The 57,671-nt window shown below is 40.1% G+C and carries 55 protein-coding genes (2 of these 55 running past the window's edge); 10 read left to right on the top strand and 45 right to left on the bottom strand.

The features are described from left to right. The 5 genes from B9A18_RS17570 to B9A18_RS17550 form a co-directional block, all read right to left on the bottom strand. Window positions 1-202, bottom strand: partial view of a redoxin family protein gene (locus B9A18_RS17570; RefSeq protein ID WP_235005368.1) — the 5' end (the start) only. The gene continues 1,691 nt to the left of window position 1, outside the view; only the first 202 of its 1,893 coding nucleotides appear in the window; it begins with the start codon at window positions 200-202; its stop codon lies beyond the left edge, outside the window. A gap of 29 nt (window positions 203-231) precedes the next feature. Further along, on the bottom strand, window positions 232-1,677 hold the full coding sequence (locus tag B9A18_RS17565) for a RagB/SusD family nutrient uptake outer membrane protein (RefSeq protein ID WP_084290854.1): 1,446 nt from the start codon (window positions 1,675-1,677) through the stop codon (window positions 232-234). A 12-nt stretch (window positions 1,678-1,689) separates the two neighbouring features. After that, a complete protein-coding gene (locus B9A18_RS17560) occupies window positions 1,690-4,929 on the bottom strand; it encodes a TonB-dependent receptor (RefSeq protein ID WP_235005367.1) in 3,240 nt (1,079 codons plus the stop codon). A gap of 231 nt (window positions 4,930-5,160) precedes the next feature. After that, window positions 5,161-6,087 carry a FecR family protein gene (locus tag B9A18_RS17555; RefSeq protein WP_235005366.1) on the bottom strand — a complete coding sequence of 309 codons (927 nt, stop codon included), beginning with the start codon at window positions 6,085-6,087 and terminating at the stop codon, window positions 5,161-5,163. Window positions 6,088-6,245: 158 nt separating this feature from the next. Then, window positions 6,246-6,779, bottom strand: a complete 534-nt coding sequence (locus B9A18_RS17550) for an RNA polymerase sigma factor (RefSeq protein WP_235005365.1) — start codon at window positions 6,777-6,779, stop codon at window positions 6,246-6,248. A 238-nt stretch (window positions 6,780-7,017) separates the two neighbouring features. Between B9A18_RS17550 and B9A18_RS17545 the strand changes: the two genes are divergently transcribed. Next, window positions 7,018-8,793 (top strand): aminopeptidase P family protein, encoded by a 1,776-nt coding sequence (locus B9A18_RS17545; RefSeq protein WP_084290850.1) that lies wholly within the window; start codon window positions 7,018-7,020, stop codon window positions 8,791-8,793. 170 nt (window positions 8,794-8,963) lie between these two features. Here B9A18_RS17545 and B9A18_RS17540 read toward each other — a convergent pair whose 3' ends face one another. From B9A18_RS17540 to uvrB, 23 genes are all read right to left on the bottom strand, one after another. Continuing rightward, window positions 8,964-9,752 (bottom strand): SDR family oxidoreductase, encoded by a 789-nt coding sequence (locus B9A18_RS17540; RefSeq protein ID WP_084290849.1) that lies wholly within the window; start codon window positions 9,750-9,752, stop codon window positions 8,964-8,966. Window positions 9,753-9,763: 11 nt separating this feature from the next. Further along, window positions 9,764-10,597 (bottom strand): amidohydrolase family protein, encoded by an 834-nt coding sequence (locus B9A18_RS17535; protein WP_084290848.1) that lies wholly within the window; start codon window positions 10,595-10,597, stop codon window positions 9,764-9,766. Continuing rightward, window positions 10,584-11,441, bottom strand: coding sequence for a fumarylacetoacetate hydrolase family protein (locus B9A18_RS17530; RefSeq protein WP_084290847.1), 858 nt, complete (start codon window positions 11,439-11,441; stop codon window positions 10,584-10,586). The genes B9A18_RS17535 and B9A18_RS17530 overlap by 14 nt, the downstream gene beginning before the upstream one ends. A gap of 15 nt (window positions 11,442-11,456) precedes the next feature. Then, complete coding sequence (locus tag B9A18_RS17525) at window positions 11,457-12,782, bottom strand: alpha-L-fucosidase (protein ID WP_084290846.1); 1,326 nt, start codon at window positions 12,780-12,782, stop codon at window positions 11,457-11,459. A gap of 8 nt (window positions 12,783-12,790) precedes the next feature. Further along, window positions 12,791-13,555, bottom strand: coding sequence for an SDR family NAD(P)-dependent oxidoreductase (locus B9A18_RS17520; RefSeq protein ID WP_084290845.1), 765 nt, complete (start codon window positions 13,553-13,555; stop codon window positions 12,791-12,793). 9 nt (window positions 13,556-13,564) lie between these two features. Beyond that, entirely contained in the window at window positions 13,565-15,223 is a 1,659-nt protein-coding gene (locus B9A18_RS17515; RefSeq protein WP_084290844.1) for a UxaA family hydrolase, read from the bottom strand. Continuing rightward, window positions 15,223-15,561 carry an L-rhamnose mutarotase gene (locus B9A18_RS17510; protein ID WP_084290843.1) on the bottom strand — a complete coding sequence of 113 codons (339 nt, stop codon included), beginning with the start codon at window positions 15,559-15,561 and terminating at the stop codon, window positions 15,223-15,225. The genes B9A18_RS17515 and B9A18_RS17510 overlap by 1 nt, the downstream gene beginning before the upstream one ends. Next, a complete protein-coding gene (fucP, locus tag B9A18_RS17505; RefSeq protein WP_084290842.1) occupies window positions 15,554-16,810 on the bottom strand; it encodes an L-fucose:H+ symporter permease in 1,257 nt (418 codons plus the stop codon). The genes B9A18_RS17510 and fucP overlap by 8 nt, the downstream gene beginning before the upstream one ends. A 326-nt stretch (window positions 16,811-17,136) precedes the next feature. Continuing rightward, complete coding sequence (gene rfbA / locus B9A18_RS17500; protein ID WP_084290841.1) at window positions 17,137-17,997, bottom strand: glucose-1-phosphate thymidylyltransferase RfbA; 861 nt, start codon at window positions 17,995-17,997, stop codon at window positions 17,137-17,139. A 43-nt stretch (window positions 17,998-18,040) separates the two neighbouring features. Then, entirely contained in the window at window positions 18,041-18,607 is a 567-nt protein-coding gene (locus B9A18_RS17495) for a DUF3109 family protein (RefSeq protein ID WP_084290840.1), read from the bottom strand. A gap of 32 nt (window positions 18,608-18,639) precedes the next feature. Next, window positions 18,640-19,416 (bottom strand): DUF3108 domain-containing protein, encoded by a 777-nt coding sequence (locus B9A18_RS17490; RefSeq protein ID WP_084290839.1) that lies wholly within the window; start codon window positions 19,414-19,416, stop codon window positions 18,640-18,642. A 28-nt stretch (window positions 19,417-19,444) separates the two neighbouring features. Next, the gene (locus tag B9A18_RS17485) at window positions 19,445-19,960 is read right to left on the bottom strand and encodes a DUF2480 family protein (RefSeq protein ID WP_084290838.1); all 516 of its coding nucleotides are present in this window, start codon (window positions 19,958-19,960) and stop codon (window positions 19,445-19,447) included. Between the two features lie 73 nt (window positions 19,961-20,033). Beyond that, entirely contained in the window at window positions 20,034-22,130 is a 2,097-nt protein-coding gene (locus B9A18_RS17480) for a peptidylprolyl isomerase (RefSeq protein WP_084290837.1), read from the bottom strand. Window positions 22,131-22,202: 72 nt separating this feature from the next. After that, complete coding sequence (locus B9A18_RS17475) at window positions 22,203-22,811, bottom strand: hypothetical protein (RefSeq protein ID WP_235005364.1); 609 nt, start codon at window positions 22,809-22,811, stop codon at window positions 22,203-22,205. Window positions 22,812-22,829: 18 nt separating this feature from the next. After that, a complete protein-coding gene (locus B9A18_RS17470) occupies window positions 22,830-24,149 on the bottom strand; it encodes a BamG family beta-barrel-assembly machinery protein (RefSeq protein ID WP_235005363.1) in 1,320 nt (439 codons plus the stop codon). Further along, complete coding sequence (locus B9A18_RS17465) at window positions 24,112-24,864, bottom strand: type III pantothenate kinase (RefSeq protein WP_084290835.1); 753 nt, start codon at window positions 24,862-24,864, stop codon at window positions 24,112-24,114. Before B9A18_RS17465 ends, B9A18_RS17470 begins: the two co-directional genes overlap by 38 nt. 74 nt (window positions 24,865-24,938) lie before the next feature. Continuing rightward, window positions 24,939-25,847, bottom strand: coding sequence for a DUF6427 family protein (locus B9A18_RS17460; RefSeq protein WP_235005362.1), 909 nt, complete (start codon window positions 25,845-25,847; stop codon window positions 24,939-24,941). Between the two features lie 101 nt (window positions 25,848-25,948). Continuing rightward, window positions 25,949-26,935, bottom strand: a complete 987-nt coding sequence (locus tag B9A18_RS17455) for a glycosyltransferase family protein (RefSeq protein ID WP_084290833.1) — start codon at window positions 26,933-26,935, stop codon at window positions 25,949-25,951. 29 nt (window positions 26,936-26,964) lie between these two features. Then, complete coding sequence (locus B9A18_RS17450; protein ID WP_084290832.1) at window positions 26,965-27,816, bottom strand: UDP-2,3-diacylglucosamine diphosphatase; 852 nt, start codon at window positions 27,814-27,816, stop codon at window positions 26,965-26,967. A gap of 172 nt (window positions 27,817-27,988) precedes the next feature. After that, window positions 27,989-30,484, bottom strand: coding sequence for a hypothetical protein (locus B9A18_RS17445; RefSeq protein WP_084290831.1), 2,496 nt, complete (start codon window positions 30,482-30,484; stop codon window positions 27,989-27,991). Window positions 30,485-30,591: 107 nt separating this feature from the next. Beyond that, window positions 30,592-30,843 carry a DUF4834 family protein gene (locus B9A18_RS17440; protein ID WP_084290830.1) on the bottom strand — a complete coding sequence of 84 codons (252 nt, stop codon included), beginning with the start codon at window positions 30,841-30,843 and terminating at the stop codon, window positions 30,592-30,594. A gap of 94 nt (window positions 30,844-30,937) precedes the next feature. Further along, the gene (locus tag B9A18_RS17435) at window positions 30,938-31,138 is read right to left on the bottom strand and encodes a YwbE family protein (RefSeq protein WP_084290829.1); all 201 of its coding nucleotides are present in this window, start codon (window positions 31,136-31,138) and stop codon (window positions 30,938-30,940) included. Window positions 31,139-31,147: 9 nt separating this feature from the next. Continuing rightward, window positions 31,148-33,190, bottom strand: coding sequence for an excinuclease ABC subunit UvrB (gene uvrB / locus B9A18_RS17430; protein ID WP_084290828.1), 2,043 nt, complete (start codon window positions 33,188-33,190; stop codon window positions 31,148-31,150). Window positions 33,191-33,333: 143 nt separating this feature from the next. Between uvrB and B9A18_RS17425 the strand changes: the two genes are divergently transcribed. Genes B9A18_RS17425 through B9A18_RS17415 form a run of 3 tightly spaced genes read left to right on the top strand, consistent with a single transcriptional unit; the run spans window position 33,334 to window position 35,728 of the window. Beyond that, window positions 33,334-34,365, top strand: coding sequence for a DUF7033 domain-containing protein (locus B9A18_RS17425; protein WP_084290827.1), 1,032 nt, complete (start codon window positions 33,334-33,336; stop codon window positions 34,363-34,365). Further along, window positions 34,346-34,990 (top strand): uracil phosphoribosyltransferase, encoded by a 645-nt coding sequence (gene upp / locus B9A18_RS17420; protein WP_084290826.1) that lies wholly within the window; start codon window positions 34,346-34,348, stop codon window positions 34,988-34,990. Before B9A18_RS17425 ends, upp begins: the two co-directional genes overlap by 20 nt. A gap of 48 nt (window positions 34,991-35,038) precedes the next feature. Next, complete coding sequence (locus tag B9A18_RS17415; protein ID WP_084290825.1) at window positions 35,039-35,728, top strand: YjjG family noncanonical pyrimidine nucleotidase; 690 nt, start codon at window positions 35,039-35,041, stop codon at window positions 35,726-35,728. Here B9A18_RS17415 and B9A18_RS17410 read toward each other — a convergent pair. The 5 genes from B9A18_RS17410 to B9A18_RS17390 form a co-directional block, all read right to left on the bottom strand. After that, window positions 35,697-36,818: an acyltransferase family protein gene (locus B9A18_RS17410; protein ID WP_084290824.1), complete on the bottom strand. Its 1,122-nt coding sequence runs from the start codon at window positions 36,816-36,818 to the stop codon at window positions 35,697-35,699. The two genes, B9A18_RS17415 and B9A18_RS17410, sit on opposite strands and share 32 nt — an antisense overlap. Then, window positions 36,811-37,560 (bottom strand): glycosyltransferase family 2 protein, encoded by a 750-nt coding sequence (locus B9A18_RS17405; protein ID WP_084290823.1) that lies wholly within the window; start codon window positions 37,558-37,560, stop codon window positions 36,811-36,813. Before B9A18_RS17405 ends, B9A18_RS17410 begins: the two co-directional genes overlap by 8 nt. A 16-nt stretch (window positions 37,561-37,576) precedes the next feature. Beyond that, entirely contained in the window at window positions 37,577-38,848 is a 1,272-nt protein-coding gene (locus tag B9A18_RS17400; protein WP_084290822.1) for a glycosyltransferase family 4 protein, read from the bottom strand. A 19-nt stretch (window positions 38,849-38,867) separates the two neighbouring features. Further along, complete coding sequence (locus B9A18_RS17395; RefSeq protein WP_084290821.1) at window positions 38,868-39,785, bottom strand: glycosyltransferase family protein; 918 nt, start codon at window positions 39,783-39,785, stop codon at window positions 38,868-38,870. Window positions 39,786-39,849: 64 nt separating this feature from the next. Beyond that, complete coding sequence (locus B9A18_RS17390; RefSeq protein ID WP_084290870.1) at window positions 39,850-40,863, bottom strand: glycosyltransferase; 1,014 nt, start codon at window positions 40,861-40,863, stop codon at window positions 39,850-39,852. A 68-nt stretch (window positions 40,864-40,931) separates the two neighbouring features. Between B9A18_RS17390 and B9A18_RS17385 the strand changes: the two genes are divergently transcribed. Continuing rightward, window positions 40,932-42,419 carry a polysaccharide biosynthesis C-terminal domain-containing protein gene (locus B9A18_RS17385; RefSeq protein ID WP_084290820.1) on the top strand — a complete coding sequence of 496 codons (1,488 nt, stop codon included), beginning with the start codon at window positions 40,932-40,934 and terminating at the stop codon, window positions 42,417-42,419. Between the two features lie 2 nt (window positions 42,420-42,421). Here the strand turns inward: B9A18_RS17385 and B9A18_RS17380 are convergent, their stop codons facing one another. Next, on the bottom strand, window positions 42,422-43,201 hold the full coding sequence (locus B9A18_RS17380; protein ID WP_084290819.1) for a class I SAM-dependent methyltransferase: 780 nt from the start codon (window positions 43,199-43,201) through the stop codon (window positions 42,422-42,424). A gap of 183 nt (window positions 43,202-43,384) precedes the next feature. Beyond that, window positions 43,385-45,187: a translational GTPase TypA gene (typA, locus tag B9A18_RS17375; protein ID WP_084290818.1), complete on the bottom strand. Its 1,803-nt coding sequence runs from the start codon at window positions 45,185-45,187 to the stop codon at window positions 43,385-43,387. Between the two features lie 208 nt (window positions 45,188-45,395). On the opposite strand from typA, the gene B9A18_RS25020 reads away from it, so the two are divergent. The 4 genes from B9A18_RS25020 to B9A18_RS17360 all read left to right on the top strand — a co-directional run bounded on the left by B9A18_RS25020 (window position 45,396) and on the right by B9A18_RS17360 (window position 47,696). Further along, entirely contained in the window at window positions 45,396-45,554 is a 159-nt protein-coding gene (locus tag B9A18_RS25020; RefSeq protein ID WP_144009532.1) for a FeoB-associated Cys-rich membrane protein, read from the top strand. A gap of 17 nt (window positions 45,555-45,571) precedes the next feature. After that, window positions 45,572-46,162 (top strand): Crp/Fnr family transcriptional regulator, encoded by a 591-nt coding sequence (locus B9A18_RS17370; protein ID WP_084290817.1) that lies wholly within the window; start codon window positions 45,572-45,574, stop codon window positions 46,160-46,162. 88 nt (window positions 46,163-46,250) lie between these two features. Next, window positions 46,251-46,781, top strand: a complete 531-nt coding sequence (locus B9A18_RS17365) for a YceI family protein (protein WP_084290816.1) — start codon at window positions 46,251-46,253, stop codon at window positions 46,779-46,781. 9 nt (window positions 46,782-46,790) lie between these two features. Continuing rightward, a complete protein-coding gene (locus tag B9A18_RS17360) occupies window positions 46,791-47,696 on the top strand; it encodes a pirin family protein (RefSeq protein ID WP_235005361.1) in 906 nt (301 codons plus the stop codon). Window positions 47,697-48,052: 356 nt separating this feature from the next. On the opposite strand, the gene ispF is transcribed toward B9A18_RS17360, so the two are convergent. Together ispF and porV are read right to left on the bottom strand one after the other, a co-directional pair. Next, entirely contained in the window at window positions 48,053-48,532 is a 480-nt protein-coding gene (gene ispF / locus B9A18_RS17355; protein ID WP_084290814.1) for a 2-C-methyl-D-erythritol 2,4-cyclodiphosphate synthase, read from the bottom strand. Between the two features lie 87 nt (window positions 48,533-48,619). Then, window positions 48,620-49,801, bottom strand: a complete 1,182-nt coding sequence (porV, locus tag B9A18_RS17350) for a type IX secretion system outer membrane channel protein PorV (protein WP_084290813.1) — start codon at window positions 49,799-49,801, stop codon at window positions 48,620-48,622. A 225-nt stretch (window positions 49,802-50,026) separates the two neighbouring features. On the opposite strand from porV, the gene B9A18_RS17345 reads away from it, so the two are divergent. Further along, window positions 50,027-51,601 carry an SUMF1/EgtB/PvdO family nonheme iron enzyme gene (locus tag B9A18_RS17345; RefSeq protein WP_084290812.1) on the top strand — a complete coding sequence of 525 codons (1,575 nt, stop codon included), beginning with the start codon at window positions 50,027-50,029 and terminating at the stop codon, window positions 51,599-51,601. A gap of 62 nt (window positions 51,602-51,663) precedes the next feature. Here the strand turns inward: B9A18_RS17345 and B9A18_RS17340 are convergent, their stop codons facing one another. The 8 genes in view from B9A18_RS17340 to B9A18_RS17305 are tightly spaced (at most 45 nt apart) and all read right to left on the bottom strand, a layout consistent with a single transcriptional unit that may run on beyond the window. Next, window positions 51,664-52,161: a biotin/lipoyl-containing protein gene (locus B9A18_RS17340; protein ID WP_084290811.1), complete on the bottom strand. Its 498-nt coding sequence runs from the start codon at window positions 52,159-52,161 to the stop codon at window positions 51,664-51,666. A 2-nt stretch (window positions 52,162-52,163) separates the two neighbouring features. Further along, complete coding sequence (locus B9A18_RS17335; protein WP_084290810.1) at window positions 52,164-52,820, bottom strand: DUF4159 domain-containing protein; 657 nt, start codon at window positions 52,818-52,820, stop codon at window positions 52,164-52,166. Further along, window positions 52,817-53,521 (bottom strand): 16S rRNA (uracil(1498)-N(3))-methyltransferase, encoded by a 705-nt coding sequence (locus tag B9A18_RS17330; protein ID WP_084290809.1) that lies wholly within the window; start codon window positions 53,519-53,521, stop codon window positions 52,817-52,819. The genes B9A18_RS17335 and B9A18_RS17330 overlap by 4 nt, the downstream gene beginning before the upstream one ends. A 10-nt stretch (window positions 53,522-53,531) precedes the next feature. Continuing rightward, window positions 53,532-54,848: a hemolysin family protein gene (locus tag B9A18_RS17325; RefSeq protein ID WP_084290808.1), complete on the bottom strand. Its 1,317-nt coding sequence runs from the start codon at window positions 54,846-54,848 to the stop codon at window positions 53,532-53,534. Further along, a complete protein-coding gene (locus B9A18_RS17320) occupies window positions 54,849-55,397 on the bottom strand; it encodes an inorganic diphosphatase (RefSeq protein WP_084290807.1) in 549 nt (182 codons plus the stop codon). Window positions 55,398-55,399: 2 nt separating this feature from the next. After that, a complete protein-coding gene (locus tag B9A18_RS17315) occupies window positions 55,400-56,062 on the bottom strand; it encodes a DedA family protein (RefSeq protein WP_084290806.1) in 663 nt (220 codons plus the stop codon). Between the two features lie 45 nt (window positions 56,063-56,107). Then, window positions 56,108-57,481 carry an NADH-quinone oxidoreductase subunit N gene (locus tag B9A18_RS17310; protein ID WP_084290805.1) on the bottom strand — a complete coding sequence of 458 codons (1,374 nt, stop codon included), beginning with the start codon at window positions 57,479-57,481 and terminating at the stop codon, window positions 56,108-56,110. A 4-nt stretch (window positions 57,482-57,485) separates the two neighbouring features. Further along, window positions 57,486-57,671, bottom strand: the 3' portion of a protein-coding gene (locus tag B9A18_RS17305; RefSeq protein ID WP_084290804.1) for a complex I subunit 4 family protein. 1,281 nt of this gene lie beyond the right edge of the window; the window shows 186 of its 1,467 coding nt (coding positions 1,282-1,467); its start codon lies off the right edge, out of view; the stop codon is at window positions 57,486-57,488.

Raw genomic sequence — 57,671 nt, 5'->3', positions numbered from 1 at the left:
TTGCTAACTTCCAGGGCTGATCGTAAAAAGTGGAATAACTGAAGTTGATGATTATACTGTTCGCATCTTTGCCTATTGCGGCTCCTGCGACTCCGGGATGATAGGTAATGGTCACCTTTTCTCCTCGTTGTGGCTTTTCGGGAGTAATTTGTACCACCTGTGCTTGGACTTTCAAAATTGCAAGTCCAAGCAGGCAGCTCATTAACATGTGTTTTAACATAGGGATGCGAATTAGTTGTAGCCCGGATTTGGGATCAGACTGTGATTACTGTTTAAAGCGGAAGATGGGATCGGGAAAAGAATGGCTGTTGATTTCCATGCGGTTTTCGTTAGACTCAATACATCATCTGCCCTGGTTTTAGTCGGATCGCCAGTAACGCTTTTCCAACGCTTTAAATCAAACCAGCGGTGCCCCCACTCTGTGAACAGCTCCAGTCTTCTTTCATTTTCTACCTGTGCCATGGCGACAGCCAGATCTGCTGTTACTGGTAACAGATTTAAGCCTGCTCTCTGACGTATCACATCTAAATCGTCCTTCATTCCAGAGAAATTTAGCTGTTGCGCACGGGCTTCTGCTCGGATCAGAAAGGCTTCAGCAAACCTAAGTACCATGGAATATTCAGTGGGTGCATTAATAGTCCCCACCCTCACTTTGTACTTAAACGGGTAGTAATGGGTCACCGGAGGAACGGCTGTTGTTGTATATTCGCCAACCCAATTCGCTTTCCTCAGGTCAGTTGTTCCGAATGCTTCTATTAAGCTCCCAGCTCCTTTATTCAGTCGATAAAATGGTGCACCGGTAGACAATAGTGTGTTGCCTTCCCAGGTATTTCTTCCGACACTAGTATTAATAGCCTGCAGTTGCCATACCGTTTCAGCGCTGTTTTTCAGAAAGACCTTGGTCATGTGTGCCACATTATTGGGATCAGGATGATTAAGTATGGCGTAGCCGCTGGTACTGATAACCTCAGCTGCTTCCTGTTCCGCAAGCGCATAGTTCCCATTGTATAGATAAGTCCTGGCAAGCAACAGCGTTGCTGCTGTTTTATTTGGGCGTATGCGCTCCTTATTTCCCGGATAAGCAAGAACCAATACTTTTTTTGCTTCAGTCAAATCCTTAATGATGGAAGCATATACTTCAGCCTTTGGTGTTCTCGGTAGATTCGTATTTTTAAGCACATCAGAATCCAGGATCAATGGTACATCACCGAAAAAATTTACAAGATAAAAATGGCAAAAGGCCCTTACAAACAAGGCTTCACCAAGCAATTGATTTTTAACTTCGGGTGTTAATGTGGTGGATGCCGATACACCTTCTATGGCCAGATTTGCACGATAGATGAAACTGTAGGGTTGTTCCCACATGATTTTGACATACTGATTTCCTGCAGTAACTGAATTGTTCTTAAATTCATCAAAAGCTGCTGATGCAGAAGCATAGGTAAATTCATCGGCAGCCATGGCACACATAAATGTAGTGACAACATTAGCAAACTGATAGTTGAATCCGTTCATATCACTGTAAATCCCCGTTAGCACAGCTGTAGCAGATGCATCATTTACGAAGACTAGTTTACTGATCAATTGATCTTTTGGATCCTCAATATCTACATATTTTTTACATGAAACCAGTGTGCTTAAAATCACTATACACAGCACAGAATATAATATTTTCATAATTTCTTTTTTTTAAAATGCCAATTGTAAACCCGCAGTATAAACGCTTAATGGTGGTAACGCATAACCCTTTGTTTCCGGATCGAAACCATCGTATGAGGTGATGGTAAACAGATTCTGAGCCTGAACATACACACTCAGGTTCTTAAATTTCGAATTCTTTATCACATCCGTAAGGTTGTATTTCAGGGAAACATTTTTCAACCGGATAAAGGAAGCATCTACCCAATTGGCATTTGAAAACCTATATAAGTTTTGATTGGCATTAAAAATAGCCTTCCCTGAAGTTGCGCTGGCACCCGGAATGGAAGCCGCCTGACCCGGGCGCTGCCATCTATCCAATGCACTCAGATCTTTGTTTTTCAAAAGTCCATTAGAAGAAGCCAGGGAACCATAGTTAAGTCCCGGTCCCTCTTGTTTAGCAAACTGAAAAAAGAAGTCGAGGCTAATTTTTTTGTAAGTCAGACTATTCGACAATCCGCCGTAAAATCTCGGCATGGTATTACCCATCACGACCATATCCATCGTTTCCGTAAATGCGCCATCTCCATTCACATCTCTGAACAATGGTATACCTGTGGCAGGATCTATGCCAGTAAAATCATAACCTTTCACAATGGTAAGTGGCTGTCCAATCACATATTTATTTGAATTTGCCGTTGTTGCCAGGTTTGGATATTCTATCAATTTATTCCTGGCAATGGTCAGATTCGCGGAAGTATTCCAGGTAAAGTTTCCGCCACGCACATTGGCTGAAGTGATTTCGAACTCGAAACCCTGATTTTGCACGACTGCAGGTAAATTCTCTGTATATTCGGTAAATCCGGACTGTGACGACAATGGGTAGCCAATCAACTGATTACCTGAACGGGTGCGGTAAAAGTTCGCCGTCAGCATAAACCGATCCTGAACAAATCCTAAGTCAATTCCAAGCTCAAGCTTCTTATTGACTTCCCAGCTGTAATCGGGATTTGGGAAACGACTTGGATAAATACCCGCAGAACCGCCATAAGGAAGTGAAGTTGAGGACCAGCTGTCTAAGAACTGATAACTTCCGATCTGATCATTACCTACTGTTCCATAACTTGTCCTCAATTTAGCAAAGGACAAGAATTTCAGCTGATCTTTTACAAAAGATTCATTGCTAATGAGCCAGGCTGCACCAACGGATCCAAAATTACCAAATCGTTTTCCAGGTCCAAACCTGGAGGAACCGTCACGACGGAATGTACCATTGATGATGTATTTTTCATTAAAATTATAAGTTAAGCGCCCGAAAACAGAAGCATATCTGTATTTGGTGTAGGTATAAGTACGTGGTGTGACTACCGTTGCTGCTTTGATATTTTCTAATTGTTCATCGCTCACATAGCCGCCGCCGATCAAGGATTGCGCTTCGGTAATGCTGTGCTGAAAAGTTCCGCCGGCCAGGGCAGAAAGATTGCCTTTTCCCAATTGAATGGAATAATCCAGCTGAGGCTCCAGGATATAAGAGTTGAATGAGCCATTTCCGTAGTTTCCGGTACTTCCGCTATAGCTAACGGGATTGAAACTGATTTTAGGCAGCGTCTGCACTTGTTTCGTTTCCAAACGGTTATATCCAGCACTTAATTTTGCATTCAGGCCTTTGATGATGGTATAAGCCAATGAGGTGTTGACAAACAAATTATTGGTATTGGTCACATTTGTGCGTTCGAGCAAAGCCATTGGGTTCTGCTCAATAGTGTTAAACCAATAATAATTGCCTTTTGCATCGTATATCGGCATATTAGGCGCCAGATTAAACGAACCTGCCAAATCAGTTATTGCCGAATTGTTTTCGTCAATAACTGATTTTATTGAGCTGGTCATTCTGAATTTATTGTCTTGCGAATTGTAATTCAGCGAAGAATTCAAGGATCCTCTTGTATAACCGGTATTGCCTGGCAATACGGATTTCTCATTGCGAAATGCGCCGCCAACCAAAAAATTAGTCTGTTCAGTTCCGCCGCTTAAACTTAATTGTGCTTCGGTTAGACCTGCAGATTTTCCAAATAATTTTTCCTGCCAGTTCTGGTCAAGATCCTTACTCCAGGTCAGCAGATCGGGAGCTTGCGTTTCAGTTGGCGTGACCGCATCATTTTTAAAGGCTTCGCGCCTTAATTCCAGATATTGCGCAGTATTGAGCATATCAACTTTATGATTCACCGCGGAGAATCCCTGGTATACGTTCATGTTTACTTCCGCCTTTCCAGATCTACCTTTTTTTGTGGTAATTAAGATTACACCATTTGCACCCCTGGATCCATAAATAGAGGTTGCATCCGCATCTTTTAATACGTCAATTCGTTCTATATCTGATGGATTGATACTACTCAAGGGGCTTTGCGTTCCATTTGCTCCAGTAAACTGGCTTAAACTTTCTGAAATAAATGGTATTCCATCCACAATATATAATGGCGCATTGCCTGACGATATGGAATTCTGTCCGCGCAGACGCACATTATATCCAGAACCAGGGTATCCTGTAACCACAGAAATATCTAAACCTGCCACTCTCCCTTGTAATGCAGCAAGTGGGTCCCCTACCGGTTGATTTGCAATGCTTTTAGCCGTGATGGAACTTACCGATCCGGTATTATTTCTTTTTGTTGTAGTTCCATAACCGATAACAACAACATCATCAAGCGTACCCACATCAGGTCTTAAAGAAACATTCGTCATGCGCCCATTTTTTACCGGGGCCTCTGCCGTAACATAGCCAATATAGCTAAAAACAAGTATCACATTTTCATTCGCGACCCGTATAATGTATTTACCCTCATTGTCTGTAGTAACCCCGGTGTTTGTTCCCTTTATTTTAACAGACACACCAGGCAATGGAAGGTTATTTTCATCCTTGACAACACCATTGATAGTTATATCCTGAACCCGGGCCAGTGTCTGGCCAGGCGCGTCTTTAAAAATAATGACACTATTGTTGACCTGTTTATAATTTAAACCCGTCCCTTTTAACAACTCATCCAGTGTGCTTTTTACAGAACGGATTTCTCCGTTAAGGGTGACGTCCTTAACAGAAGAGATCAGCTCATTGCGGTAAGCAAACCTAAAGTCGGTTTGTTTTTCTATCTGGGAAAAAGCACTGCGAAGTGTTCCCTTGTTGATGTCAATGGAGACTTTCACGTCGGAAAGTGTCTGAGCAGAACCCGGCGAGGCCGTTAAGCTGCTAACGGTAAAGAGAATGACCAATAAGAGGATCGCGTTTACTTTCATAAAAAATCTTAATTTTTTAATAAAAAACGGAGCGTAAAATGCCGGGACACACCGGCTTGCAAAACGAGTAGAATTGTAATACATTGCGTTGGTTTTAGTTGGAACTGATATGAAAATTGAAACCATCCGCAAACTCCGGTTGCACCCGGGGTTTGCTTCTTTTGGTTTGGCGTATAAATATTATGGTGATGCCTTGTTGTTCATTTCTGGTTGTTTAGGTTTTTTGATTATTTAACATCCCGGCCCATCGATCGTAACCGTATTATTCTTTAGTGTGAGTGTTGCCCCGGTGATATCCCCTACTACACTCAACACTTGTGTGATGTCATTTCTATTTAGAAAGGCCGCTGTAAAACGGCAGGACTTTACCTTTTCATTACTGAACTGAATTTTGACACCATAGCGCTCAGCAATCATTTGCGCCGCATCATCAAGGGTTATATCATCCATGATCAGATCCTGCTTTTTCCATTCGATGGTCTCCGTAGCATTCACTTTTATTTTTAGAGGTTCAGGCGACTTAGCGTTCCAGGCCAACTGCTGATCCGGGGTTAATATCCCTAACACTCGTTTTTCATCTTCAATCCGAACTTTTCCCCTGGTTACAGTTACAGTTACCGCATCATTTGCATCGTAGGCATTAATGTTAAAGGCAGTGCCCAGAACTGTTGTTTTAATTTTCCCGGTATAAATTACAAAAGGATGCCTGGCATCGTGTTTAACATCGAAATAAGCTTCTCCTATGAGGCGCACCTCACGGAAAGCTTTACCCTCAAAAGTATCAGCATATTCCAGATAGCTATCGTGATTTAGCTGAACGGAAGTTCCATCTGGTAATTTAACCCATTTACGGGCGGAGCTTTTACCCGGAGCGAGGCTTTTTATTGCGGCTACTTTTTGTGGCCGTTCTCCTGTCGTTAATTGTATCAGACCTATCCCTGCTACCAGCAACAGCATTGCGGCAGCAGCTATCCAGGTCAGGTTTTTCTGCCTTTTCCTAGATGATCTGGTTGCAATGGATTGATTTATTTTCTCAAAAAGCCCGGCTTCATTTATATTCAGATCAGGATATTCTCTATGGGCAAACTCCTGCTCTGTAGCCTCGAGTGCCTGACGCCACTCTACTTCATAACGACCTGTTCCGACTAATGTTTTCACCTCTTCTATTTCAGATGGGCTACAGCGGTCTAGTATGAAGTTTATAAATAATTGCTTAACGTGATTTTCCAATTTTTCTTTGCCTGTTTATTATATTACAATTAACAGGGCCGGTACATTTACTCCAATGAAAAATAAATATCCTTTTTTTTGAAAAACTAAAACCGACTGAATAGGAACAACAGTAAGGCCCCATTTCGGATCATATATTCCTTAATGGTCTTAATTGCTTTTACCATCTGGCTATTTACTGTGCTGTCTTTGATGCCCAGTTTCTTGGCTACTTGTTTATAAGAATATCCATAATTCCGGCAAAGGTCGTATATAGCCTTGCGCTTAGGAGGAAGCTGATCAACAGCCAAACCCATAAACTCACTGGTTTGCTTCCGCTCCGTGTACTGCAAACCGTTTTCAGACTGATGCACTGCTTGTCCAAATATTTCGTCGGAAATCCAGGTTTCTCTTGAAGCTCGCTTAATTATATTTAGCGATAGGTTTCGGGCAATAGTAAAAAGGAATGGCTGAAAAGGACGATCAGTTTGAATGGACGAAGCATGTTCCCATAATTTAACAAAAGTATCCTGAGTTACATCTTCGGCAAGGGCTGGCGATTTAAGGATCCCCAAAGTATAGGCATATATTTTTTTTACATACAAGTTGTACAACTGAGCAAATGCCTCTGCGTCTTGCAATGTAATTTTTTTTAGTAATTCTATTTCGCCTTGATTGGACAATCGCATACTCTACAAATCTAGTAGATTTTATTAATAAACAGCAACAGATCCGATTATTGATCGGAAAGTTAAACAATTTTAACAGAATTCTGAAATAAGGGACAAAGGCCCGGCTGATCAGAAACTGTTGATGTATACTTAAAAAGAATAAATTCATAGATTTGCGAGTATACTACTGAACATAAAAAAGCTAAATATGACTTATCAGGAAAAACTGAACGAAATACGAAATCAAATGAAGGCAGACAATGTACAAGCATACATTATTCCCTCTGCTGACCCTCATATTAGTGAATACTTACCTCATCATTATAAATGTATCCCTTTTACGTCCGGCTTTAAAGGCTCTGCAGGAACATTGGTTATTACACATGATCACGCAGGTTTGTGGACTGACTTCCGTTATTTTGAGCAGGCTGCAGACGAATTAAAGGATAGTGGTTTTGAGTTGATGAAGCAAAAGGTTCAACATGCTCCTGAATATATCCAATGGTTAATTGAAAAGTTAGGCAAAGGCGCTACAGTAGCTGCTGATGATAAATTGTTATCTGTATTGTTGGGCGACCTGCTGACACAACAATTTTCGGCTAAAGGTATTAGTCTGACCAGTAAAGATTACTTAAGTCCAATCTGGGAAAACAGACCTGCATTACCTACTGAAAAAGCATTTTTAATTGAGGATAAACATATCGGCCAGTCTGTAAAATCGAAACTGGAACAGGTTAGAGCAGCATTGCAAAAACAAGGTGCAGCATATCATCTCGTTTCTTCTCTGGATGACATGGCCTGGCTATTCAACATCCGCGGTAAAGATGTAAGTTACAATCCGGTAGTACTAAGCTTTGCCCTGATCAATCAGGATCAGGCGACTTTATTTGTAGACCGCAATAAACTAACAACTGAAGAAAAAGAAACCTTATTGAAAAGCGGTGTAGAGATATTACCATATGAGCAAGTTGCACAGGCTATATCAAACATCCCTGAAAACAGTTCTATTTTTATAGATCCAAAACGCAATTGCTTTGCTTTTTATAAGCTGGTACCAGCCTCTGTAAGGATTATTAAAGACACGAACCCTTCGACAAACTTAAAAGCAGTTAAAAACGAAACAGAGCTTTCTAATACAAGAACAGCGATGCTTAAAGATGGTGTTGCCATTACCCGTTTCTTAAAATGGCTTTCTGAGCACATCGGAAAAATCACGATTACAGAACTTTCTGCTGCAGCTGAATTACGTAAATTCAGAGAACAACAAGAAGGTTTTGTGGGGGATAGTTTTACTACGATCAGTGCTTACAAAGCTCATGGCGCTCTACCTCATTATGGTGCATCAGAAGAAAGCAATGTTGAAGTAAAAGCTGAAGGCCTATTCCTGGTAGATTCAGGGGGTCAGTATTTTTACGGAACGACAGACATTACCCGTACCATTCCTATGGGTAACAATACAGAAGAAGAAAGCACAGATTACACCTTGGTTTTAAAAGGTATGATCGACGGATGTAAAGTTCGTTTCCCTAAAGGTACCTGCGGTTATCAGATTGATGCCATCACCAGAAAACCATTATGGGATTATGCCATCAATTACGGACACGGGACGGGTCATGGTGTTGGTTATTTCCTGAATGTACATGAAGGTCCTCAGACTTTTAACCCTACAGCTACTCCAGTAGCCATTGAATTGGGTATGATCACTTCTGTTGAGCCCGGTGTTTATCGCCCGGGGAAACACGGTATCCGTATCGAAAACCTGGTAAATACAATTCAGGATATCAGCAATGAGTTTAACGAATTTTATGCTTTCGAAGCTTTAACTATTGCGCCTATAAACACTAAAATTGTGAAAAAAGAGCTATTGGAGCAATCGCAAATTGATTGGTTAAATAGCTATAATGCTTTGACATTCGAGAAGCTTAGCCCGATGTTAAATGCTGAAGAAGCTGAATGGTTAAAAGCTGAAACTAAAGCGATATAATTACTGCATACATTACACTATACCTTTCTAACGAAAATACCTGAGTAGTTTTCACAAAAAAAGCTGATATGCTATGAGAAGGCCTAGGAAGTTTTTAATTCTTCTTAAAGAATTAAAAAGATTCCAGCCTTAGAATAGTGTATCAGCTTTTTTAGAATAAAGAATATTTTTTATGCAGGACTAATCGACCTATCCAGGTGCACATATCCCCCATCTACATAGACCAGTTGCCCGGTAGTATGACTAGACGCATTGGAAAGCAAGAAAACCGTAGCATTTGCAATCTCTTCTGCTGTGGTCATCCTTTGCCCGAAAGGAATCTTAGCTTTAATTTCAGCGAGTTTCTCTTCAGAGTTCGGAATAGAGTTAATCCATGTTTGATACAATGGCGTATAACATTCCGCTACAATAACAGAATTTACACGAATACCATACGGCAGCAATTCTACAGCCCATTCGCGCGTTAAAGCATTCCTGGCACCATTTGATGCTGCATAGGCAGAAGTCCCACCCTGGCCGGTATCAGCCACCTTTGAGCCTATATTAACGATCGCACCATTTGAAGCCTTGAGTGCTGGCAAAGCATGGTGTGCCATTAAATAATAATGAATCACATTTTTATGTAAGCTCTCTACAAACTTATCGTAGTTACCGCTTTCCAGCCCTACACCGTCGTTTACGCCGGCATTGTTTACCAATCCATCAATACGCCCAAACTTTTCAATTACGAGCTCAATAGCTTTTGCAACAGCCTCAGGCTTGGTTAATTCTGCCGTAAGCTGAAAAACCTGTCCACCATTGGCAATAATATCATTGGCCAGCTTCAAATTATCCTGCTCATTCCTACCCACAATGACAGGAATCGCCCCTTCTTTGGCCAACACCCTCACAATACCTTCTCCAATGCCCTTGGCACCCCCGGTAACAATTACTACTTTATCTTTTAATTGCAAATCCATAGATCGCTAGCTTATTTTAAATTATAAAATCTTGTTGCATTGCCCCCCCAGAAGAGCGCCTGCTCATCTGAAGAAAGTTGCGAGGTATAACCCTCCATTAATCCTACTACCTGCGGGTATGAAGCCGCGACAAGGCATACAGGCCAATCGGAACCATACATCAGTCGCGCAATACCAAAGGTCTCAAAAACTACATCCAGGTAAGGCCTGAAATCTTCATCTTTCCAATTTGCCCAATCTGCTTCGGTAACTATTCCGGATACTTTACAGTAAACATTTTCATGTTGAGCCAGGGCGATGATATCCTTTTTCCATTCCGCTATTGAACTGCCTTTAATATCAGGCTTGGCAATATGGTCGAGCACAAAAAGCTGATCAGGAAATTTCGCTGCCAGTTCTGCGGCAAACTTCAGCTGATCTGGAAAAATAAGAACATCGTAGGTATAATTGAACGACTTCAGTTTGCTGATCCCATTTAAGAATGCAGGCTTAAGCATTAATGCACGATCCTTTTCACCTTGCAGAATATGTCTGAAACCTTTCAGTTTATCGTATTCAGTTAAGCCCGACAACTGGTCCTCTATATCTTCAGCCTGTAGATCTACCCAACCCACAATCCCTTTAACAAAATCATGATGCTTAGCATTTTTGATCTGAAAAAGATTCTCTTCAGAGGATTGATCTGACTGCACAACGACACTCCCGTCAAAATGATGTTGCTGAAGTTCGGCCAGCAATTGAGACGGCATAAAATCAGCCCTCAGCACAGCCATCTCCTCAGAGATCCAGCTGTCCCTTACGTCATCATAAATCCAGAAATGCTGGTGGGCATCAATTTTTAACATAATTCTTTACCAACTGCTTAGAAGTACCCAAGCCATCAATACCCAATTCCACCACATCTCCCTCTTTAAGGTATACAGGTGGGTTAAAGCCCAATCCTACACCTGCAGGGGTTCCTGTAGAGATTACATCACCCGGTAACAAAGTCATAAACTGGCTTACGTAAGACACCACAAAAGGTACATTGAATATAAAATTCGAGGTATTGCCATCCTGCATTTTCTGACCGTTTACGGTAAGCCAAAGGCGAAGGTTGTTTACATCAGCAATTTCACTTTTGGTAGCCATAAACGGACCTAATGGTGCAAATGTATCACAGCCCTTTCCTTTATCCCAGGTACCATTTCTTTCCAACTGAAACTCGCGCTCAGACACATCATTATGTAAAACATAACCTGCAACGTAATCAAGTGCTTCAGCTTCCTCAACGTAAGAAGCTTTCTTACCGATCACAATGGCCAATTCAACTTCCCAATCTGTTTTTACAGAGTTTTTAGGAATAACAATATCATCAAAAGGGCCTGCCAATGAAGAACTTGCCTTCATAAAGATTACCGGTTCTGGTGGAATTGCAGCATTCGTTTCTCTTGCATGATCGGCATAGTTTAAGCCAATACAAACTATTTTCGAAGGACGCGCCACCGGAGATCCCAATCGGGTACCTTCAGGTAAAGCAATCAGGCTACCCTCATTTGCTTTAACAAACTCTTCAAGTCGCTCTAGCCCATTATCATTAAAAAACTGTTCGTTGTAATCTCCGCCAAAGGCCGAAGTGTCATACCAGGTATCGTTAATAATTACCCCGATTTTTTCCTGATCGGCGGCTCCCCATCTGATTAATTTCATGTAATAATTTTATGTCTATTTAATTTTCAATTCAATGATCGTGTCCATGTCATCCATTTTCACCCCATTCAAGTATATTGTTGTCTGATCTGCTGTTTGCTTAAACTTCAGCTTAGTACCATCTTTCATTAGAGCTGCAGCAACAACCTTCTGCTTTAACTTCGGTAAGTTAATAAAAGGTTGAGTTATTTTATGAATAACATGCGCATATAAAGTTTTGTCTTTTGAAGTTATTAAACCCCAGTCCTGCACCTCAATAACATTCCCTCTGGTGCCATAAATACTAGCGCCGTATACCTTCATCCAGTCGCCCACTTTAGCCAAAGTATCTACATTTTCAGGCTGAATTACACCATTAGGCATCGGACCAACATTTAACAGGAAGTTGGCATCTCTTCCGGCATCATTTACGAGGTAATGAATAAGCTGCTTTACCGACTTATACTTCCTGTCTGTGATGTTAAATCCCCATGAATTGTTCATCGTTTCGCAGGTTTCCAACGGAAGCTGTGAGATGCTTGCCCCACCAAAGCCTGTCGTATTTAACCCTGGTAAATCCTTTTCAAACATCTGGAAATCTTCGCCAGGCAGAGGAGATAAATGGTGGTTATTACCAACCATACATTGCGGCTGCAATTTATGGATAAGGGCATAAATCTCATCATAGTGCCAGTCGACCTTCGACTTTAGTGACTTATCCTTGTCGTTATCCAACTGATCCCAGTGACCGTCAAACCATATGCCGCCAATCTCTCCATAATTGGTTAGTAACTCCGTTAACTGGGCTTTCATAAAAGCAATGTAATTGTTCCAATCATCCTTCTCAGTGCGTCCGGTCCCCTTTCCAGTTTTACCTGTAGCATACTGGTAATCGTTGCGCGACCAGTCCAGCAAAGAATAATAGAGGAATAATTTTATTCCCTGCCTATGGCATTCCTTAGCCAGGGGCGCAAGAACATCCTTTCCATATGGTGTCTCAGTGATTTTCCAATCGGATTGTTTAGTATCCCAATTGCTAAATCCATCATGATGGCGTGTAATGAAGGTGATGTATTTCATTCCAGCATTTTTTGCCGCTGTCACCCACTTTTCAGCATCAAAAGCTGTAGGGTTAAAAATATCTTTCAGCCGCTTATAATCTCCAACTTTAATATTCTTATTAGTCATTACCCACTCTCCATCACCAAGTACGCTAAAGGCGCCCCAATGGATAAACATGCCGAACTTCATATCCTGAAACTCTTTTCGGGCAGCAAGATTAGCGGAAGTCGGTACATACTGCTGTGCACTTAAGCCAAGCGAAGCACTAATAAATATTAATAAGCTAAAAAATCGTTTCATATGGCGTGTTAGTTATTGAGTTTAATAAATCCTCCATCCAATGGATAGTCATTTCCGGTAACAAAACCCGACTCATCGGCGCATAAATACAAAGCAAGTGAGGCTACCTCTTCAGGTTTCCCCATGCGACCAATAGGCTGACTTTTCGATAATTTTTCAAATATTTCAGCTTCTTGTCCCGCATAATTTTTAGCGATAAAACCATCAACAAAAGGTGTATGCACCCTGGCTGGTGATATGCTGTTACATCTGATCCCTTCCGCCATATAATCTCTGGCCACAGACATCGTCATGGCATAAATCGCACCCTTACTCATGGAGTAAGCGAAACGGTCTGATATCCCTACTACAGCTCCAATGGAAGCCATATTAAGGATTACTCCGGAACCTTGCACCTTCATTGCAGGAATTGCAGCAAAAAGGCAATTGTAAGCTCCTTTAACATTTACATCAAATACTTTTACAAAGTCAGCTTCGCTGGTATTATCGGCTCTGCCAATGTGGGCTATACCCGCATTGTTCACCAAAATATCAATTGTACCAATTTGGTTGAATATTTCCACAACGGCCGACTGGTTACTTACGTCGCAACCATAAGCACTAGCAGATCCACCGGCAGCTTCAATTTCACTAACAGTTTGCAAACCTGCATCTGCATTTAATTCTATAATATGTACGTGAGCCCCTTGTTTGGCAAAAAGTGTTGATATGGCTTTTCCAATCCCACTTCCACCACCTGTAATAACTGCTGATTTTCCTTTTAAACTAAACATCCTTTATAATTATAATGAAACGCCTCTTTTCCATGGTATAAAATCGTCCTGATTGAGCTGGACAGCCTTTGGTATAACTTCACCACTTGCCGCTTTAATGCAATATTCCAGGATCTCTGCTCCTACCTCTTCTATGGTCTTCTCTCCACGGATAATAGCACCCGTATCTATGTCAATAATATCACTCATTCTGGTAGCCAGCGCCGTGTTGGTAGCTACTTTAATTACCGGACAAACAGGATTACCTGTAGGGGTACCTAAACCGGTAGTAAATAAAATTAAAGTTGCTCCACTTGCAGCCTTCCCTGTCGTTGCTTCCACATCATTTCCAGGGGTGCATACCAAACTCAATCCCGGCTTAGTTGCCGGCTCTGTATAATCAAGCACATCAACTACCGGAGAAGTCCCCGCTTTTTTAGCTGCACCTGTACTTTTTATAGCGTCAGTAATTAAACCATCTTTAATATTTCCCGGGGATGGGTTCATGTGAAAGCCTGAGCCCACAGCATGTGCCTGTGCATCGTACTCCTGCATCAGTCTGATAAATTTCTCTGCTGTTGGTTCATTTACACACCGGTCTATTAAATTTTGCTCAGCGCCACAAAGCTCAGGGAACTCCGCAAGCAATACCTTCGCGCCTAAAGCTACTAATAAATCTGAAGTATATCCAACCGCAGGATTAGCAGATATCCCGCTAAAACCATCACTGCCACCACACTTAACACCTACACATAATTTGCTTAAAGGAGCTGGTTTCCGCTCGTTTTTATTGATATCTGTTAAGCCCACAAAAGTCTTCAGAATAGCATCCTTGATCAGCTGTTCTTCACTTTGGCTTTGTTGCTGTTCAAATATTAAGACAGGTTTATCAAATGCCGGATTTCTTTTCTTAACATCATCCAGGAAATCTTGTGTTTGGAGGTGCTGACAACCCAGACTCAATACCGTAATCCCGGCAACATTAGGATGATCCGCGTAAGCCGCAAGCAATTGACTCAGCAATGCAGCATCCTGTCTGGTTCCACCGCATCCGCCCTGATGATTTAAAAATTTAATCCCATCGACGTTTTTAAAAACACGTTTTTTAAGCGGTTCAACAGGAGCAAGTTCATCCAATTTAAATGAAGTAAGATCTTGCCCGGCCTGATAAGCTTCCAGCAACTGCTCAGTAAAGTGCTTATACTTATCCGTTACGGTATAACCCAGCGTATTGTATAAAGCTTCCTTTATCACATCCAGGTTTCTGTTTTCACAGAATACAGTGGGAATAAAAAGCCAGTAATTTGCAGTACCAACCCGACCATCAGCACGATGGTAACCATTAAAAGTCCTGTCCTTATACGCGGTAACATCAGGAACCTGCCATTGGTAATCCACATTCCTGTAAGCGTAATCCTGCGAAGCATGATGCACATTGGATGTTGTCATTAATCCGCCCTGCGGAATAAAAGCCGTAGCCTTTCCGACAAGCACCCCATACATGAATACTTCGCCACCTATATTCAAATCATCAATAAAGAACTTATGCTTCGCATTTATATCATCCTTTAAAGTAATCGACTGGTTATTCCACGTAATTATTTGTCCTTTCGACAAATTCTGCAAAGCCACCAACACATTATCGTCAGGGTGGATTTGTAAAAAACTCTTTATTGTATTTTCTAACATTATCCGTTTAACTCAAATATTTTATCCATCATTATCCATTTCTCGCCAGGCTTAGCCCCTGGTACCGCCTGCTGATATTTCCACATCAAAGTTTCCCATTCCTGCACCTTCTCATTACCTGCATCCATAGCTGCTTTATCAGCAAAACTGAACGCTTCATTTACCTCCATGATCATAAACAACCGGTTTCCCGTCCTGTATATTTCCATATCTTCAATTCCTGATGACCTGATACTTTCTATAATCTCAGGCCATACTTTTCGATGCATTTTCTCATACTCGGCGATTAGTTGATCGTCGGGTATCAGGTCCAGTGTCAAACAATATCTTTTATTCATAATTTACACTTTTAACAACTTTATGTCCTTTTAAGCCAAACAAGAGTACCACCACAAAACATACGAGGGGCACGATATATCCAATCTGAATATTATGGGTCACATCACTTATATATCCCATTACTGGTGGTAATATGGCACCACCAACAATCGACATGATGATCAGACTACTTCCCAGTTTGGTATCTCTGCCAAGATCTTTGATACCGAGGGAGAATATAGTAGGAAACATAATAGACATAAAAAAGGCTATCCCAATCACTGAAACCAGCGCAAGTGTACCTCCAGAGGTAATCGCAATCCCACATAAAATCACATTGATCAATGAATAAATAACCAACAATGATTCTGCTTTAATGAATTTCATGAGGAAGGTTCCTATTACCCTGCCTAGCAGAAAAGCCAGTCCCATTCCATAACCTGCATAGTCTCCTGCTGTTTGCTGATCTATACCTGCAGCCTCGGTTGCGTACAATATGAAGAAGCTAAATACACATACTTGCGCACCAACATAAAAAAATTGTGCGGCCACGGCCCAGCTTAAATGTCTGTGTCGTAAAGCATGCAATATTCCGGTTTTTTCATCTTGCTTCTCTTCCTCTTCTACAATTTCAGGCAATTTTAAAAAGATAAATATGACCGCGATTACGAGGATAATGCTTCCTAAAATCAAGTAAGGTGTTTTTACTGAAGAAGCTTCAGAAGCTAATGCCAGTTGTCGTGCAGACTCCGTCATCTTATTCAATTCCTCATCTGAAGCCCCTTTGATTAAAATTACCCTTACCCCAACCATTGGTGCCAATGTAGCGGCCAGACCATTAAAAGTTTGCGCAAAGTTTAAGCGGAAGGTTGCAGTCTCAGGAGGCCCGAGCAAGGAAGCATACGGATTCGCCGCCGTTTCGAGTATGGTAAGTCCGCAGGCAATGATAAAAAGTGCTCCTAAAAAGAATATATATAACTGCGTATTGGCAGCAGGAATAAATAAGAATGAGCCTAAAGCAAAAAATGCCAGTCCGATAATAATCCCGGTCTTATATCCATATTTTTTCATGATGAACCCGGCAGGTAATGCCATCACGAAATAAGCAATAAATACCGCTGAATCAACCAGTGAGGCTTGCAATGTAGATAAACTAAATGACCGTTTTAAATGCGGAATAAGGATCGGATCTAGGTTATGTACAAAACCCCACATAAAGAAAAGTGAGGTGATCATGATAAAAGGGAAAAGATATTTATTCTTCGTCATCTGGTTTAAGTATTTGGTTATTCAAATAACGTATATTCCAGCCTCAATTATTTTATGATATTATCATATGATTATGCGATTTTGGCATATAAAACAACCATAAGGTGCAAAGATCTGAATTTTTGCCTGAAGAAGGCAAATTTCTAAACAAAAAAAGCCCCGGTTTCCCGAAGCTCTAAATTCTATACAAAGCAGGTTTTACGCTTTAAACTCCATTGCATAAACTAATCTATGCATCCTGCTTTAAGAATAAAATTACCTTCTCAGAAACAGCCTTAGCGTTCTTCGCTTTTTCAGCGAAGCAATGCAGCTGTTGAGGAGAATGGTTATTTTATTATTTTAAGTAAATACTCCCCATAACCACTCTTCACCAATGGCGTAGCAATAGTTCTCAATTGTTCTTTATCAATGTACCCCATACGGTAAGCAACCTCTTCAATACATCCGATCTTTAATCCCTGACGATCCTCGATCACCTGCACAAACTGGCCAGCCTGCATCAATGAAGCAAAAGTACCTGTATCTAACCAGGCTGTTCCCCTGCTCAATACACCTACCTTTAATTTACCCTGTTCAAGGTAAACCTTGTTCACATCAGTAATTTCATATTCTCCACGCGGAGATGGCTTAATGTTTTTAGCAATTTCCACTACACTGTTATCATAGAAATACAGTCCCGGGACTGCAAAGTCCGACTTCGGCTGAGCCGGTTTTTCCTCAATAGAAATGGCTACATTCTGCTCATCGAATTCTACTACACCGTAACGTTCAGGATCAGAAACCCTGTAAGCAAATACAACACCACCATCAGGATCTGCGCTGGCCTGTAAAAGCCTCGACATGCCATCGCCATAAAATATATTATCACCAAGCACCAATGCGACTTTATCGTTACCAATAAAATCAGCACCAATAACAAAGGCCTGTGCTAAACCATTAGGCTGTTCCTGCACGGCGTAAGAGAACTTACAGCCCAAACGGCTTCCATCACCTAATAATTTTTCAAAATTTGGCAGATCATGCGGTGTTGAGATAATCAGAATCTCCTTAATGCCCGCAAGCATCAAAATAGATAATGGATAATAGATCATCGGCTTATCATAAACAGGCATCATCTGTTTACTCATGACCAGAGTTAAGGGATGTAGTCTTGTACCGCTTCCACCAGCTAGAATTATTCCTTTCAAGTTAAATGTATTTGAGGTTAATATTTATTCGATTGTATAGGTATTACTTACCCGAAGATACACTATTTTCCAACTCAGCATACCACTCCGCACCGTATTTTCTGATCAGGGGTCCTTTTAAAAACTGATAGACAGGCACTTTCAACTCACGGCCAAATGAACAAGCATCATGACAAATATGCCATCTGTCGTAATTTAACACTTCAAATTCAGGATATTGCGTGATACGAATTGGGTATAAATGGCAGGAAATTGGTTTTTGCCAATCAACCAGGCCCTGCTCATAGCCTTTCTCTATCCCACATTTAGTGATCCCGTTCTCGAATGTTACATAGGCACATTCTTTATTACCGTCCACACATGGTGTAGTTAAGTCGCCATCAGCATCCACCACCGAAGTACCTTGTTCTTCTATCGCAGCGATACCTTTAGCCTCCAGCAAATGTTTGATTTTTGGATAAATATCTTTGAGAATAGCGGTCTCTGCTACATCAAGCGGTGCCCCCGCATCTCCTTCTACACAACAAATGCCCTTGCATTTGTTCAGGTTACATACAAAACTTTCCGTAATGACGTCCTCATGAACCAGCGTATTCTGTACTTCTATCATTTCCTTTTATTTATGCTTAATACTTAAGCTCATTATTGCACTATGGCAAGCGGATACTTCAATCCATCTGCCGATTTAATCTCCATGGTTACAGCACCAACAATAATCTCAACCTGAGCCTTTACAGGCACCCTGTTGCCATCATCAGTTATCCAAAGGTATAACTTACTATCTTTTCTAAAAACCCGCCCTGGCTTTATAGAAGGACTAAATTTCAAACATTTTATTTTGCCCAGTTTTGTTTTCACAACTTCCCGTCCTACAAACTGAATTTCGAGCTGACTGATCTCATCGCCAAGAAAATAATTCAGCTTAACAAAATCACCTATCTTCATTTTCGAAATATCCAGACTACGGGCAAAATAATAGGCCGACACCAGGTCGAACGTTTGCTTGCTAGGCGTATTCAATGTAGCCTGTGTAGCGATCACCTTTTTATTCTCCTGCTGGAATCTGGCCTTATCCTGTCTGCGGTATCCACCTTCACGTATATTCTCCTGATAAAAATAAGGCTTTAAATTATCCTTATCAATAAAAGAATCATAATGATCCCTTATCTTATAAAAGATATCAAAAGTTCCTGATGTGGCTCCATCTACCACCAGCTTAAAAGTAGGCTTACCATCAAACTTAAGTTCAGAATTCTGAACTTTTAGTGTCCCTTCAGCAGCAGTAATAAAGCCGTATTTCAATTTATACTTCAATACTTCCCCAGCCTGAAAAACAGGTTCCTTAACAAATGGAAGCTCCTGGGCCAGGATATTAAAACTTAGGAATAAACCAATAATAACCAGTAAGGATTTTCTCATGCCTAAGTTTAAACAAAAAGTAAACCAATTAATCTTTACGCTTATAAATTGGTACAGTAGAACAAGGCTCACCATACATGATGCTCTTAACTACAGGTGTCAGTAAATTCGTAATTTCAACATAGGCTGCAACAGTTACATCAATATCTGCACATCCCTTTATCACCACCCGCTCTCCGGCAAATGAATCTATATTTATTTTAGCCAAAGCCTTTGTAAACAAAACCGACTCCAATGTTTCCAGGCTACCAAAAACAACCTCATTGGCGTAAGGTTTCATTTTATTAGCCAACAGCATATAAGCCCAGGTAGGCACAATGGCATCTGCACTGCAAATTATAGCCACGTTCTTTCCTGTATAGGCAGACCAGTCATGCGTTTTAATAAACTCCCTAAAATCCTTCTCCCTCAGCATCAAACCATGAAAAAGGTTTTCTTTAATATCATAAACAACACGCTCGCCCGGATGATAATACTCTTCCAGGTTTAGGGTAATCAAACCACTTGCCGCTACTTTATTGACGAAATTTTCCTGAATATCCATGTTTCAAATATCATTAAATATAAAAAAACCGGAAGCCTTATGACTTCCGGTTACAAAATTACGTAAAATATGACTAATAGAATTTCACCCTATTGTCTTTTATCTCGCTTTTATCTTGCAATGCCTGGAACGCTGCGCCTAAAGAGCGTTGTGCGCTTGCCTGCATCATCATTTCTTTTTGTTTGTAAGTGTTAGCCAAAGGAGCTGGATTACTAAAACCATCTACAGAGAACACATACACACCTTGAACACCATCAACTGCTTTAGAAAGTTTTCCTGGCTGAGAACCGAAAACAGTTCCAACCAATTTATTTTCCTGTGCAGCACCCGGAATGATTGGGTTAGCAAATACAATGTTTTCAACCGGAGCTACAGTTTTACCTAATTTTTGAGCTACCTGCTCAATTTTAGAAGCACCTTCTAATGCTTTATTTACTTTTTCAGTAAGCATTTTGGCTTTAACTGCATTGCGAACCATTGGTTCAATTTCTTTTTTAACCGCATCTAAAGAAAGTATTCCTTTTGGCTTAACATCAGTTACACGAGCAACTACGTAAGCATTATCCATTTGGTATACCTCTTTAAGCACATCACCTTTATCAGCAGCATAAGCATCACGGATCAACTGACGTGGGTTATCTAAACCAGGTGCAAATCCTTGAGTCGGCGTAACTTTATCAGCAACACCAACAGTTAGACCATTTTTCTTAGCTACCTCAGCAAAGTCACCTTTTTCAACCTCATTAAGGAAACTGTTAGCTTTCTTGTAAGCAGCATCTCTGGTTTTGTTACTTGAAACCAAACCTTTTTCTATATAAGCCAGCTTAGCCACTTTTGAAGAGCCAACCTGTTTTTCGATTTTAATTAAGTGTACTCCAAACTGAGAAGTTACCACTTTAAGATCACCAGGTTTGCCATTAAATGCAGCTTCTTCAAATGGAGCTACCATTTGACCACGGCTAAATGTACCCAGGTCGCCACCTTTATCTTTTGAACCATCAACGCTATACTGTTGAGCAAGCGATGCAAAAGAAACACCATTCTGAACCAATGTCCTTAATGAATCTGCTAATTTGTTAGCTCTATCAACACCACCAAGTTTAGATGGATCGATTAGGATATGACTTGCCTTTACTGAATCCGGAGAAAAACGGGTATCAATAACTTTCACAATTTTATAAGAATTACCCGAGAATTTAGGACCATAAAAGCTGCCGGCAGGAAGGTTAAATACTACTGAATCAACAGCCGGATCTAATTTACCTTTTGACATGTAAGTGTAAGGCACTTTCACATCGGAATTAACCGCAGCAAATAATGAATCATTTTGAGCCGTTCTGAAATCAGCAGCTAATTTCTCTACCTGAGATTTAACCGCAGCTGAATCCGCTTTTGTAGGATTTACACTGAACGCCACATATTCAAATGAACGCGTTTCTGTAGGGTTTTCAAAACGTTTCTTGTTTTCGTTATAGTAATCAGAATAATCTGACTCCGTCAATTTTACTGTTGCATCAGGTACAGATGCATAATCCACAACAGCATATTTGAAGCTCGCCAGTTTATTACGGTTCTGATATTCGTCATTTGCTTCCAAAGTGGTTACATAAACAGAATTACTGATTAAATTGGCATATTTCTTTTGAAGTGCTTGTTTTTCGATTTCACTTTGCAAAAGATCCCATTGTTGTTTCAACTGAGGATTTTTATCTTGTTGCTTTAATGAGTTAAGCACTTCAGCACGGTTTACTTCACCAGTTTGAGGATTACCAAAATACTGAACAATCAGTGGACTTGGATTTTTGCCCTGAAGCAAATCAAACAGTTCATCGCCAGAAATGGTTAAGCCTAAACGGCTATACTCTTTACCCAAAAGGATACCAGCTACTTCACCTTGCCATACATTATCAACAGCCATAGCTTGCATTTGCGCATTACCTGAACCGCCGTATTGTTGTTTAAACTGAGCTAAACTCTGGTCTACTTTCGGACCAAACTGATCTATGCTAATTTCTTCACCGTCAATTGTTCCAACAACCTTTTGTGATTCAGCCCAAAAAGGCTTACCCACGTTAATTGCATCACCAACTAAAAAAGCAACAATTGCAAAACCGATGGCTCCTATCAAAATATAGCCGGCACGATTCCGCAAAAATGTCATTAATCCCATAATATTCTTATTTATAATTCTTTTTTAAGAGCGCGCAAGATACAACTTTTGCGAAAAAAAGAAAACATTAAATTATTCGCCGAATTTTTCGTCGATATAAGTCTCTCCATACCCGCTTCCGGCGTTATAATAACTGAAGTCCTGAGGCGCGCTAAAATTAACCGCATTGACGAAAGAGCCATCAGGCTTCGTTACAATCCCCTGAGGCGAAAAAAACATCTGCTTTTTCTCATCCCAGATCAGCTCTTCAGTATTAAAAGTAAGCGACTGATTCACTACAACCACATTTCTTCTAAAAATGGTAAGCTTCTCTGTTTCCTTCATGATGGCATAATCAGAAGTAATAGAACCTGTAATGTTCATCTTATCATCCAGAAACTGAATCTTAACTCCCTTAGGCATTTCCTGAAAAATAGCTCCTGTTGCAGGGGTAATCTTATCCAATACCGGTGCAAATCCTTTCGCCTTAACCTTTGCCGAGTCACTGTAAATAATATCTACACCAAGGGTACGGTTCGTGTCCAGGTTTACCTTTTTTGTAAGCTTTGCTGCTTTCTTCAAATCATCTTCGCCGCATGAGCTAAGTGAAAGCTGAAAAACACAAAGGAAAGCTATACAAAAAATCATACCCGGACTTTTAGCCCAGGTATAACTATTTTTTAATCGAAATGAAGTTTCCATAACCTTAGTATGAGTTCATTAATCGAACTTAAATCTTCTGAACCAGGTATCGTTAAGTGTAAACCCTAAATGGATATTGATATAATTTTCCTGTACCAGTCCATTACTAACTGTACCTCTTCTTCCAAGTTCTGTAGTTAAATTAAGCTTGTGGAAAGCGAATCTGTTGAATGCTAATGGCAGGCCTAAACCAAACGTAACAGCCATTTGCTTAATATCCTGATTAACCACTTTGATATAGGTCTTATCGTAAGTAAAACCAAGTCTGTAGTCTACCCTGTTAAAATAACTTCCTATTGAAGTCATATCCGGTGTAAGCTGCCCACCAACTGAGGCACCCCAGCTGTCTTCAAGCCCCTTGTTCACCCCATCGATACTTAACTTAGACCAGTTTCCAGTTCTAAAGTCAGCACCAATTAACCATTTATTATCTCTTTGTATCGCAATACCAAAATTATGTACCAAAGGTAATTTCAATTTTGCAGAACCGTTTTCTACAAATGCCGGTGTATCAATTGCAGTTCCTTCATCACCTGTGTTCTGTCTCACATATCTGGTTACCACGAAAGTCTTCTTAGAATTGATGGTAGATGGAGAAGAACCTGAATAACCAAGGGTAATACGGCTTTTAGCACTCAGGGGAATCTCATATTGAGCACCATAAGAGAAGCCTATACCACCTACACTGTTCTTATCCTGTTGTTTGGTGTTAACAGCGGCTACACTTTGAAGTTCCAATGCGCGGTTTTCAACCAGGTTTCCGAAAACGTACTCTACGTTTACACCAACTCTGAAATGATCACCAAACTGCTGACCTAATCCCATATAAGCTTTTGTTAAACCTCCTTCTCCTGAATACAATCTGCTTACGGTATTCGTATCGCCATCCAGTTTACCGGTATTGCTAAACTCATAACCAAGATCAGTATATGGGAGTAATCCAAAACTTAAGCCAGTACGTCCGGCTTTAATTGGAAAAGCTAAAGCAATATGGCTCAACGTTGAATTGAAGCTACCTTCAGTTAAGTTGTCCTTTTTCAACTGCTTAAATCCACCACTCATACCGATATCTACGGTAGTCATGGTAATACCTGAATAAGATGCAGGATTTTGCATGTTGATATTGCTGTAAAAAGTATTGGGCTTATAAATTGCGGTAGAGATACCACCCATTGCCCGAAACTGAGGCAGCAACAAACCTTTAACATTACCAAGTCCATATCTCGAATATGGGGATTGAGAAGTTACCTGTGCCTTAACAGTAACACTGGCTAACAAGGTCATTACCGCTACTATATAATTAATTTTTTTGTACATATTCAAATGCAATAACTTCATTTAATCCTTTTAATACTAAATATGGATCGTGTATAATTTGAGGCGCAAAGATGCTGTTTTTTAATTGTTCTAGCAAAAAAGCAGCGTTACCACCCGTTAACAATACCGTCAGGCCATTATTTTCTTTATTATAGGAGGATATAAAACCCTCAACTTCATTAATTACTCCTTGTAAGACACCATTTTTGATCGCCGAATCGGTATCTCTCCCCTTAGGAATCCCAGCCTCTTTATCCCACTTTACCATTGGCAATCTACCGGTAAAATGATGCAACGCTTTAAACCGCATATCGATACCCAAACTGATGCTACCGCCAAAATACTCAGTCCGGTCATTCAGCAAATCATAAGTGATACAAGTTCCGGCATCTATCATTAAACAATTTTGTTTAGGATAATAACCATTTGCAGCAATTACTTTAGCCCACCTATCTAAACCTAACGTCGCAAGCGACTCATAATTATTCTTTACGCCTGTATTAATCTGAGTAGAGAAAGGTATGTAATTGGTATTCGATTTCAAAACATGAATTACTTCAGACGCATCCTCACTAACACTGGAGACACATGAATTACTGATCTCATATTGTTTGATTATACCGATCAGTTCAGCCGGCACAATTTGCTTAAGAACCTGGTAGTGAACCAACGTTTTCTCATCAAAAACAGCCAGTTTACTATTTGTATTACCAATATCTATGACCAGATTATGCATTAACGCCTTCAAACTTCATTACGCAAAGCTATCAATCTTTAGTTAGTTTCAAGGTCTCAAATTGTTAAAAAAAGTTAAACAAACAAAAAGTACTGAATGGCGAAAACCAGAACAAGGAACAAGCTTTCATAAAACCATCTCTTTTTTGCATTTGAGAAATAATAGGCTAACAAAACGGTACCCGGAGGCACACACAACAGAAAATGATACAATCTGAAATCAGGCTTGGTATAAAAACTGGCAATGCTGACAATAAACATGAAAAACAACATCTGAAAGGCCTTTCTTGTGCTGATAAAGCTCCTGAAAAAGTTCTCCCGTAATTGCAATATGGCCAATACCATCATTACCAAAACAGGCACCAGAACCAGGTAATCGTTATAATTGATCTTAAAAACTGAAGGGAATTTATTACCAAGGGGTAACCAAATCTTGTAAAACATAGACAAGCTATCATTCCAGTAATAAAAAACGCCTACAAAAAAGAAAATAGTTAAGAAACCGACGAGCCCAGACACCCATTCCCGCCAATTAAAAGACCTGTACAATAGCAAGGCAAGCCATATCATGATCAGCATCACGATAAAAGGGAAATAAATCAGTGTCCCAATGGCGATGATCATTCCAATATCAAACATGATCATGATCGCATTCGGTGATTTTCCGATCTTCAGGAATTTATCCATCATCCAGATCAGTAAAAAATTACAGATCAGTGTAGGGCTCAGCACCAGGAAAGGCATAAATAAACTCGCTCCCGTTATGTACATCAATGCAGGTAAAAAGCCCGGTCTATTTAGCAAACCATGATTATTTACAACCCTGTTGAATAAGATAGCCTGTATAAAAATGATGATCCCGGCAAAAAAGACATTGCTCACCGGAGAAAATAAGCTCTGCATGGGGATCGGTATAAAAAACCTGGTATAAGACTCCAGGAACTCAAAATTCAGCTGAGCGGGAAGATCTGCAAAAATTGCCATTCGCATAAAAAAAGTATATGCGAATAGAATGAGCAGGTTTATAGGGTTTAAATTTCTAAATTGATTGATCATGCCTCTTTACAAAAGCAAAGTAAAGCAAATTATCTGGCAAACTGCTTTACTACTTTATCAATTAACCCAGCGGTTTCATCCGGAAAATGAAACTGATGTTCCTGCGGTTGCTCTACCCATTTTTTAATTATCGGAAGCCAGCTCTTATTGCTGCCCCAAACTACAGGCAGTCCGAATTGTTTCAAAGCATAGGCATTACACTGCTGCTCATATTGAAACCTCATAGGGGCTACCAACAATTTCTTACCCATAAAAAGAGCTTCAGCAGGGCCCTCAAAGCCTCCGCCGGTAAACAAACCTTCACATGAAGCCAGACTTTTATTGAATAATTCATTATTAACCGGTCGCACATCAACGTTACCATTCACATAAGCCTGCTTACAGTGTTTAGAAAATACTTGCCACTGCACCTGGGGGATTTGCTTCAATAAAGGAACTAAATATTGATCATCTATTGCCGGAAGATATACCGTATAATGTCCCAGATTACTGGTTTGCATATTTCTTATCTCTGCCCTGATTACGGGTGTATAAATAAAATCATCGTACCTGTCAAAATGGAAACCAACGTAATGCGTAGCAGGAGCATAATATTTCATGACCAGCTGTGCCCAGTCGATGCTTTTAGGCTTTGGCACACGCTTCGACTGAAAAGAGGCCTGATGACTCAGCCCCACACTTTCAATTCCCTGGGTTTTACAAGCCCATGCCGTTACCGGCTCAAAATCATTAAGAATCAGATTGTAATCTTTTAACGGAATACTGCGCATATCTTTTACAAAACGCGGCAGGTTCATTGTTTTCCAGGTTTCGTAGTGGTTCACCCCACCCTTCTTACCAAAAACGAAACTAAAGCCATGCAACTGATACTTTACTTCCTGTACCAGTTTAACGTCGGCCTGCGTACCGCTGATCAGTAAATCAACATCCCCATACTTTTGTAATAAGGGCACAATCTCCCTCGCCCGACTAATATGTCCATTGCCTGTCCCCTGTATGGCGTAAAGTATCTTCATTCGCACCGAATATCAGTAAATTTTAAGCATTAGACAATTTCTAATTTAATCTTTTGCAATAGTGTATGGATATTGAGTTTGCCATGCAGATCTTCACCGTCCGACAAATCACCTTCCTCCACCTCATCTTTTTCAAAGTCCTTCTGCTCATATTTAAAGACCTTCCATGACTTGTCATAGTATTCAAGAGCAGTAAGATTTTCAACCCAATCACCACTATTCAAATAAGTTACCTCACCATTTTCTGTAACAATTGTTCTCATTTCGGGTTGATGAATATGCCCACAAACTACGTATTCATAGCCCTTCTCAGCGGCGAGTTCAGCAGCAGTTTCTTCAAAGCCATTGATGAATTTCACGGCATCCTTAAACTTTGCCTTGATTTTTTTTGAAAAACTCATTTTTTCCTGTCCCATCAACGACAAACACCAATTCACAAAACTGTTGATCAGGATTAAAGTATCATAACCTACAGCGCCCAATTTAGCCAGCCATTTAGAATGTTGCATAGTTACATCAAACACATCCCCATGAAAGAACCAGGCCTTTTTACCGTCTACCTCTACGATCAGTTTATTCTGCAGGTGAAATGCCCCCATATGCATATCAGCAAATTTCCGCAGCAGCTCATCGTGGTTACCGGTCAGATAATAAACCGGAACACCCTCAACTACAAATTTCATCAGCTTCCTCACTACTTTCATATGGGATTCTGGCCAATACCTTTTACTAAACTGCCAGATATCTATGATATCTCCATTTAAAACCAGCATTTTAGGTTTGATACTTTTGAGGTACTTCAATAATTCTTTAGCGTGACAGCCATAAGTACCCAGGTGTACATCAGAAATTACAGCAATTTCAACTTCTCGTTTAGACATGTATTGCAAATACTATTTTACATTACAAATTTGCAAGCTCATGATTAACCTGATGTTAAGTAACTGTTAAGTGTTAACATAGCGTATACAAACAAAAAAAGGGTGCTCATTCTCTAATGATACACCCTCTTATATTTTGAGAAAAACTTAAACGCTCTTCTTAACTCAAAGATTAAGCAGCTTTTTTCTTTTTATTTTCTGAATAGAATGCAAAGCCAAGACCTGCAACCAATAATATTGAACCCGCCAAAGAGATTTTCTCGCCCATGTAATACGACACCGGTTCGAACTTGAACTCTACCTTATGGTTACCCGCTTCAAGTTGTGCAGCACGCAATACATAATCAGCTCTAAAATACGGCTTCTCAACACCGTCAACGTACATGTTCCATCCTTTGTCGTAATAAATTTCAGAGAACACAGCGATCACATCTGTTGCAGCACTGAATGAATAAACCAGGTGATCCGGATGATAGCTTTCCAGCTTAATTATTGCACCAGTACCAGGGCCTAAACGTTTCTCATCAATCATAGACTTGTACCTTACATCAACAATTGCCTCTTGCTTCGGATCAAAACTACTGATAGCCGTCATTTCCTCGTCAGCATCTTTTGCAAACTGAACCTTCGGCACAATCCAGGCATTACCTGCCGCTGTAGCATTACGCTGCATTTTGTAAGACCCATTTTGCTGGTCTTGTGTAATGATGTATTTGGTATTCAACATATCCAATGCATCCTGATTAATGCTTTTAGAAAACTGTTTTTCAATCAGCTCCTGATAACGTTTTAATTTAGCAGCATGATACCCACCAATCGTTTTATGAAAGGCTGAAGCACTTGCATTTGAGAAAGTATTACCAGTCAGATCCAGTACCCTGAAATCAGGATCCTTATCCGCTATGATAAAATTATCTACATCCCTTGGCTCAAAATGACTAGCTAAATCACTTTTAGAAGCAAAATTACTATTGTTCAAATAACGGCGATCTACCTGCCACATATCAAACAATACTGCAAAAGCTAATAAACCGAAGGCCACTTGGGCAGTCATCTTTTTAGTAAGGAATGCCCAGATTAAGGTAAATCCTATAGCTATAAAAATAAAAGAGCGAATCGCATCAGCACGACCAATAGCGATCCTATCTTCAATAAGTGCATTGGCAATTTTATGGGCAAGTGCAGTATTATTTTGCAAGGTCTGCGTTAGTGCTTGAACAATTTCCTGATGATTTGCGGTCTTAAAACTAAAGAACAAAGTTGGTACAATGGCAACAATCAGTGCAAAACCACCTGTAATACCGGCAGACCATTTCAACTTCTGAATCAGGACTTTCTGATCAGTGTTTCCATCCTGTGCCTCTTTAACAGCAAGGATAGCAAGCAATGGAACCATCAGTCCAACCACAGCTAATATAGATTCAACCGCTCTGAATTTATTGTACAATGGGAAGTAATCAAAAAACAGATCTGAGATCAGTGGGAAGTTTTTACCAAATGACAACAAGATAAACAATACTGTCGTTGCTAAAATCCACCATTTCAAATGACTTCTTACAATAAACAACCCGAATACAAAGAGGAAGCAAATAATAGCACCAAAATAATAGCCGCCAGAAGTCCCTGGTTTTTCACCCCAGTACTGTTGCATATTTAAGTTCTGCGCCAGTTGCTGGATTGCCTGGGTAGTTTGAGCCGGGTCACCACCTGTCACTTCCGAAATAGCTTTATACATATGGCTTTCCGGTTTAACCAATTCATTTATACTGGTCGCTCCACCATACAGGTCAGGAATAAGAAAAGTAAAACTTTCACCAATACCCTGGCTCCAGCCATAAGCATACTCTTTCGCTTTAGCATTACTATCGCCACCATCCGAAGCCGCGCTGGTTAAATTAGATTTTCCTCTGATCGTTTCCTTTGCATACTCTGCGGTAGTCCACAATACACTTGCATTCACCATAACGGCTAAAACCAGTGCCGCAGTTAAATAGCCTACTGCTTTCCCTAACGCAGGTAATGTTTTTGTTTTATATGCCTGATAAAGCTCTATGCCCATAAAAATAAGGACAGACAGAAACAGGTAATAGGCCATTTGTACGTGATTTGCCCTGATCAGCAAAGCGAGGAACAATGCAGTCAAGCTTCCCCCAATCCAGTATTTACCGCGAAGGGTTAAAATAAACCCGGCAATAATTGGCGCAAAGAAACCAATTGCCAGAACTTTATTGTTATGTCCTGCTGCAATCAATACAAAATTATAGGTAGTGAAAGCAAATGCTATCGCACCTGCTGCAGCCAGCCATGGATTTATACGTAAGACAATGAATAAAAAATAAGCCCCCGATAACAACAGCAAAACTGTGCCTACAGGACTAGGGAATACATTTAAAATAAGTTTAAGGCCATAGGTAGCTCCATTATAAGCATACTGTGCCCAAATCTGATAAGCAGGCATACCACCAAACATTTGGTTGGTCCATAAAGGGGCCTTACCATCTTTGTCCTTGTACTCCATAATTTCCTTTTGCATGGCTTTCGCCTGCAAAACGTCATCCTGTGCCGGAGCTTTGCCTTGTAATACAGGGCTGAAATACACAAAACAGATGATTACAAAAAATCCAATTATGGCCAGATGAATGCCATTCGCTTTTAACCAGTTATTCATTAAGGTTTGTCTAAGATTAAACTAACCCCAAACTTAGATAAAATGATTTATTTTTATCTGTCTAGAACAACTTTTTTAAAAAAAATCTTTATTGGAATAAAAAGCGGCTATTTTACCTCTTCATAGTCTACAAAATCACCCAATTTGTCCGTCTTACCAGTTTTAGCGGTCGGCGGAACATAGTCGATTGAAATAGACCCCTCGGGTTTTGTATCTTGTTGTCTTGCCTGATTCCCGGCCTGCTGCTGTACCTTGCTAAACATGTTTCTTAACACAACAGGAAAAACCAAACGCAAGATGATGCGTATGATATAGAATATCAATAAGCTGACTATTATGAATTTTATGAAAAATCCCATTTTATTATTTTAATATTTATAACATAGACGGCGTTAAAATCTCAATATTACAGCGCCAATCTGTTTATTACATAGCAATTACAATACCATCGGCTTAATTGTCATCTACAACAGCCGCAACCCTGCCTATTTGTCCGTCTTCAAGCCTCACTTTAATCCCACGGGAATGAAATGCTGCCGAAGTAAGTAAATTGGCAACAATGCCCCTTGTTAGTTTTCCACTGCGCTGATCCTTTTTCAGGATGATATCAACTTCCAAACCCGGGTATATGTCTTTTCTGCTCTTTCCGTCCATCCTGCAAACTTACGACTTAGCAAATCTTTCTTCAAACATTTTTTCCATGGCAAACATCTCATCACGCAACCTGGCGGCCAATAGAAAGTCCATATCCTTTGCTGCCTTATTCATTTCCTTCTTCGTTTTATCAATTGATTTCTGCATTTCTGCTTTAGTCATGTATTGAACAATCGGATCTGCAGCCATACTTACCTCATCTACCTCAATATAAGCTTTCGCGCGCTTTGCTTCACCCGAAGAGAAATCCAGTACTGAAGTCTGCTCCAGAATGGCTTCACGACTTTTGCCTACTGTTTTGGGTACAATACCATTTTCAAGGTTGTAAGCGATCTGTTTTTCGCGGCGTCGGTTTGTTTCCTCTATGGTACGTTCCATAGAGTCCGTAATCCTATCGGCATACATGATCACTCTTCCTCTGTCATTTCTTGCAGCCCTACCTATGGTTTGAATCAAGGCACGGTCAGAGCGCAGGAAACCTTCCTTATCAGCATCCAAAATAGCCACCAGTGACACCTCCGGTAAGTCCAATCCTTCCCGCAATAAGTTAATCCCGATCAGTACATCAAACTCACCTAAACGTAATCCCCGCAAAATCTCCACCCGTTCCAGCGTTTTAACCTCCGAATGAATGTAACGACATTTGATATTTAACCTGTCCATATACTTGGTCAGCTCCTCGGCCATCCGCTTCGTCAGCGTAGTCACCAATATCCTGTCGCCCATTTTTATGGTCTTATCAATTTCATCCAGTAAATCATCAACCTGATTAACTGCCGGGCGAACTTCGATCAAAGGATCGAGCAATCCGGTAGGTCTGATTACCTGTTCAATTACAACACCTTCTGACTTCTGTAACTCATAATCTGCAGGTGTTGCACTTACGTAAATTGTTTGCGGCGCAAGGGCCTCAAATTCGTCAAAATTAAGTGGCCTGTTATCCAATGCCGAAGGCAAACGGAAACCATATTCAACCAATGACATCTTGCGCGACCGGTCGCCGCCATACATTGCTCTAATTTGCGGTACAGTAACGTGACTTTCGTCAATCACCATTAAATAGTCATCCGGGAAGTAATCCAGTAAACAGAAGGGACGCATCCCCGGTGTGCGACCATCAAAAAAGCGTGAGTAGTTCTCAATTCCTGAGCAATACCCCAGCTCTTTCATCATCTCTATATCAAAGTTCACGCGCTCTTCCAGTCTTTTTGCTTCCAGTGAGTGTCCATCACCAAGCAACTGGTTTTTACGAAGCTCAAGCTCTTCCTGTATACCCCAAATAGATGAAGTAAACCGATCCTTAGGCGTCACAAACAAATTAGCCGGATAAATCGCCATATCTTCCAGCTTCTCCAGTGTTTTTCCGGTTACCGGATCGATCACAGTCAGCTCTTCAATATCGTCCCCAAAAAAAGAGATGCGATAAGCACTATCCAGATATGCCGGAAAAATATCCACTGTATCTCCCTTAACCCTAAACGTTCCCCGCTTAAAATCATTGGTGGTACGCGCATATAGAATCTCGACAAGACTGTGTAAAAAGGAATTTCTTGAAATCCTCGTTCCCACTGAAAAACGGAACACAGACCTTGAAAAATCTTCCGGATTTCCCATACCATAAATGCAGGAAATAGAAGAGACCACAATGACATCTCTGCGCCCAGACATTAATGCCGACGTAGTACGTAATCGTAGCTTTTCAATCTCTTCGTTAATGCTCAGATCTTTTTCTATATAGGTATTGGTGCTGGGCATAAAAGCCTCAGGCTGGTAGTAATCGTAATAAGAAACAAAATAGTTGACCGCGTTTTCCGGAAAAAACTGCTTAAACTCCCCATACAACTGAGCCGCCAGGGTTTTGTTATGACTTAATATTAAAGTCGGCTTTTGGGTTTGCTGAATTACGTTTGCAACAGTAAACGTTTTTCCAGATCCGGTTACCCCAAGCAGGGTTTGATAATGTTCATCATTATTCACACCTTCCACCAATTGTTTAATAGCATTTGGCTGATCTCCTGTAGGTTTGTAATCGGAAACAATATTAAATTTCATCCGCAAATTTTATTATAAGATAGGTCCTTCAATCTGAAGAATCTTAACTATCAAAGATAGGAATATTTTCAAAGCCCTGTGATTTGAACATTTATATGGTAAATTTATACTTATGAATCCTACATGATTAAAACAATTCTTTTATGAAACTCTTGGTTTACACCCCGCTGCTTACCCCGCGCATAAAGTATATCTTCAGCTTTATATTTAACGATGTCCTAAAGACCGAAATCGGGTTCACTACACATGTAGAAGAGTTTGCCGGGTCAAATCTTCCAAAATTCAGTTATGCCCCTCAGCCAATTGATACTGAGCTGTTTTTTAAAAGCACAAACCTGTTGCTTGAACATAGAGTAAGCCGCCAGCATATTAAAACAACAATTTTCGGAGAAACCAAAGTTCCATTTGCGGTAGGAAACAGTACAATGCCCTTCGATGTGTTTGCTGCTTCCTTTTATTTTCTAAGCAGGTACGAGGAATACCTCCACAAAACCAGCAAAAATTACCTTCATCCCTACGAGACCAGTTTACAACATCAGCTGAAAATCTTAAAATTACCTATAATAGACAGCTGGGCCCTGATCCTGAAGAACATCCTGCTAAAGCACTTCCCTTCCCTGTGGTTTGGTAAGAGACATTTTTCTTTCAACCCTGTTTACTCCAGCCACCCAACAACAACCATCGGCAAAAACCTTGTAGCTAAAACCATTTCCACCATCAAGGCCTTTATGGTTAAAAAGCTAACACGACATGAAGAAAAAATTGCAGGAATCAATATGATTCTCGCCGATATGAAACGATTCGGATTCATACAAAAACCCGGTTTCTCCATTCCAAATCTACAAGGCAAACATCACTTTGATGCAAAGATGAAAATGCCTAAAAGCTATATTAAACTGGCAAATACTATAGCAAAAAACGATTACAGCATGTACTACAACGATTACCCAGGATTCAGAGCAGGCACCAGCATCCCTTTTTATTGGTACGATTTACAACTCGAAAAGAAAACTCAGCTGCTCTTACATCCTGTGGCTGCAACAGACATCGCACTGCTAAACAATAAGACGAGCCAGGAATTATTATTACAGATAAATGAACTTATAGATAGTGTGAAATTGGTTAATGGTGATTTTTATTTTTTATCTTTATATAATGATATTCGACCTCAGTAAAACCAATTCAATTGCAAATGTTTTTATCGCTGAGATCAGAGATAAGGATATTCAAAAAGATGCAATGCGTTTCCGTACCAACATGGAACGGTTGGGGACATTTTTCGCCTTCGAAATCAGTAAAACACTCAGTTTTCAACAAACAGAAACACAGACTCCTTTAGGCATTGCCAAAACAGCACAACTAACAGAACAACCCGTACTGGCCACCATTACCCGAGCCGGAATCCCCATGCACCAGGGTATGCTCAATGTATTTGACCGTGCGGAATGTGCATTTGTTGCTGCCTATCGTAAAATGCATAAAACTGGTCACTTTGAAATCGCAATAGAATATGTTTCATCGCCAGACCTGACCGACAGAATTGTCATCATGGCCGATCCAATGCTGGCCACAGGCATGAGTATGGTACTCTGCTGTAAAGAACTGATGGGCAGATACAAAGTCAAAGAACTACATATCGTGTCAGCCATTGCCAGTTCTGAAGGCGTAAGACATGTAAAAGCAAATCTGCCAAAAGCAAAATTATGGCTGGGCTCAATTGATGAGGAAATGACGAGTAAATCGTACATTGTGCCCGGACTAGGTGATGCCGGAGACCTTGCTTACGGAGTTAAGATTTAGCAAATTCTCTCTTTGACAATACCTGCCGCCTTTTAAAATATTAAACAAATGATCAAACATATCTTCTTCGATCTGGACCATACCATCTGGGACTTTGATCGGAATGCTGAAGAAACATTAAAAGAGCTTTATCAATTGTATGAACTTGAAAAGCTGGGCGTCAATTCCCGCGAAGAGTTTATTGCTACCTATACAGAAAACAATCATCGCCTCTGGGCAGAATACCATGTAGGCAAAATCACCAAAGAACAACTCAGATCTGAACGCTTCCATAAAACATTCAGACAACTCGGTGTAAGACCTGATAAAATCCCCACTCAATTTGAGGAAGACTATGTCCGTATTAGTCCAACCAAAACACACCTGTTCCTTGGCTCAGAGAAGGTGCTGACCTATCTTTACGAAAAGTACAGCCTTCACATCATTTCCAATGGATTTAAGGAAACTACCCTGACCAAAATGGATGTATCAGGCTTAAACCCATATTTCCGCAATGTCATCATTTCCGAAGATGTAGGCGTAAACAAACCACATAAAGCTATTTTTGAATATGCTTTAAATAAAGCGGCAGCCGAGAAACACGAAAGCGTTATGATAGGCGACAGCCTGGAGGCCGATATACGAGGCGCACAAGACTTTGGGATTAAAGCCATTTATTTTAATCCGCTTAAAAAAGAGAAACCATACGATGTAGAATCGGAAATTACTAGCCTGGAAGAATTGCTACTGCTTTTTTAGGTCTCGTAAAAATCTTGATTAAAGGCTTTTCTACCAGTCGGTAAAAAACAATGCTTACCATTAAACAGGCAGGAACAATGATGATTAAATAAAGTACCGGTCCCAGCGACAGGTACTTAAATACATAAGCAAACATCAGATATACCTTTGTATGGATCAAATAGGCAGAGTAAGAAGCATCCCCAGACAGCACACACGCAGCAGGAGTCCGTTTATGAAATGACTGCATGGTAAGAATGGTGCCCAACATAAATATAGCCGATGGTAAGCCCCAGAGCAATGCGCGATAAAAGGCTTTTTCATTTACATTCTGAACCAAAGTAATGGAGTGTAAGTCGAAATCAGGCCTTACAAATATGGTTGCACACATCAAAACCAGACCGGTTAGTAAAAGCCCCACCGAGATCGCTTTTTTTTGGGATGGCAAAAGCTCAAGCTTATTGAACTTCTGATACACCAACCCGCAAACAATACCGAATCCGAATTCCAGTAAGATAGGACTGGTCAAAAACTTCAGCAAAGGAATTTCTGTAGGAATAAGCAAGCCCGCTATACTTAATACCACTATCAAAAGTAGCATCCTCCTGTAAAGATCTTTTTTGAAAATCAACAGCATGCCAATTAAAGTATAGAAATAGATCTCGTACGATAAAGACCACCCTACCCCCATCAAAGGTGAAACGATGGTTTTGCTATCAAATAATGGAAAGAAAATCAATGTTTTAACCACACTCTCAATATTCAAAGCCTGATGATGTATGAAAACAGTGGTAAAAACCAGCAATGCTGACAGTAAATAATATAGAGGAAGTATCCTTACCGCCCTTTTTACAAAAAAGGTCTTCCAACCACCCGGTTTAAGATACGCAGGCATCACGATCGTCATGATAAAACCGCTTATCGCAAAAAACAAATCCACACCAATCGCACCCCATGTTTCTAAATGATAAAACGAGCCAATTGGGTTGGCAGCAGCAAATTTTGTTGTACCATTTGACCCCGCATGGAGCAATATAACCAGACTAACAGCAATAGCTCTTAACAGTTGTAAAGAATCAATATTTTTTTTCTGAGCCATCGTATCAGTCATTCGTTTTGCGGTGACGAATATAATATTGCGCAAGGTTTAAGGCAATAAAAACATGATTAAACAGGTTTGGGACCAAACCATAATACTTGGTGAATATCTTGAAACGTTCCTTTAAACTCTCCAGATGTTTCTTCTTTGAGACACCACCAACAAGATATTTAGCCACATAACTATGCGTATTGACGATGCTGGAGGCATTTTTTGCGGCGCGGATAATCCAGTCTATATCTGCACTGAATTTATACTGCAGATCAAATGGACCTGCAATGCTGCGTTTTACATATATAGCCTGATGACTGACGCTCATACCGTGTCTGAAACTCTTCCAATTGAAATGCTCAGGAGCGCGATGCCGTCTCTGACCCAAACTTTGCCATTGCTCATCATACATTTCCGTCTCACCGTAATAGATATCAGCCGAATCTGCGGATCCAAATACCTCAGTAACTGTTTCAGGGCCATAAATTTCGTCCCCTGAGTTCATAAACAAGACATAATCACCGGTTGCCAGCGAAAGTCCCTTATTCATGGCATCGTAAATACCCTTGTCTGGCTCAGAAATAAACTGTGCTAATCTCGACTTATAGTTATAAATGATATCCTTTGTCCCATCTTTCGACGCACCATCAATAATGATATATTCGATATTAGGATAGGTCTGATTCAGAACAGAAAGCATGGTACGCTCAATATCCTTTACATTATTATAAACGATAGTGATAACGCTTAACTTTGGTTGCATGGGGCTTAAAAACTATTTATTTCGGTTGGAGATCAATAAGAGATTGATACAATAATAAGTGTTTTTCTGCAATAACAGCCTCAGAGAAATGAATTAATATTGATCTGCGCGCTTCCTTTTGAATATCAGGCGCATTTTCATCATGATACAACCACTCTATTCCTGTAGCCAGATCTTCAGACGATTTATACTCGGCCAGATACCCATTTTCCAGGTGTTTTACCATATCAGGAATACCACCCGTTTTAAAGGCCACTACCGGCGTTGCACAGGAAAGACTCTCCATAACCGTGTTTGGTAAATTATCTTCCAGTGAGGGAGCAATAAACACATCTGCGGCCGAATAACACTTGGCAAGGTGCTCATCATTATTTATAGAACCCAGGAAAGTCGTTTTAAATGGAAATTCAGGCATATCAACATTTTCCTTATTCCCGAATATAACCAACTCAATATTTTCTTTAACAATACCTGGTCTTGTAGCCAGGTCGTTCAAGGCATCAATAAGATAGGCCGTCCCCTTATGTTTGTCGTTCTTTGAAGGCATAAAGCCACTCATCATGACAAACTTATCCGGGTTAATCTTTAACATCTTTTTCGCCTCCGACTTTACGTAAGGCTTAAACACATTCGTTTCGATGGTATTCGGGATTACTGTAACCTCCCTAAAGCCCATTAAACTACTCAATTTAACAGAATTGGCCATCCAGTTGCTTGGCGCAACGATATGACAATTCAGCTCAGAATAAGCCTTCTTCTTGCGCAACCAGTTGCTGTGTGAGAGATCATTCTTTCCACTAAAACGAAGTAGCGGACAAAAGCCACATTCTTTATGATAATTTTCGCATTCATACCGCACATGGCAGCCTCCTGTAAAAGCATTACTATCGTGAAATGTCCACACTATTGGCTTTTCAAGCTCATCAAGCTGAGCCAGAAACTTAGGAGAAAGAAAGCCATGATTTATCCAATGTAAATGGATGATGTCTGCCTCCTTTACCGCTGGGTGTTTAATCACCGATCGTCCAAACCATTGGACAGAGAAAGGCGTTTTTACTGCTTTCGAAACAGCTTTAGATAAATACCGTTCCGCAAGAATATTGAAAATTGCTTTTGCTTTTTGAAAAGGACTTTTACTGAATGTCCCGGTCTTAGTGCTTTCTTTAAACTGAAAATACACCATTACTTTCGACGACACTCCACCGGCATTAAGCGCATCACTTAACCTTAAACAAGCCCTGCCTGCTCCACCGTTTCCTTCGTATGTATTCAGATGTATTACCTTCAATCAGTACCTCCTTTATACGCTATGCGCGTTTCATTGTCAATTTTGTAAATACATGATTCAAATAACGCAGCCCCCGCTGCAGATAAGTCCCTTTGCGGTGTTTCAGGAAGTGTCTTACCGCCTGATAACCGGGCTTATATTCTTCCAGCTGTTCTGGAAATTTAGTAATCCTGAAATTATTGATCGCCCCCTTATATATCGTACTCACTCCAGAGTGAACTCCTGAACCGTCATGACCAATATTCTCTATCAACGATAGCGCTGGGTTTACGGAAAGTCCTTTGTTTAAAAATACGGATGCATACCACCTGATGGCCCATGAATTATTTCTCCCATGCTTAAACTCCATCATGTGCTTCCAAAAATTCATACCTCCTTCGAGCTCAAACTGATGTTTCGACCGCTCATCAAATCTTGCAATGAGCTTGTCAATATCCGGTTCAAAGTTTTTCCATGCCCTGTCCCAGGTAGCCCAAGCCTGACTGCTGGCGATTCTTAGAAAGAATGTTTCCGGCAATTGTTCATGAGGAATCGGGTACATATAAGCAGTTACATGCATCACCTTCTCCACATCATTATATTTTGTTAAAGCATCATTAAAATACTGAAGCGTAAAGGGCGAACTCAATACATCATCTTCCAATACTATCGCTCTGCCATATTCCTTGCATAATCTGCTAACCCCGTCAATCACTGAATTGGCCAGTCCATAATTACGTTCCCGTTCTACGACTTCAACAGATTTAAATCCGGTGATGCTATGCGCCAGATCTCTAACCGCCTTCACATTATCTTCTTCACCACTACGGGCACCATCAGAAAATATAAACAACCTGGATTCTTCAGCCAGATCATTCTTTTGAAGAAAGTTAAGTGTTCTGCGCGTGTGCTCAGGACGGTTATAAACGAAAAGGGCTATAGGGGCAAATTTTTGCATTTGCAATGGGTTAAATAATTATACTATAAACGCTGGTAAAACCTATGAAATTGTACAACCAAATCTAACTATATTTTTCTGGATTTACCATGCCCAGCTTAGCGGAAAGTCCATCCTTGATAGCAATTAAAAGCTTTTTGTAATTCTCCTCTTTGCCGGTCAGCTTACTGATGATCCATTGCCCCTTTAAAAAAAGCCATTTGTTCAACCCGTAAATGACACTATTGCTGACATTAACCCGGTCGTAAAAATAAACACTATTCCTTACCTGGTAGTAAGTCCGGAAATTCCATAAATCTAAATATATAGAGCGCCATACCTTCTTCACGTATTTAATACCATAAGATTTATCAATATCGGTAATCTGACTGGAGGGAATGAGCCATATCGTAGCCCCTTTTTCAGTCATCCGGTAGGTATATTCAGAATCATCTGCATAAACAAAAAACTCCGCTTCAGGATAGCCAATCAAATTCACCAGCTCTTTGTGAAAAAACATACCTCCATAAGGTGCGTAAGGCATCGGTGCCTTTTCCCTTACAGGGCCAGGCTTGATGAATTTCTCCCGAAGTTTATAATATTGATTAACAGGGATTCTGAACAAGTTAAAGCCCATAAAACTATTCCTGACCAGAAAAAACCGGTTCGCATCCTCGCCCTGCGCAACCCTGACATGCTGCCTTCTATCCGGGCGGAGCGAAAACAAAGCCTTCTGGTGATCAGCGGCAGGAATTGTAGGCCATATTTCAGTAAGTTTTTCAAGTGCCTCAGGGACAGGAAGATTATCATCATCCAGCAGCCAGACAAAGTTGGCTTCAGTCTGCTTCATAAAGTATTCCAATCCGGCCTTATATCCCCCGGCTGAGCCTAGATTCTCCGTATTGGTAATGACCTTAATCCGTGCATCTTGTAATAATGCACAATTTTGCGCAACGCTATAAGTAGAAGCATTATCTACCACTATAACATCTGTTACGTTTTCGAGGGCAGTAACACCCTTCAGCACCTGTTCTAAAAATTGCCACCTATTGCTATAGGTAACAATTAACACACAAATATTATATGTTATCTTTGCCATCTTATCCATGCAAGTTTACAACATATACGCACATATTACAATATAAATAAAAAACGATCTATTAACGGATGGGCATTATTCAGCAACAAACAATAAAAGGAACCTTTTACTCATATCTCGGCGTTTTAATAGGCTTTTTCTCAGCTTACCTCATACAGCCCCATGTATTAAGTCCCGAACAAGTTGGCTTAATTGGCTTACTAACTACATTTTCCGTCCTATTTGCTCAAGTATCTGTCCTTGGGTTTAATGCTACTGCCAGGGTTTTTCCTTACTTCCGTAATCCCGAAAACCACGATAATGGCTACCTCGGTTTGGCATTCCTGATTTCTATTTCTGGTTTTGTGCTATTTTGTATTGCAGCATACTTCTTAAAGGATCAGATTGTACAAGAAAAGAATGATCAGAATAACTTATTTGCTACCTATTACTGGCAACTCATCCCTTTAACGTTCTTTACCATGGTTTTCAACATTCTTGAACTGTATTCCAGAATGCAATACGATACAACCATGGGTAAGGTTTTAAAGGAATTTACCAACCGCTTATTAGTATTGGGGGCATTGTTGCTGCTATTGATTAATTCCGTGAATTTTGAAACCTTTATGTGGGTTTGGCTGATTGTCAACAGCATTCCAACAGGAATGATCGTTTATCGCTTACATAAGCGAAATCAATTGTCATTTCGGCTAAATTTTGAGTTTATTGACAAACCTCTTAGAAAACAAATCATTCATCTCTGCTTTTTTGGAATTCTAACCGGCACGGCTCCATTTGTTATCCAAAATATTGATAGGTATATGATCAATGAAGAATTTGGTTTAACAAGCACGGGGGTTTATACTTTAGCTTTTACAATTGGAACCATTATCAGCTTGCCTGCACGTTCCTTATACAGTATCACTTACACGGTTATTGCCGAAGCATGGAAAAATGAAAATATACAGGAAATCAAGTCTATTTATAAAAAAAGCTGTATCAACCAACTGATTGCTACCTTGTTCTTATTTTTATTGATCTGGGCCAATATCCATAACATCTATCACATATTACCTGCCGCATACGACTCCGGACAATATGTAATCTTTTTTATTGGCATTGGTTATTTGATAGAAGCATCCACAGGAGTAAATGGTGTGATTGTGGCCACATCTAAATTTTATAAATACGAGTCTTACTTCAGCCTCGCAATAATAGTTGTGACTATCATAGCCAATCTAATTCTTATTCCGCGTTATGGAATAACAGGTGCGGCCATTGCTTCCGCTTTTACCTTACTCATTTTCAATTTATCGAGATATTTGTTTATCCTTCTCGTTTTTAAAATGCAGCCATTTTCTTACAAAACTCCCTTAACGATAATTACAGGTATTGCCGTTTACGTGATCGTAAATGCAATACCTTCTTTCTCCAACTTTATCTTAGATAGTATCCTTCGCGCAGGGTTGATTACGATGTTGTTTTGTGGAACAGCCTATTACTTACGCTTATCTGAAGATATCAATAATTTAATAAACAACCTGGCAAACAAATATCTAAAAGGAGAAACTAAATAAAGCTAGTTTAAATTCCCCTTATCATTGGTAATGAATTTATTCTCAGGCCTTCCAAAAAGTCTGCCTTTGATTTTCATCCATAAGGATTCTTTTTTCAATTCAGGCGGAGTATAAGGTGCAATCACTTTTTTACCCTTTCTGATGTGAAAAGCATTTGGACGTTTTAGTTTTTCAAAGACAACTATACTATCAAAGAAAGAAATACAATTGATGTGATCTGTGATTTCATTTAAAATCAGCTTATCCTGCTTCAGGATATGATCCCTGTATAAAGAATCAATGAGGTTCTTCGAATATTCAATAAAGGTACTAGGCTTCTTTAAACCACCATGGAATTCATACCAGTAAGAAGTGTGTGTATCTTCAACCAGATATACGCCGCCTTCCTTAACTTTTAAATATAACATTTCAAATGAAACCTTTTGTTGTATCATGGTATGCCCGCCATCATCAATAACAATATCCAGATCAGGCAACTCCTCGATAACCTTACTTAAGAATTTCGGATCACTTTGAGAACCGATAAACACTTTAGTGTTTTCATCTTCGAACTGCTTACATTCCGGATTAATATCCATAGCGAAGATGTTGATATCGTCACCAAAATATTTCTTCCACATCTGCAGCGAGCCACCATGAGAAATCCCAATCTCAAGAATATTGACCTTCTTGCCTTTAAATTTAGAGAAGTATCTTTCATAAATTTCAAAATAATGATCCCACTTATGAATCAGGCGACCATCATGCTGATAAAAAATATCTCTTAAACTATTATTTTCCATATTTAATGTTGTTAACAGGCTCAAATGTATTAAAACTTTGTAAATATGATTGGTGTTTTTGAAGAATGTTGAGACAGCGGCTATCCGTCCAAAACCGTTTTTTTAACACAAAAAAAGGTGCCCTAATTGCTTAGGACACCTTAATATATTCATGAATCGAATAAATCCGAAATCTAAAAACGCTTAGAAGTTTTTACCTTTTATTTTACGTTCAGCCTCAGTTAAGTGGATTTTACGTAAACGCATACTTTGCGGTGTAACCTCAATGTACTCATCAGCCTGGATATACTCCATTGCCTCTTCCAAAGAGAATTTAATTGCCGGAGCAATACGCTGACTATCATCAGTACCAGAAGCACGCATGTTAGTCAAAGCTTTACCTTTTACAATGTTAACTACTAAATCATTGTCACGGATGTGCTCACCAAGGATCTGACCTTCGTAAATATCAACTCCCGGATCAACAAAGAAACGACCACGATCCTGCAATTTATCAATTGAATAAGCAGTAGTACTTCCTTTTTCCATAGAAACCAATACTCCATTCAATCTACCAGGAATAACACCTTTCCAAGGCTCGTAAGATTTGAAACGGTGTGCCATGATAGCTTCACCACCTGTTGCAGTTAATACATTATTTCTTAAGCCAATGATACCACGCGCTGGGATATCAAATTCTAAGTGTTGTAAATCACCTTTTGGCTCCATAATCAATAACTCACCTTTACGTTGTGTTACCAATTCAATTACCTTACCAGCAACTTCACCCGGTACATCAACGATTAAGGTTTCAATAGGCTCACATTTTTTACCGTCAATTTCTTTAACGATAACTTGTGGCTGACCAACCTGAATCTCGTAACCTTCGCGACGCATAGTCTCGATTAATACTGATAAATGGAGAATACCCCTTCCGTATACTAAATAAGCATCTGGAGATTCCGTTTCTACAACTTTAAGCGCAAGATTTTTCTCGATCTCTTTGTACAAACGCTCTTTCAAACGCTGAGAAGTTACAAATTTACCTTCTTTACCAAAAAATGGTGAGTTGTTGATCGTGAACAACATGTTCATCGTAGGCTCATCAATTTTGATAACAGGCAATTGCTCCGGAGCTTCGAAATCAGCGATAGTATCACCAATATCAAAACCATCAATACCTACAACAGCACAGATATCACCAGATTTAACTTCAGTTGCACGAATTTTACCCAGACCTTCGAAAGTGTATAATTCTTTTACTCTTGTTTTTACAATTTTACCATCACGTTTAATCAAAGTAACCGGTTGGTTTTCTTTGATCACACCACGGTGTACACGTCCAATTGCAATACGACCTACGAAAGATGAATAATCTAACGAAGTGATCTGCATTTGTAAAGTACCATCATTTGTAGGTGCAGCAGGAATATTAGCAACAACTGCATCTAACAATGCAAAAATATCTGTAGTAGGAACTTTCCAGTCAGTACTCATCCATCCTTGTTTAGATGAACCGTAAATTACAGGGAAGTCTAACTGATCTTCTGTAGCCTCTAAGTTGAAGAACAATTCAAAGATTTGCTCATAAACTTCTTCAGGACGACAGTTTTCTTTATCTACCTTATTTACAACTACAATCGGCTTTAAACCTAAGGCTAAAGCTTTTTGAGTTACGAAACGAGTTTGAGGCATTGCACCTTCAAAAGCATCACACAATAACAACACGCCATCAGCCATTTTCAATACACGCTCTACCTCACCACCGAAATCGGCGTGACCAGGCGTATCAATAATGTTGATCTTTACATCTTTATACTGTACGGAAACGTTTTTCGATACGATGGTAATTCCTCGCTCACGCTCCAGATCATTGTTGTCAAGTATTAAATCCCCCGACTGCTCATTATCACGGAAGATTGAACAAGCGTGTAAGATCTTATCAACCAGTGTAGTTTTACCGTGGTCAACGTGGGCTATGATAGCTATATTTCTAATTTTTTGCATAAAATGCGTATGATTTTTGGCGCAAAGATAAGGTTTATTATCGATATATCAAGCGATTAGCTAAAAGCAATGTGATAAATCGTACACAAATTCCATCACATCTCCATAATAATCTAAATCTATCCAAACATAGCGGGATTGTCGCCGGGGAAAGCTAAATTTACATTTAACAGACTCCGATTGCCAAAGGGCTCATTATTTTTGCGTTATGGATATTCAAACCATTTTAGTGATTTTACTTTTTGCCGCCGCTATAGCCTATGTAGGGCGCATCATTTATCGCGCTGTATCTCCCAAAAGCGGAGGCTGCGCGTCGAACTGTAAATGCGGAGTAGATTTCTCCAATATCGAGCCTAACAAAAAATAGATTTCATCTATAACTATATGCTGGAACAGTTTAAAGCCTATTTACAGAACAAAGTAGCCATCACAGATGAGCAGTTTGCACTTATTTCCGACAAACTAAGAATAAAAAACTTCGAAAAGAATGAGATGATTCTCATGAAAGGAGAAGTATCAGCACATGGTTATTTCGTAATGAGTGGCCTATTGCGCAGCTACTCTATCGACAGCAAGGGAAAAACACACATCATACAGTTTGCCCCCGAACAATGGTGGCTTTCTGATCGCAACGGCATGCTTTTTAATGAAGCATCAGAGTTTTTTATTGATGCCATCGAACCTACGCAGGCCGTAGTGATTCCTAAAGATTACATCAATGATGCAGCGAAAATTGTTCCCTGCATGCACGACTTAAACCACACCATCCTCAACAATTCCATTCGTTTTATGCAAAAGCGTATCAATATGCTGCTCAGTGCAACAGCCGAAGAACGCTACCTGAATTTCATAAAACTTTACCCAAATCTTACCTTAAGAGTACCTCAATGGATGATTGCCTCCTATCTGGGCATCACACCGGAGTCGCTAAGCAGGGTTCGCAAGGACCTGGCACATAAGCACTTCAAACCTTAACAATTTCTTATCATACATCAATGTGCCCCTAAACATATCGCCATAACTTTGTGTTGTTAATTAGAAGATAAAATTAAACAACAATACTATGGCAACTACAAACTGGTCTTTAGACCCAACACACAGCGAATTACAGTTCAAAGTAAAACACTTAATGATTACGACTGTAACCGGTAGCTTTACTGCTTTAACTGCAAGTCTTACTAGTGAATCTGATGATTTTGAAAATGCTAAAGTTAAATTTGAAGCAGAGACCGGATCGATCAACACCACAAATACAGATCGCGACAATCACCTAAAAAGTGCAGACTTTTTTAATGCAGATCAATTCCCTAAAATCACTTTCGAATCTACTTCATTCGCTAAAGAAGATGATGAATATACTTTAACAGGAAACTTAACCATTAAAGGGGTAACGAATCCGGTAAAATTAAATGTAGAATTTGGCGGTATCGCTACAGATCCATGGGGAAATACTAAAGCAGGATTTACCATCAGCGGAAAAATCAAAAGAACAGATTTCGGCTTAACATGGAATGCAGCATTGGAAACCGGTGGTGTAATGGTAAGTGAAGAAGTAAGAATCTTAGGTGAACTACAATTCGTAAAACAAGCATAAAAAGACAAAATGCGTCCAGTCATAAAAGAAAGGAGACAAATGGAAGCAAATATTAAACCGGTATCGGCCGTATTAAACGCGCCGGCACCGCATATGGTCGGCGATGGCTTTAGGGTGCATAATTTTTTTCCAAATGGATATAAAATTAAAATGAGCCCTTTCTTTATGCTCGATTACAATGCTAAAATAGCATTCTCAGCAAGAAATGAACCTCGCGGCGTGAGTGTACACCCTCACCGGGGCTTTGAAACTGTTACCATTGCCTACCATGGCGCAGTAGCGCATCACGATAGCGCAGGCAACAGTGGAGTTATCTACCCCGGCGATGTACAATGGATGACTGCAGCAAGTGGTATACTCCACAAAGAGTACCATGAAGCAGAATACAGTAAAACCGGTGGCGATTTCCAAATGGTACAGCTATGGGTTAACTTGCCTGCAAAGGACAAAATGAGCCCCCCTAAATATCAAGCCATTAAACATGATGAAATTGCGACTCATGTATTACCTGAAAACGCCGGTCTCATTGAAGTAATTGCAGGATCATATCAGGATGTCAAAGGTTCAGCAAGTACATTTACACCAATTAATGTGTACAATGCAAAACTCAATCAAGGAGGAAAAGTATCACTTAGCTTCCCTGCTGATTACAATACCGGATTTGTTATCATTGAAGGTAAGATTAGAGTAAATGGCTCAGAAATAGCTGATACAGACCAGTTTATTTACTTTAAAAACGAAGGCACAGAGATTGAAATCGAAGCCATGGAAAATACGGTGATATTGATCCTTAGCGGTGAGCCGATCAATGAGCCCATAGCTCAGTATGGCCCCTTTCTGATGAATACACCTGAAGAAATACAACAAGCAATTAATGACTATAACCAGGGTAAGTTTGGTTACCTTGAAGAGTGAGAAAATAACCGTTCTCTTCATCGGCTGCATGATTCGCTGAAAAAGCGAATAACGCTGAGGCCGTTTCAGAGAAGGTAATTTTCTTAGTTATTGCACACCAGACAGGGTGCAGAAAAAGAGATAAAAATTCCCATGTTTTTTTAGACCTTTATTAATTGCATTGAAAGGGAAAATTACCTTCTCAAGAACTAGCTGCGGCCCTTAGTATTAACCAGCATTGTCGCAGTTTGAAGTACTGACCACGGTTAATTGCGTTGAAAGGGAAAATTACCTTTTCTGAAACGGCCTCAGCGTTCTTTGCCCCTTCTTCAGGGGCAATTAATGCAGCCGTTGAAGAGAACGGTTATTTTCCCCAATTAACTTCGTTGAATCAGACACACCGCATAAGCGACTACCCCCTCTTCTCTACCAATGAACCCCATTTGCTCATTAGTTGTAGCCTTTATAGAAATATCCTCTACAGAGATCCCTGCTGCCTCAGCGATATTTTGCTGCATTGTAGGAATATGAGGATTAATTTTAGGCGCTTCGATACACAACATCGCGTCAATATTCCCAATCTCAAAGCCCTTCTCCTGTACCAATCTAACGCTTTCTTTTAACAGGATCAGGCTACTGATGCCTTTCCATTGAGGATCAGTATTCTTAAAATGATAACCAATATCCCTTAAATTGGCTGCTCCAAGTAACGCATCACATATGGCATGTAAAAGAACATCCGCATCTGAATGTCCGAAAGCCCCACGATCATGTTCCAGATTAACCCCACCCACAATAAAGGGATGATTCTCTTTCAACTGGTGTACATCAAATCCAAAACCTACTTTAATCTTCATTCTATTCTATTTATTTTATGCTGGCTTCATTCAACCAGATCAATATTCAAATTATGTTATATGTGTAGAGCGCATGATCAGCTGAGCTTAATTCAGGGTCTCTCCAAAATTAAACAACAGTGTAAACCTTAATGTATTGGCTAAGGGACTCTTTTGCGCATTAGCAACCAAATAGGCAATATCTATATTAAATACATTATACTTCAATCCGGCCCCCAGGGTAAGGTAACGTCTGTTGCCTTTTTCGGGACTTTCATAAAAATACCCGGCCCTGAAAGCAAACTGCTGGTTATACCAATACTCCATTCCGGCAGCAACACTTACTTCTTTTACTTCCTCACTAAAACCACCGGGGGCATCGCTAAATGAGCCAAAAATACCTGAGGGCACCGAACGATCAGGGTCTTTTCCCGCCACAATCTTTCCATCAGTATCGTAAACTGGCTGCGTAGGCACCAGTAACTTATTAAAATCCAGCGCAAAAGTAAACTGATTAAAATCATCAATCAGGAAGGTTGACGCCCCTCCTATTTTGAGGTTCGCAGGCAGGAAGTAATCATTACCACGATCCGAATAACCCAATTTTGTACCAATATTAGAAATATTAAGTCCTGCAGAAACAATCGCGTCTGTACCTAAAAAGATTGTCGGCTTTTTAAAATAGGCAGAAACATCAACAGCCACTGCCTTTCCTGCTCTGGTCTGCTGCCCCGATGAAAACTGCCCTGAAGTGAGATCAGAATAGATATACCTTAATGACGTGCCCAAAGAAAACGAGGCATCAAGCTGCCTTGCATAGGTCGCGTCGATCGCCAGTTCACTGGGGCTATAAATGCCAAGATCCTGCTGATTTACATCAGTAAGCTGTATCTCTCCAAGGTTAAAATACCGCAAAGAGCCACCAATGGTTGTCTTTTCATCCGGCTTATAAAAACCGCTGACGTAAGTTAAACTCACATCCGGAACAAGACTTTTTAACCAGGGACTATAAGAAACAGAAAAACCATACTTTTTATCCAGAAAGGCAAGCTTCGAGGGATTGATAGCCATAGCATTCGCATCAGGCTGTACGGCAACCCCCGCTTCCCCCATACTTCCCGAACGGGCATCGGGTGTAATCAGCAAAAAAGGCACTGCTGTTACAATATTGTTAGACTGACTGCCATTTGTTTGGGTACCAGGTTGCACTACCTGAGCATGCAGTCCTGTACAAACTGCGCCCACGAAAAACCCACTAAATGCAATCTTAACAAGGCTCCCTAAATTCATCCTTTGGAAATAATTATCAATTATCGAACGCAAGTTAACATAGTGTTTATTAAAAACAAAGTATTGAAAGATTAACCAATGGTTTTAAAACAATACCCTATTTTAACTTTATTAAATATGTTCTTGCAGCATACACCTTTTTTTATGTAATTTTAACTGTTAGTTGTGGTTATTGACACTTGTACAACGATAACAACGCTTAAAGATTGATTTATACTATTTTAAATGAAAAAAACATCCTTATTTTCACTCATTTCCCTTCTTGCTATTGCCTCTTTTGTTTCCTGTAAATCTAAATCTGGTAGTTCGGACAAGACAGGAATGGCCTACAACAAGCAGGAATACGGTGGTTTTGCGGTAAATAACAAGTACAAACGCGGCCCGGGCCCCGGATTGGTGGAGATAGAGGGTGGTGTTTTTGTAATGAGTGGCAGTGCCATAAATGTACCGGGACAAGAATTAAGTTCTTACAACCACAAAAGAGAAACCACTGTTTCTTCTTTTTATATGGATGAAACTGAGGTTTCCAACACCAACTGGTTGGAATACTTAAACTGGATACGTACAAACTTCCCAAAAGATTACGAATATTATTACAACGAGATGCCGGATACGTTGGTTTGGCGTCAACCACTTTCTTATAATGAGCCTTACGTAGGTAATTATTTAAGACACCCGGCTTATCAGGATTACCCTGTAGTTGGTGTGAGTTGGGAGCAGGCAGAAAGATATTGTCAGTGGAGAACAGACAGGGTTAACGAATTGTTACTCCGTGAGCGTGGTTACATGACCACATTCAGAGACTTAAATGGCGGTAAAGGAAAGACAAACACTGCAGCAACAGCTACTGCTACAGGTCCTTTTAGTACTGACACCTATTTAGGTGGTCAGCACGATGATAAAGGCAAAAGAGCAATGAAAGATCTGAACCCTGCCAATGCAGCAGCAGGAACTGGCAAAAATGCAGCAACAAGAAATGTCAGACTGGAAGATGGTATTTTAAAACAACCATATCGTCTGCCAACAGAAGCTGAGTGGGAATACGCAGCCCTTGGTCTGATCGGCAATACCCAGTACGAAAATATCAACGATAATAAAATCTATCCATGGAGTGGCCTGGGCATGAGCTCAGCAAAGAAAAGCACCAGAGGATTAATCCTGGCCAACTTTAAAAGAACCAAAGGTGATTATATGGGTGTTGGTGGTTCATTAAATGATAAAGGAAGTATAACTGTTGCTGTAAGATCGTATACACCAAATGATTTTGGTCTTTACAACATGGCTGGAAACGTAAATGAATGGGTGGCCGATGTATACCGTTCTAACACTTTCGAAGCTGCTGATGCCTTTAACCCATATAGGGGTAACTTCTACCAGGATAAAAAGATTGTTGATGCAACTACAGGAAAACTGGCTATCGACAAATACAACAGACCGGTAATGACAGATGCCTTGAATGCCAAAAAACAAACCTGGGCAGAAAAACAGGCAGCTGCTGCAAAACCTGCAGACTCTTTAAAGAACACTTATGCCGATCAAAGGGGCTACAGGGATCCACAAAGTGAACTGTATGGAGAGATCACCTTGATCAATGACAAATCAAGAGTATACAAAGGAGGATCATGGAACGATCAGGCATTATGGCTTAACCCTGCTTCAAGAAGATACTTACAACAGGATGAATCTACTGCTGATATAGGCTTCAGATGCGCAATGACCATGCTGGGTGCCCCGGAGATCAGATCAAGCGGAAAACCTCAGTTTAAATCAAAACCGCCAAGAGCCTTCAAAGGAAAATAAAATATAAAGCATAAAAAAAGCGCTGATTCATAGGAGTCAGCGCTTTTTTTATGCCTAAACAATTAGGAGAATTGTATCAGAACTTCGTTCTTTTCGACTTTATCCCCTTTAGTAATCAGAATCTTTTTAACTATACCACTATCCGGGGATTTAATGATGTTCTCCATCTTCATGGCTTCCAATACCAGTAAATTATCACCTTTATTCACTTCCTGCCCTTCCTGTACCACAACATTAAGCACCAGTCCCGGCATCGGGGCTTTAATCTCTTTCATTTTATTGGCCTTGATATTATCTAAGCCCAGCTGCTTCAGCAGCAAGTCGTACTGGTCTTCAATAGCCACCTCATAAAGCGTCCCATTTACCTTTACCACACTTCTCTTTTCTGCCTTATCCTCAGAAACCAATTCTATGTTATAGGATTTGTTTTGGTATATCACATGTGTATGTCCGCCACCCAGCTCAGCTGAATCAATTTCTAATTCCGCACCATCCACTTTCAAGCCCTTTGGAGCCAGCTCTACGTCAAAATTGTACCGGTCATTTACTTTTACATTCATAGTTATTGTGTTAATGCATACTGTATTAAATTTGCACCCATTTTAAGCGCATTTGTTCGCTTTTCTTCGCTATCATCAGGATAAGTCCCGGCATCTTCCCAACCGTTGCCTAAATCACACTCATACGTGTAAAAACAAACAACCCTACCCTTCCATACCAAGGCATATCCCTTTGCAGGTTTGCCATCATGTTCATGTATCTTGGGCAATCCGTTAGCGAACTTGTATTTCTGATTATAAATACTGTGATTCGGAGGTAGCTCTACAAACGAGAGTTCCGGAAAAACCTTTTTCATTTCCGTACGGATAAACTTATCCAGACCGTAATTATCATCGATATGCAGAAAACCTCCGCCAATTAAATATTTACGTAGATTACCCGCTTCCGCTGTACTGAAAACGACATTACCATGTCCGGTAAGATAAACAAAAGGATAGTTAAAGATATCGGTGCTTCCCACCTCTACGATGGACTCCTGAGCCGCGAAATTGGTCCTCAGGTTCTTATTACAGAAGTCAATCAGATTTGGTAAGGCAGTCCGGTTGGCATACCAATCGCCACCACCGTTATACTTCAGCTTCGCTATTTTGTAGGTGGGTACCCAAAAACTGCTTTGCAACACTACCAGTAAAAGAAGTAATAGTAATTTTACCCTCATCGATTTAAATAATTCACTTCAAAACAAGCAGCCAATGCGGCTGTTTCTGTTCTCAAACGTGTATTACCTAAAGTTAAAGGTTTATAACCATTCTGCAAAGCCAATTCAATTTCATTGCCCGTAAAATCGCCTTCCGGGCCAATAAGAATGGTATAACGCTGCTTTGGTTCTGTAACCTGATTAATGAACTGCCGGGGTTCATTATCCAGACAGTGTGCAATCATTTTAACGCTGTCGTTTTCCTGTTTTAAAAAGGCCGACAAAGTAGTCTGTGGATTTAATACCGGATGATAAGCCTGCAAAGATTGTTTTACCGCAGATGTAATCACTTTATACAGCCTATCCTCTTTTACAATTTTCCGCTCCGATCTCTCGCAGATCACGGGAGTGATTTCTTCTATCCCGATTTCGGTAGCCTTTTCAAGGAACCACTCCAGTCGGTCGATATTTTTAGTAGGCGCAATTGCGATGTGCAGGTGATGATTGCGCTTATTGTATTCGTATTTAGCCTCAACTACCCTAAGGGTCACCTGTTTTTTATGCTCCCCGGTAATCTCAGCCTTATAAAGACCGCCCACACCGTCAATCAGGTAAACCATAGCACCGACACCTAAACGCAGTACTTTGATGCAATGCTTGCTCTCTTCCTCATTTAAAACATACTCGTTAGAGTTGATATCCGGGGTATAAAAAACGTGCATTGTTTTGGTTTTAGTGTAAGTCTATCGCATCACTTTTATTGATCACCAATTCCAGCTTTATGGTCTCTATGTTCTGCTCTGTTTTCTTTAAAATAGTAAACAGATAACCATAGCATTCTTCGCTATCACCTACTTCAGGTATTTTACCAAAAGCATGTGAAACCAGTCCGCCAACGGTGTCAAAATCTTCATCCTCCGGAAGGTCATGTGGAAGGTGCTCATTTACGTCATAAACAGTAGCATAAGCATTGATGATAAATTCAGTATCGGAGATCTTCTCAACAGTAGGTTTCTCTTCATCATACTCATCCTGAATCTCACCTACAATCTCCTCAACGATATCCTCAAGGGTCACCATACCGGCCGTTCCTCCGAATTCATCAATTACAATTGCAATCTGAATGCGTTTTTGCTGAAGCTCACTTAACAGATCATTGATCTTTTTAGTCTCAGGAACAAAATAAGGCTTTCTAATGATATCACTCAAAGTCCATTCCTTATTATCAGCTAATAACGGAAGCATATCTTTAGCATGCACAATACCGATGATCTTATCAATAATATCATCATATACTGGCAGACGTGAATATCCTTCCGCTATAACTTTTTCTACGACTTCCTTTTTCGGGGTATTCAATTCTACACCCGAAATCTTAGTTCGCGGAACCATAATATTTTTTACTACGCGCTCATTAAAATCAAAAACGTTTTTAATCAGCTCATGTTCGTTCGTATCCAACGCACCACTTTCCTTTCCCTGATCCAGTAAATAGTAAAGTTCCTCAGTACTGTGTACTGAATCGTGTCCACTAATATTGGAAATACCAAACATCTTCAATATGATGTTGGCAAACCCGTTCAGCACCCAGATAAATGGTCTGAATAACCAATAAAAAGCCTGAAGTGGTAAGGAAATAAACAAGGTGGTAGCTACCGGTCTTTGAATGGCAATTGATTTTGGCGCCAATTCTCCGAACACGATATGCATAACGGTAATGAACAAGAATGCTATACCGGTAGAAATAGAGGTGATGTACACCTCAGAAAGATTGAAATTGATCAGCAGGTCGTGCACAATGCTATGCATAACCGACTCACCCACCCAACCTAAACCAAGAGAGGCCAGGGTGATTCCCAATTGTGTTGCTGCAAGATAACCATCCAGATGCTGGGTGATATGCTTTGCGATGTTAGCAACACGGTTACCAGATTTAGCTTTTATCTCAATCTGAGAAGCCCTCACTTTTACTATTGCAAACTCTGCCGCAACAAAAAAACCGTTTAGGGCAACCAGAAAAAAGGTAAAAAATATTTTAAATGCTTCCATTTAAGATTGATTTCTAAACTTCTTGTCGTAAAGCTCAATACTTTCCTGAATCACTTTGTGTGCGTAACGTACGCCCAATAAATGCTCAATAGTTACTTTCTTTTCCTCTAATGCTTTGTAATCCTGGAAGAACTTCACGATCTCTTTCATGGTATGCGGAGGCAATTCAGCAAGGTCGTTAATGTAGTTCACTGACTGGTCGTTTTTAGCTACCGCGATGATTTTATCATCTTGCTCACCATTGTCAACCATGTGCATTACACCAATAACTTTAGCTTCAATAATGGTCATAGGATATACATCCACAGAACATAATACCAGAATGTCTAACGGGTCATTATCATCGCAATAAGTTTGCGGGATAAAACCGTAATTTGCAGGATACATCACTGAAGAAAATAGAACGCGGTCTAGTTTAATCAGATTTGAATCTTTATCGATTTCGTATTTAGCTTTTGACCCTTTAGGGATTTCAATAATTGCATTCACTACCTCCGGCAAATTATCGCCTGGAGATACACTGTGCCACGGATGACTGTCTTTACTCATTTTTATTGTTCAGTATTTGATAATTCATCATTGTCATTCTTAATCACCTTCTTTTTCACAAACGTGAGGATAAGTGGTATAGTCGTAATGACAATAAAACCTATAATTATATATAATAAATAATCGTTAATCTCTTTTTCAAATTTTTTACCCAGAAAATAACCGAGCAAAGTTAATGATGCTATCCAAATTAAAGCACCGGAAACGTTATATAAAGCAAATCTTTTAAAATCTAATCTCACTACCCCTGCAAAAATCGGTGCAAAAGTTCTTACAATCGGAACAAATCTACCCATAATTAAAGCAAAAGCACCCTGCTTGTTGTAATACTCCTCAGCAGCCTTCAAATACTTACGCTTAAAGAATAATGAATCTTTCCGGTGATAAAGTACCGGCCCCGTCTTTCGACCAAACCAATACCCGACAAAATTGCCCGAAATAGCAGAAACACATAGTCCTACAATCAAAACATAAATATTGACATCTAATTTACCCGTAGCCACGAACATTCCGGCAAGGAACAACAGATAGTCTCCAGGCAAAAAGAACCCAAAGAACAAACCCGTCTCGGCAAATATCACGAACATTACAACGTAAAAACCACCTTCTCTAAGTAATTTTTCGGGATCAATGAAGTGCTGTAATGAGTTCCAGAAATCGTGCATATTTCAATTATTCGTAAAACTACAAATAATTATCTATAGAAGTCACTATATCAGGTTTAAAATTACCGCCGGATATATTCCCAAAAATATAGTAATCAATACAGAAAAAACAAGCACCAGCTGGTATTGAACAGGCGTCTGTAATTCGGTATCGTTGCCTTCTTTGAAATACATGGCCACAATAACCCTGAAATAATAGTAGAAGCCTACAAGCGCATTTAAAATAGCAAATGCGACAAGATATACATGGTAACCTGTCATTACATTTAAGAACATCAGGTATTTTCCTATAAAACCTGCAGTAAGCGGTATACCTGCCAGCGAAAGCATCGCAACAGTCAATACCAGCGCTACAAACGGATTACGTTTAGCCAGACCATTAAAATTATCAAAGTGATCGTCCCCTGTTTTCCGCTTCACCAAAATTAAAACCGCAAAGGCAATGATGGTGGCAAAAGTATAAGCAGCAGCATAAACCAATACATTGTTTGATGAGCTTGCAGTTAAAGTAACCAAAGAAAACAACAGGTATCCGGCGTGCGAAATACTGGAATAAGCCAGCATTCTTTTGAAGCTCTTTTGAAATAAAGCGGTTACGTTTCCGATCAGCAAGGTTAAACATACGATGCCCATCAATGGCGGCATCCAGAAATCATGTAAAGGCGCAAAGGTATCTGCGAACAAGCGCAGGAATGCAGCAAAACCAGCAGTCTTAACAACGGTTGACATAAACGTTGTGATCAGCGTTGGCGCACCTTCATACACATCCGGAGTCCAGAAGTGAAATGGTGCTGCACCAATCTTAAAGCATAGTCCGACCATCATTAATATGATACCAGGATAGAACAGCGGTGAAACAGCTTTATAGTTCCCGACCAGATATTGATTGATCACAGCAAGATCAAAAGATCCTGTTGCCCCATAAACCAGGGTAATGCCGAACAAAAGGAAACCTGTAGAGAATGCCCCCATCAGGAAATATTTTAATGATGCTTCATTAGAGGCAAAATTATGCTTCTGGATCCCCGCCAGGATATACAAACTTACTGACATGATCTCCAGTCCGATAAACAGCATCGACATGTTCGTATAAGAAACCATGATGACAATACCGGCAAGGGCAAAAAGTATCAATGTAAAATACTCCGCTACGTTCTCGCTATTCGCGGCAAAGTAGTTTTGAGTCAGTAAAAATATAAGCAATGTGCCCAGAACCGTAATTCCTGTAAATGCCAAGGCAAAATTATCCATCCGCATCATTCCGTAATAGCTCTGATCCATGTTCCAACCTGAAGCCACAAAACCCAATGAAACAAGCAAACCAAGTAAGGTAAGGGGTAATAACGCTTTTTTAGCTTTAAACAAACCTGCGTAAAGCACCACTAAAGCTGTAACAGTTATTGTTATGATGATATTCATTTCCTTAGTTTACCGATGTTAATTTTTGTGTTACCTGTTCTATTAAATGTTGTACTGAAGCTTCCGACAGCTGCAAAATTGGTTTTGGATAAACACCCAAAACAATAACCAACGCGCAGATGATGTACAATACAACCTGCTCTGATCCTTTAATATCTTTAAAGCCAATGGTCAGTTCATTGGTTTTACC

The organism is Pedobacter nyackensis (assembly GCF_900176505.1).
GTDB classification, from domain to species: domain Bacteria; phylum Bacteroidota; class Bacteroidia; order Sphingobacteriales; family Sphingobacteriaceae; genus Pedobacter; species Pedobacter nyackensis.
This window is presented reverse-complemented; position numbering and strand designations above follow the sequence as displayed.

What these genes read in the sequence shown, in the direction of transcription:
- B9A18_RS17565 (WP_084290854.1), bottom strand. Translation starts at nt 1,677, where the DNA reads ATGAAAATATTATATTCTGTGCTGTGTATAGTGATTTTAAGCACACTG.
- B9A18_RS17560 (WP_235005367.1), bottom strand. Translation starts at nt 4,929, where the DNA reads ATGAAAGTAAACGCGATCCTCTTATTGGTCATTCTCTTTACCGTTAGC.
- B9A18_RS17545 (WP_084290850.1), top strand. Translation starts at nt 7,018, where the DNA reads ATGACTTATCAGGAAAAACTGAACGAAATACGAAATCAAATGAAGGCA.
- B9A18_RS17540 (WP_084290849.1), bottom strand. Translation starts at nt 9,752, where the DNA reads ATGGATTTGCAATTAAAAGATAAAGTAGTAATTGTTACCGGGGGTGCC.
- B9A18_RS17535 (WP_084290848.1), bottom strand. Translation starts at nt 10,597, where the DNA reads ATGTTAAAAATTGATGCCCACCAGCATTTCTGGATTTATGATGACGTA.
- B9A18_RS17530 (WP_084290847.1), bottom strand. Translation starts at nt 11,441, where the DNA reads ATGAAATTAATCAGATGGGGAGCCGCCGATCAGGAAAAAATCGGGGTA.
- B9A18_RS17525 (WP_084290846.1), bottom strand. Translation starts at nt 12,782, where the DNA reads ATGAAACGATTTTTTAGCTTATTAATATTTATTAGTGCTTCGCTTGGC.
- B9A18_RS17520 (WP_084290845.1), bottom strand. Translation starts at nt 13,555, where the DNA reads ATGTTTAGTTTAAAAGGAAAATCAGCAGTTATTACAGGTGGTGGAAGT.
- B9A18_RS17515 (WP_084290844.1), bottom strand. Translation starts at nt 15,223, where the DNA reads ATGTTAGAAAATACAATAAAGAGTTTTTTACAAATCCACCCTGACGAT.
- B9A18_RS17510 (WP_084290843.1), bottom strand. Translation starts at nt 15,561, where the DNA reads ATGAATAAAAGATATTGTTTGACACTGGACCTGATACCCGACGATCAA.
- fucP (WP_084290842.1), bottom strand. Translation starts at nt 16,810, where the DNA reads ATGACGAAGAATAAATATCTTTTCCCTTTTATCATGATCACCTCACTT.
- B9A18_RS17495 (WP_084290840.1), bottom strand. Translation starts at nt 18,607, where the DNA reads ATGATAGAAGTACAGAATACGCTGGTTCATGAGGACGTCATTACGGAA.
- B9A18_RS17490 (WP_084290839.1), bottom strand. Translation starts at nt 19,416, where the DNA reads ATGAGAAAATCCTTACTGGTTATTATTGGTTTATTCCTAAGTTTTAAT.
- B9A18_RS17485 (WP_084290838.1), bottom strand. Translation starts at nt 19,960, where the DNA reads ATGGATATTCAGGAAAATTTCGTCAATAAAGTAGCGGCAAGTGGTTTG.
- B9A18_RS17480 (WP_084290837.1), bottom strand. Translation starts at nt 22,130, where the DNA reads ATGGGATTAATGACATTTTTGCGGAATCGTGCCGGCTATATTTTGATA.
- B9A18_RS17475 (WP_235005364.1), bottom strand. Translation starts at nt 22,811, where the DNA reads ATGGAAACTTCATTTCGATTAAAAAATAGTTATACCTGGGCTAAAAGT.
- B9A18_RS17470 (WP_235005363.1), bottom strand. Translation starts at nt 24,149, where the DNA reads ATGAAGTTATTGCATTTGAATATGTACAAAAAAATTAATTATATAGTA.
- B9A18_RS17465 (WP_084290835.1), bottom strand. Translation starts at nt 24,864, where the DNA reads ATGCATAATCTGGTCATAGATATTGGTAATACAAATAGTAAACTGGCT.
- B9A18_RS17460 (WP_235005362.1), bottom strand. Translation starts at nt 25,847, where the DNA reads ATGGCAATTTTTGCAGATCTTCCCGCTCAGCTGAATTTTGAGTTCCTG.
- B9A18_RS17455 (WP_084290833.1), bottom strand. Translation starts at nt 26,935, where the DNA reads ATGAAGATACTTTACGCCATACAGGGGACAGGCAATGGACATATTAGT.
- B9A18_RS17450 (WP_084290832.1), bottom strand. Translation starts at nt 27,816, where the DNA reads ATGTCTAAACGAGAAGTTGAAATTGCTGTAATTTCTGATGTACACCTG.
- B9A18_RS17445 (WP_084290831.1), bottom strand. Translation starts at nt 30,484, where the DNA reads ATGAATAACTGGTTAAAAGCGAATGGCATTCATCTGGCCATAATTGGA.
- B9A18_RS17440 (WP_084290830.1), bottom strand. Translation starts at nt 30,843, where the DNA reads ATGGGATTTTTCATAAAATTCATAATAGTCAGCTTATTGATATTCTAT.
- B9A18_RS17435 (WP_084290829.1), bottom strand. Translation starts at nt 31,138, where the DNA reads ATGGACGGAAAGAGCAGAAAAGACATATACCCGGGTTTGGAAGTTGAT.
- uvrB (WP_084290828.1), bottom strand. Translation starts at nt 33,190, where the DNA reads ATGAAATTTAATATTGTTTCCGATTACAAACCTACAGGAGATCAGCCA.
- B9A18_RS17425 (WP_084290827.1), top strand. Translation starts at nt 33,334, where the DNA reads ATGAAACTCTTGGTTTACACCCCGCTGCTTACCCCGCGCATAAAGTAT.
- upp (WP_084290826.1), top strand. Translation starts at nt 34,346, where the DNA reads ATGATATTCGACCTCAGTAAAACCAATTCAATTGCAAATGTTTTTATC.
- B9A18_RS17415 (WP_084290825.1), top strand. Translation starts at nt 35,039, where the DNA reads ATGATCAAACATATCTTCTTCGATCTGGACCATACCATCTGGGACTTT.
- B9A18_RS17410 (WP_084290824.1), bottom strand. Translation starts at nt 36,818, where the DNA reads ATGACTGATACGATGGCTCAGAAAAAAAATATTGATTCTTTACAACTG.
- B9A18_RS17405 (WP_084290823.1), bottom strand. Translation starts at nt 37,560, where the DNA reads ATGCAACCAAAGTTAAGCGTTATCACTATCGTTTATAATAATGTAAAG.
- B9A18_RS17395 (WP_084290821.1), bottom strand. Translation starts at nt 39,785, where the DNA reads ATGCAAAAATTTGCCCCTATAGCCCTTTTCGTTTATAACCGTCCTGAG.
- B9A18_RS17390 (WP_084290870.1), bottom strand. Translation starts at nt 40,863, where the DNA reads ATGGCAAAGATAACATATAATATTTGTGTGTTAATTGTTACCTATAGC.
- B9A18_RS17385 (WP_084290820.1), top strand. Translation starts at nt 40,932, where the DNA reads ATGGGCATTATTCAGCAACAAACAATAAAAGGAACCTTTTACTCATAT.
- B9A18_RS17380 (WP_084290819.1), bottom strand. Translation starts at nt 43,201, where the DNA reads ATGGAAAATAATAGTTTAAGAGATATTTTTTATCAGCATGATGGTCGC.
- typA (WP_084290818.1), bottom strand. Translation starts at nt 45,187, where the DNA reads ATGCAAAAAATTAGAAATATAGCTATCATAGCCCACGTTGACCACGGT.
- B9A18_RS25020 (WP_144009532.1), top strand. Translation starts at nt 45,396, where the DNA reads ATGGATATTCAAACCATTTTAGTGATTTTACTTTTTGCCGCCGCTATA.
- B9A18_RS17370 (WP_084290817.1), top strand. Translation starts at nt 45,572, where the DNA reads ATGCTGGAACAGTTTAAAGCCTATTTACAGAACAAAGTAGCCATCACA.
- B9A18_RS17365 (WP_084290816.1), top strand. Translation starts at nt 46,251, where the DNA reads ATGGCAACTACAAACTGGTCTTTAGACCCAACACACAGCGAATTACAG.
- B9A18_RS17360 (WP_235005361.1), top strand. Translation starts at nt 46,791, where the DNA reads ATGCGTCCAGTCATAAAAGAAAGGAGACAAATGGAAGCAAATATTAAA.
- ispF (WP_084290814.1), bottom strand. Translation starts at nt 48,532, where the DNA reads ATGAAGATTAAAGTAGGTTTTGGATTTGATGTACACCAGTTGAAAGAG.
- porV (WP_084290813.1), bottom strand. Translation starts at nt 49,801, where the DNA reads ATGAATTTAGGGAGCCTTGTTAAGATTGCATTTAGTGGGTTTTTCGTG.
- B9A18_RS17345 (WP_084290812.1), top strand. Translation starts at nt 50,027, where the DNA reads ATGAAAAAAACATCCTTATTTTCACTCATTTCCCTTCTTGCTATTGCC.
- B9A18_RS17340 (WP_084290811.1), bottom strand. Translation starts at nt 52,161, where the DNA reads ATGAATGTAAAAGTAAATGACCGGTACAATTTTGACGTAGAGCTGGCT.
- B9A18_RS17335 (WP_084290810.1), bottom strand. Translation starts at nt 52,820, where the DNA reads ATGAGGGTAAAATTACTATTACTTCTTTTACTGGTAGTGTTGCAAAGC.
- B9A18_RS17330 (WP_084290809.1), bottom strand. Translation starts at nt 53,521, where the DNA reads ATGCACGTTTTTTATACCCCGGATATCAACTCTAACGAGTATGTTTTA.
- B9A18_RS17325 (WP_084290808.1), bottom strand. Translation starts at nt 54,848, where the DNA reads ATGGAAGCATTTAAAATATTTTTTACCTTTTTTCTGGTTGCCCTAAAC.
- B9A18_RS17320 (WP_084290807.1), bottom strand. Translation starts at nt 55,397, where the DNA reads ATGAGTAAAGACAGTCATCCGTGGCACAGTGTATCTCCAGGCGATAAT.
- B9A18_RS17315 (WP_084290806.1), bottom strand. Translation starts at nt 56,062, where the DNA reads ATGCACGATTTCTGGAACTCATTACAGCACTTCATTGATCCCGAAAAA.
- B9A18_RS17310 (WP_084290805.1), bottom strand. Translation starts at nt 57,481, where the DNA reads ATGAATATCATCATAACAATAACTGTTACAGCTTTAGTGGTGCTTTAC.